Annotated in this window: 59 protein-coding genes, 2 tRNA genes and 1 pseudogene (1 of these 62 cut by a window edge); 40 read left to right on the top strand and 22 right to left on the bottom strand. The window is 66.6% G+C overall.

The features are described 5' to 3' along the window. The 7 genes from Rhe02_RS35645 to Rhe02_RS35615 form a co-directional block, all read left to right on the top strand. A protein-coding gene (locus Rhe02_RS35645) for a DUF6758 family protein (protein WP_373320757.1) crosses the window boundary here: on the top strand, positions 1-88 show its final stretch. It extends 533 nt beyond the left edge of the window; only the last 88 of its 621 coding nucleotides appear in the window; its start codon lies off the left edge, out of view; the stop codon is at positions 86-88. Positions 89-251: 163 nt separating this feature from the next. Continuing rightward, positions 252-419, top strand: coding sequence for a hypothetical protein (locus tag Rhe02_RS35640; protein WP_203912853.1), 168 nt, complete (start codon positions 252-254; stop codon positions 417-419). Then, a complete protein-coding gene (locus tag Rhe02_RS35635) occupies positions 416-1,240 on the top strand; it encodes a PH domain-containing protein (protein ID WP_203912852.1) in 825 nt (274 codons plus the stop codon). Before Rhe02_RS35640 ends, Rhe02_RS35635 begins: the two co-directional genes overlap by 4 nt. 90 nt (positions 1,241-1,330) lie before the next feature. Beyond that, positions 1,331-2,017, top strand: a complete 687-nt coding sequence (locus Rhe02_RS35630; RefSeq protein ID WP_373320756.1) for a SigE family RNA polymerase sigma factor — start codon at positions 1,331-1,333, stop codon at positions 2,015-2,017. Between the two features lie 2 nt (positions 2,018-2,019). Beyond that, positions 2,020-3,186 carry a hypothetical protein gene (locus Rhe02_RS35625; protein ID WP_203912851.1) on the top strand — a complete coding sequence of 389 codons (1,167 nt, stop codon included), beginning with the start codon at positions 2,020-2,022 and terminating at the stop codon, positions 3,184-3,186. A 55-nt stretch (positions 3,187-3,241) separates the two neighbouring features. Beyond that, a complete protein-coding gene (locus Rhe02_RS35620) occupies positions 3,242-3,856 on the top strand; it encodes a MarC family protein (RefSeq protein ID WP_203912850.1) in 615 nt (204 codons plus the stop codon). A gap of 76 nt (positions 3,857-3,932) precedes the next feature. Next, a complete protein-coding gene (locus Rhe02_RS35615; RefSeq protein ID WP_203912860.1) occupies positions 3,933-4,742 on the top strand; it encodes a RecB family exonuclease in 810 nt (269 codons plus the stop codon). On the opposite strand, the gene Rhe02_RS35610 is transcribed toward Rhe02_RS35615, so the two are convergent. Next, positions 4,725-5,150, bottom strand: a complete 426-nt coding sequence (locus tag Rhe02_RS35610) for a Fur family transcriptional regulator (protein ID WP_203912861.1) — start codon at positions 5,148-5,150, stop codon at positions 4,725-4,727. The two genes, Rhe02_RS35615 and Rhe02_RS35610, sit on opposite strands and share 18 nt — an antisense overlap. A 141-nt stretch (positions 5,151-5,291) precedes the next feature. On the opposite strand from Rhe02_RS35610, the gene Rhe02_RS35605 reads away from it, so the two are divergent. Then, on the top strand, positions 5,292-5,771 hold the full coding sequence (locus Rhe02_RS35605; RefSeq protein ID WP_203912849.1) for a DUF2231 domain-containing protein: 480 nt from the start codon (positions 5,292-5,294) through the stop codon (positions 5,769-5,771). Here Rhe02_RS35605 and Rhe02_RS35600 read toward each other — a convergent pair. Continuing rightward, positions 5,768-6,040, bottom strand: coding sequence for a hypothetical protein (locus Rhe02_RS35600; protein ID WP_203912848.1), 273 nt, complete (start codon positions 6,038-6,040; stop codon positions 5,768-5,770). The genes Rhe02_RS35605 and Rhe02_RS35600 overlap by 4 nt on opposite strands. A gap of 12 nt (positions 6,041-6,052) precedes the next feature. On the opposite strand from Rhe02_RS35600, the gene Rhe02_RS35595 reads away from it, so the two are divergent. Continuing rightward, positions 6,053-6,205 (top strand): hypothetical protein, encoded by a 153-nt coding sequence (locus Rhe02_RS35595; protein ID WP_203912847.1) that lies wholly within the window; start codon positions 6,053-6,055, stop codon positions 6,203-6,205. A gap of 45 nt (positions 6,206-6,250) precedes the next feature. Here the strand turns inward: Rhe02_RS35595 and Rhe02_RS35590 are convergent, their stop codons facing one another. Together Rhe02_RS35590 and Rhe02_RS35585 are read right to left on the bottom strand one after the other, a co-directional pair. Further along, a complete protein-coding gene (locus Rhe02_RS35590) occupies positions 6,251-6,577 on the bottom strand; it encodes an FmdB family zinc ribbon protein (protein ID WP_203912846.1) in 327 nt (108 codons plus the stop codon). A gap of 59 nt (positions 6,578-6,636) precedes the next feature. Next, positions 6,637-7,179 carry a 5-formyltetrahydrofolate cyclo-ligase gene (locus tag Rhe02_RS35585; RefSeq protein WP_203912845.1) on the bottom strand — a complete coding sequence of 181 codons (543 nt, stop codon included), beginning with the start codon at positions 7,177-7,179 and terminating at the stop codon, positions 6,637-6,639. Positions 7,180-7,209: 30 nt separating this feature from the next. Here Rhe02_RS35585 and Rhe02_RS35580 point away from each other — a divergent pair, with 30 nt between their 5' ends. From Rhe02_RS35580 to Rhe02_RS35555, 6 genes are all read left to right on the top strand, one after another. Beyond that, positions 7,210-9,324 carry a diguanylate cyclase gene (locus Rhe02_RS35580; RefSeq protein WP_203912844.1) on the top strand — a complete coding sequence of 705 codons (2,115 nt, stop codon included), beginning with the start codon at positions 7,210-7,212 and terminating at the stop codon, positions 9,322-9,324. Between the two features lie 9 nt (positions 9,325-9,333). After that, a complete protein-coding gene (locus tag Rhe02_RS35575) occupies positions 9,334-10,263 on the top strand; it encodes a UTP--glucose-1-phosphate uridylyltransferase (protein WP_203912843.1) in 930 nt (309 codons plus the stop codon). 115 nt (positions 10,264-10,378) lie between these two features. After that, positions 10,379-11,635, top strand: a complete 1,257-nt coding sequence (locus Rhe02_RS35570) for a molybdopterin molybdotransferase MoeA (RefSeq protein WP_373320758.1) — start codon at positions 10,379-10,381, stop codon at positions 11,633-11,635. Continuing rightward, positions 11,632-12,246, top strand: coding sequence for a GNAT family N-acetyltransferase (locus Rhe02_RS35565; protein WP_203912841.1), 615 nt, complete (start codon positions 11,632-11,634; stop codon positions 12,244-12,246). The genes Rhe02_RS35570 and Rhe02_RS35565 overlap by 4 nt, the downstream gene beginning before the upstream one ends. 71 nt (positions 12,247-12,317) lie before the next feature. Next, the gene (gene sepX, locus Rhe02_RS35560) at positions 12,318-13,031 is read left to right on the top strand and encodes a divisome protein SepX/GlpR (RefSeq protein WP_203912840.1); all 714 of its coding nucleotides are present in this window, start codon (positions 12,318-12,320) and stop codon (positions 13,029-13,031) included. Between the two features lie 29 nt (positions 13,032-13,060). Next, positions 13,061-13,134, top strand: a tRNA-Ala gene (locus Rhe02_RS35555). Between the two features lie 100 nt (positions 13,135-13,234). On the opposite strand, the gene Rhe02_RS35550 is transcribed toward Rhe02_RS35555, so the two are convergent. Beyond that, positions 13,235-13,702 (bottom strand): hypothetical protein, encoded by a 468-nt coding sequence (locus Rhe02_RS35550; RefSeq protein ID WP_203912839.1) that lies wholly within the window; start codon positions 13,700-13,702, stop codon positions 13,235-13,237. 246 nt (positions 13,703-13,948) lie between these two features. Between Rhe02_RS35550 and Rhe02_RS35545 the strand changes: the two genes are divergently transcribed. Continuing rightward, entirely contained in the window at positions 13,949-16,585 is a 2,637-nt protein-coding gene (locus Rhe02_RS35545) for a helix-turn-helix transcriptional regulator (protein WP_239124265.1), read from the top strand. Positions 16,586-16,594: 9 nt separating this feature from the next. Then, positions 16,595-17,266, top strand: a complete 672-nt coding sequence (locus Rhe02_RS35540) for a ribonuclease FAU-1 family protein (RefSeq protein ID WP_239124264.1) — start codon at positions 16,595-16,597, stop codon at positions 17,264-17,266. Here Rhe02_RS35540 and Rhe02_RS35535 read toward each other — a convergent pair. After that, the gene (locus Rhe02_RS35535) at positions 17,247-18,794 is read right to left on the bottom strand and encodes a dolichyl-phosphate-mannose--protein mannosyltransferase (protein WP_239124263.1); all 1,548 of its coding nucleotides are present in this window, start codon (positions 18,792-18,794) and stop codon (positions 17,247-17,249) included. The two genes, Rhe02_RS35540 and Rhe02_RS35535, sit on opposite strands and share 20 nt — an antisense overlap. A gap of 56 nt (positions 18,795-18,850) precedes the next feature. On the opposite strand from Rhe02_RS35535, the gene rsmI reads away from it, so the two are divergent. Continuing rightward, entirely contained in the window at positions 18,851-19,693 is an 843-nt protein-coding gene (gene rsmI, locus Rhe02_RS35530; protein ID WP_203912837.1) for a 16S rRNA (cytidine(1402)-2'-O)-methyltransferase, read from the top strand. Here rsmI and Rhe02_RS35525 read toward each other — a convergent pair. After that, a complete protein-coding gene (locus Rhe02_RS35525) occupies positions 19,676-20,305 on the bottom strand; it encodes a hypothetical protein (RefSeq protein ID WP_203912836.1) in 630 nt (209 codons plus the stop codon). The genes rsmI and Rhe02_RS35525 overlap by 18 nt on opposite strands. A 77-nt stretch (positions 20,306-20,382) precedes the next feature. On the opposite strand from Rhe02_RS35525, the gene metG reads away from it, so the two are divergent. Continuing rightward, a complete protein-coding gene (metG, locus tag Rhe02_RS35520) occupies positions 20,383-22,134 on the top strand; it encodes a methionine--tRNA ligase (RefSeq protein ID WP_203912835.1) in 1,752 nt (583 codons plus the stop codon). Here metG and Rhe02_RS35515 read toward each other — a convergent pair. Further along, positions 22,129-23,319 (bottom strand): hypothetical protein, encoded by a 1,191-nt coding sequence (locus Rhe02_RS35515; protein WP_203912834.1) that lies wholly within the window; start codon positions 23,317-23,319, stop codon positions 22,129-22,131. The genes metG and Rhe02_RS35515 overlap by 6 nt on opposite strands. 67 nt (positions 23,320-23,386) lie before the next feature. On the opposite strand from Rhe02_RS35515, the gene Rhe02_RS35510 reads away from it, so the two are divergent. Beyond that, positions 23,387-24,232: a TatD family hydrolase gene (locus tag Rhe02_RS35510; protein WP_203912833.1), complete on the top strand. Its 846-nt coding sequence runs from the start codon at positions 23,387-23,389 to the stop codon at positions 24,230-24,232. 1 nt (position 24,233) lies between these two features. On the opposite strand, the gene Rhe02_RS35505 is transcribed toward Rhe02_RS35510, so the two are convergent. Further along, on the bottom strand, positions 24,234-24,803 hold the full coding sequence (locus Rhe02_RS35505; RefSeq protein WP_203912832.1) for a Uma2 family endonuclease: 570 nt from the start codon (positions 24,801-24,803) through the stop codon (positions 24,234-24,236). Between the two features lie 139 nt (positions 24,804-24,942). Here Rhe02_RS35505 and rsmA point away from each other — a divergent pair, with 139 nt between their 5' ends. The 5 genes from rsmA to Rhe02_RS35480 are packed head-to-tail and all read left to right on the top strand — an operon-like array spanning position 24,943 to position 29,447. Then, a complete protein-coding gene (rsmA, locus tag Rhe02_RS35500; protein WP_203912831.1) occupies positions 24,943-25,776 on the top strand; it encodes a 16S rRNA (adenine(1518)-N(6)/adenine(1519)-N(6))-dimethyltransferase RsmA in 834 nt (277 codons plus the stop codon). Next, on the top strand, positions 25,773-26,714 hold the full coding sequence (locus tag Rhe02_RS35495; protein WP_203912830.1) for a 4-(cytidine 5'-diphospho)-2-C-methyl-D-erythritol kinase: 942 nt from the start codon (positions 25,773-25,775) through the stop codon (positions 26,712-26,714). Before rsmA ends, Rhe02_RS35495 begins: the two co-directional genes overlap by 4 nt. Next, positions 26,707-28,449 carry an ABC-F family ATP-binding cassette domain-containing protein gene (locus tag Rhe02_RS35490; RefSeq protein ID WP_203912829.1) on the top strand — a complete coding sequence of 581 codons (1,743 nt, stop codon included), beginning with the start codon at positions 26,707-26,709 and terminating at the stop codon, positions 28,447-28,449. Before Rhe02_RS35495 ends, Rhe02_RS35490 begins: the two co-directional genes overlap by 8 nt. A gap of 14 nt (positions 28,450-28,463) precedes the next feature. Further along, positions 28,464-28,886, top strand: coding sequence for a DUF4383 domain-containing protein (locus Rhe02_RS35485; RefSeq protein ID WP_203912828.1), 423 nt, complete (start codon positions 28,464-28,466; stop codon positions 28,884-28,886). A 24-nt stretch (positions 28,887-28,910) separates the two neighbouring features. Next, positions 28,911-29,447 carry a DUF4383 domain-containing protein gene (locus Rhe02_RS35480; RefSeq protein ID WP_203912827.1) on the top strand — a complete coding sequence of 179 codons (537 nt, stop codon included), beginning with the start codon at positions 28,911-28,913 and terminating at the stop codon, positions 29,445-29,447. On the opposite strand, the gene Rhe02_RS35475 is transcribed toward Rhe02_RS35480, so the two are convergent. Together Rhe02_RS35475 and Rhe02_RS35470 are read right to left on the bottom strand one after the other, a co-directional pair. Next, positions 29,448-30,053 (bottom strand): TetR/AcrR family transcriptional regulator, encoded by a 606-nt coding sequence (locus tag Rhe02_RS35475; RefSeq protein ID WP_239124267.1) that lies wholly within the window; start codon positions 30,051-30,053, stop codon positions 29,448-29,450. A gap of 40 nt (positions 30,054-30,093) precedes the next feature. After that, positions 30,094-31,083, bottom strand: coding sequence for an acyl-CoA desaturase (locus Rhe02_RS35470; RefSeq protein ID WP_203912825.1), 990 nt, complete (start codon positions 31,081-31,083; stop codon positions 30,094-30,096). Between the two features lie 137 nt (positions 31,084-31,220). On the opposite strand from Rhe02_RS35470, the gene Rhe02_RS51060 reads away from it, so the two are divergent. The 3 genes from Rhe02_RS51060 to glmU all read left to right on the top strand — a co-directional run bounded on the left by Rhe02_RS51060 (position 31,221) and on the right by glmU (position 33,346). After that, on the top strand, positions 31,221-31,613 hold the full coding sequence (locus tag Rhe02_RS51060) for a helix-turn-helix domain-containing protein (RefSeq protein ID WP_203912824.1): 393 nt from the start codon (positions 31,221-31,223) through the stop codon (positions 31,611-31,613). Between the two features lie 213 nt (positions 31,614-31,826). Then, a tRNA-Gln gene (locus Rhe02_RS35460) sits at positions 31,827-31,898 on the top strand. 35 nt (positions 31,899-31,933) lie between these two features. Then, positions 31,934-33,346: a bifunctional UDP-N-acetylglucosamine diphosphorylase/glucosamine-1-phosphate N-acetyltransferase GlmU gene (gene glmU / locus Rhe02_RS35455; protein ID WP_203912823.1), complete on the top strand. Its 1,413-nt coding sequence runs from the start codon at positions 31,934-31,936 to the stop codon at positions 33,344-33,346. A gap of 2 nt (positions 33,347-33,348) precedes the next feature. On the opposite strand, the gene Rhe02_RS35450 is transcribed toward glmU, so the two are convergent. Beyond that, on the bottom strand, positions 33,349-33,561 hold the full coding sequence (locus Rhe02_RS35450; RefSeq protein ID WP_203912822.1) for a LuxR C-terminal-related transcriptional regulator: 213 nt from the start codon (positions 33,559-33,561) through the stop codon (positions 33,349-33,351). Positions 33,562-33,739: 178 nt separating this feature from the next. Here Rhe02_RS35450 and Rhe02_RS35445 point away from each other — a divergent pair, with 178 nt between their 5' ends. The 7 genes from Rhe02_RS35445 to Rhe02_RS35415 all read left to right on the top strand — a co-directional run bounded on the left by Rhe02_RS35445 (position 33,740) and on the right by Rhe02_RS35415 (position 40,768). Further along, positions 33,740-34,720, top strand: a complete 981-nt coding sequence (locus Rhe02_RS35445) for a ribose-phosphate diphosphokinase (RefSeq protein ID WP_203912857.1) — start codon at positions 33,740-33,742, stop codon at positions 34,718-34,720. Positions 34,721-34,842: 122 nt separating this feature from the next. Next, positions 34,843-35,487, top strand: a complete 645-nt coding sequence (locus tag Rhe02_RS35440) for a 50S ribosomal protein L25/general stress protein Ctc (RefSeq protein ID WP_203912821.1) — start codon at positions 34,843-34,845, stop codon at positions 35,485-35,487. Positions 35,488-35,550: 63 nt separating this feature from the next. Next, positions 35,551-36,135, top strand: coding sequence for an aminoacyl-tRNA hydrolase (pth, locus tag Rhe02_RS35435; RefSeq protein ID WP_203912820.1), 585 nt, complete (start codon positions 35,551-35,553; stop codon positions 36,133-36,135). A 158-nt stretch (positions 36,136-36,293) separates the two neighbouring features. After that, complete coding sequence (locus Rhe02_RS35430; protein WP_373320755.1) at positions 36,294-37,763, top strand: sugar transferase; 1,470 nt, start codon at positions 36,294-36,296, stop codon at positions 37,761-37,763. Beyond that, positions 37,763-38,536, top strand: coding sequence for a 3'(2'),5'-bisphosphate nucleotidase CysQ (locus tag Rhe02_RS35425; RefSeq protein ID WP_203912818.1), 774 nt, complete (start codon positions 37,763-37,765; stop codon positions 38,534-38,536). The genes Rhe02_RS35430 and Rhe02_RS35425 overlap by 1 nt, the downstream gene beginning before the upstream one ends. A gap of 61 nt (positions 38,537-38,597) precedes the next feature. Further along, the gene (gene cysD, locus Rhe02_RS35420) at positions 38,598-39,506 is read left to right on the top strand and encodes a sulfate adenylyltransferase subunit CysD (protein ID WP_203912817.1); all 909 of its coding nucleotides are present in this window, start codon (positions 38,598-38,600) and stop codon (positions 39,504-39,506) included. Then, positions 39,506-40,768: a sulfate adenylyltransferase subunit 1 gene (locus tag Rhe02_RS35415; RefSeq protein ID WP_203912816.1), complete on the top strand. Its 1,263-nt coding sequence runs from the start codon at positions 39,506-39,508 to the stop codon at positions 40,766-40,768. Before cysD ends, Rhe02_RS35415 begins: the two co-directional genes overlap by 1 nt. Before the next feature lie 132 nt (positions 40,769-40,900). Here Rhe02_RS35415 and Rhe02_RS35410 read toward each other — a convergent pair whose 3' ends face one another. After that, positions 40,901-42,106, bottom strand: coding sequence for an SPFH domain-containing protein (locus tag Rhe02_RS35410; protein WP_203912815.1), 1,206 nt, complete (start codon positions 42,104-42,106; stop codon positions 40,901-40,903). 13 nt (positions 42,107-42,119) lie between these two features. Beyond that, positions 42,120-43,013 carry a Gfo/Idh/MocA family protein gene (locus Rhe02_RS35405; protein ID WP_203912814.1) on the bottom strand — a complete coding sequence of 298 codons (894 nt, stop codon included), beginning with the start codon at positions 43,011-43,013 and terminating at the stop codon, positions 42,120-42,122. Between the two features lie 23 nt (positions 43,014-43,036). Here Rhe02_RS35405 and paaI point away from each other — a divergent pair, with 23 nt between their 5' ends. Then, positions 43,037-43,429, top strand: coding sequence for a hydroxyphenylacetyl-CoA thioesterase PaaI (gene paaI / locus Rhe02_RS35400; protein ID WP_203912813.1), 393 nt, complete (start codon positions 43,037-43,039; stop codon positions 43,427-43,429). Between the two features lie 18 nt (positions 43,430-43,447). Here paaI and galK read toward each other — a convergent pair whose 3' ends face one another. Together galK and galE are read right to left on the bottom strand one after the other, a co-directional pair. Beyond that, a complete protein-coding gene (galK, locus tag Rhe02_RS35395; RefSeq protein ID WP_203912812.1) occupies positions 43,448-44,515 on the bottom strand; it encodes a galactokinase in 1,068 nt (355 codons plus the stop codon). Beyond that, positions 44,508-45,479, bottom strand: a complete 972-nt coding sequence (gene galE, locus Rhe02_RS35390; protein ID WP_203912811.1) for a UDP-glucose 4-epimerase GalE — start codon at positions 45,477-45,479, stop codon at positions 44,508-44,510. The genes galK and galE overlap by 8 nt, the downstream gene beginning before the upstream one ends. Positions 45,480-45,547: 68 nt before the next feature. Between galE and Rhe02_RS35385 the strand changes: the two genes are divergently transcribed. Then, positions 45,548-46,399: a hemolysin family protein gene (locus Rhe02_RS35385; RefSeq protein ID WP_239124262.1), complete on the top strand. Its 852-nt coding sequence runs from the start codon at positions 45,548-45,550 to the stop codon at positions 46,397-46,399. After that, complete coding sequence (locus Rhe02_RS35380) at positions 46,396-47,643, top strand: glycosyltransferase 87 family protein (protein WP_203912810.1); 1,248 nt, start codon at positions 46,396-46,398, stop codon at positions 47,641-47,643. The genes Rhe02_RS35385 and Rhe02_RS35380 overlap by 4 nt, the downstream gene beginning before the upstream one ends. Here Rhe02_RS35380 and Rhe02_RS50170 read toward each other — a convergent pair. Next, positions 47,539-48,921, bottom strand: a complete 1,383-nt coding sequence (locus tag Rhe02_RS50170) for an RNA polymerase sigma factor (protein ID WP_239124261.1) — start codon at positions 48,919-48,921, stop codon at positions 47,539-47,541. The genes Rhe02_RS35380 and Rhe02_RS50170 overlap by 105 nt on opposite strands. 60 nt (positions 48,922-48,981) lie before the next feature. On the opposite strand from Rhe02_RS50170, the gene trpS reads away from it, so the two are divergent. Beyond that, the gene (gene trpS / locus Rhe02_RS35370; protein ID WP_373320753.1) at positions 48,982-49,998 is read left to right on the top strand and encodes a tryptophan--tRNA ligase; all 1,017 of its coding nucleotides are present in this window, start codon (positions 48,982-48,984) and stop codon (positions 49,996-49,998) included. Between the two features lie 9 nt (positions 49,999-50,007). Further along, positions 50,008-50,532, top strand: a complete 525-nt coding sequence (locus Rhe02_RS35365) for a 2'-5' RNA ligase family protein (RefSeq protein ID WP_203912809.1) — start codon at positions 50,008-50,010, stop codon at positions 50,530-50,532. Here Rhe02_RS35365 and Rhe02_RS35360 read toward each other — a convergent pair. From Rhe02_RS35360 to Rhe02_RS35340, 5 genes and pseudogenes are all read right to left on the bottom strand, one after another. Next, positions 50,523-50,939: a hypothetical protein gene (locus tag Rhe02_RS35360; protein WP_203912808.1), complete on the bottom strand. Its 417-nt coding sequence runs from the start codon at positions 50,937-50,939 to the stop codon at positions 50,523-50,525. The two genes, Rhe02_RS35365 and Rhe02_RS35360, sit on opposite strands and share 10 nt — an antisense overlap. Positions 50,940-50,946: 7 nt before the next feature. Continuing rightward, entirely contained in the window at positions 50,947-51,888 is a 942-nt protein-coding gene (locus Rhe02_RS35355; RefSeq protein ID WP_203912807.1) for a YihY/virulence factor BrkB family protein, read from the bottom strand. A gap of 10 nt (positions 51,889-51,898) precedes the next feature. Beyond that, on the bottom strand, positions 51,899-52,291 hold the full coding sequence (locus Rhe02_RS51055) for a helix-turn-helix domain-containing protein (RefSeq protein ID WP_203912806.1): 393 nt from the start codon (positions 52,289-52,291) through the stop codon (positions 51,899-51,901). Between the two features lie 829 nt (positions 52,292-53,120). Further along, positions 53,121-54,650 carry a glycoside hydrolase family 13 protein gene (locus Rhe02_RS35345; protein ID WP_203912805.1) on the bottom strand — a complete coding sequence of 510 codons (1,530 nt, stop codon included), beginning with the start codon at positions 54,648-54,650 and terminating at the stop codon, positions 53,121-53,123. Continuing rightward, a pseudogene (locus tag Rhe02_RS35340) lies at positions 54,647-54,781 on the bottom strand (LacI family transcriptional regulator); the annotation flags it as partial. The pseudogene Rhe02_RS35340 and the gene Rhe02_RS35345, both read right to left, overlap by 4 nt.

The raw sequence follows: 54,781 nt of genomic DNA, 5'->3' as shown, positions 1-54,781 counted from the left end.
GACGTCGGTGCTCCATGACCTGTGCGAGTGGCTGCCACCTGAGCTGGTCTTCGGTGCCCCTACACCACGTTTGCCCTGCTCGCAGTAGGTGTTGAAACTTTCCTCTTCGGACTTTCACTCGCTTGCGGACTTGTGCCTTAATGATTCTGCGCGGGCATGGTTGCTGTTAGTCTGAGAATCGCTACGGCCAGGCACGACTGTGCACGTATGTATGTCCTGCATAGGGGATCGGCAGAGGGAGTTGGCCAGACATGGTTAAGAAGATCCTTACTTGGGGAGGCATTGCCTTTCTGGTCTTCTTCGTGGCGTTCCGACCCAGTGCGGCAGCAGACGTCGTGAAGACGCTGGGCAACACGCTCATCGACATCGGGAACGGCATCGGCGACTTCTTCAGCAGTTTGGTCTCCACAATCGCATGACCGGCGCGCTGGGGCCAGAGGAGCCGGAGGAGCAGCGCCGCGAGCGGGACACCGAGCAGATTCCCCGCACGCGTGCTGAGGCGCATCCTCCGCCTGATGAGGCTGACGAAAGGTCAACCCACTTCGTCGGCACTGCGAGCGTCGGCGCCTATGCCTCAGGTGGGGGCGCCACCGGCAGCCCCGTCCCGGCGGGAGACGAGTTTCCGCAGTTCTCCGAGGATGAGCTCGCCGAGCTGAGGTTCGATGCCACGGGTGCGCCGCTCGGCCGGCGGGTGATGCCGCTCGACGACGAGGCGAGCCCCATGGTGGCCCGCTACCTGTTCCCGACCGAGCGTTACCGGGGCGAGTGGAAGCGGCACTGGATCCACCTCACCAACCCGTTGCTGATCGGGGTGGTGGCCACCTTCGGGCTGGGCTACTTCTCCGGTTTCCTGACCAAGCTCGAGGTCGCGGGCGTGTGGGTGTTCGCGGTGGTCATCTGGGCCTTCATCATGGGCTGGATAGCCTGGCGTGTCGCCGATTGGTATTTCGACCGTTTCATCCTGACCAACAAGCGCCTGATGCTCGTCAACGGCCTGATCACCAGGCGGGTGGCGATGATGCCGTTGATCAAGGTGACGGACATGAAGTACGAGCAGTCGCCGCTGGGCCGGATGCTCAGTTATGGCACGTTCGTGCTGGAGTCGGCCGGCCAGGATCAGGCATTGCGCAAGGTCGATCACATGCCTAACCCCAACGAGGTTTACCTGCGTATAGTCGAGGAAATGTACGAGCCCGCCGCGGTGGAGGCTCGCCTCGGTCGTGCCGAAGAAGACGACTAGACGTTGCCTTCTCGGGGGTAGTTGCCCGACCCACATGTATGGCACTCTTTGCCTACCGTTCACGAGACGGCTGGTAAGGGAGGTGCGTTGGTGGGGGAACGATCGATGGAGGACGACTTCAGAGACTTCGTCACCGCTCGTTCGGCCGCGCTGCTCCGCACCGCCTACCTGCTGGCCGGCGATTGGGCGACCGCTGAAGACCTCCTGCAAACCGCGTTGACCAAGACCTACCTCGCCTGGAAACGGCTGGGCCAGATCGAGGCCGTTGAGCCCTATGCGCGCCGAGTGCTGGTTAACACCGCTACCAGCTGGTGGCGGCGCCGGTGGCACGGTGAGCGGCCCACCGAGTTCCTGCCCGAAAGGGCGGCTCCGGATCGGCTCGATGAGCAGCTGGAGCGCGACGCGCTGTGGCGACATGTGAAAGCTCTCCCCGGACGACAACGCGCCGTGCTTGTTCTGCGTTTCTACGAGGACATGTCTGAGGCGCAGACAGCAGCAATGCTCAACATCTCGGCGGGCACCGTGAAAAGCCAGACCTCTCGGGCCCTCGGGACGTTGCGGCAACGGCTCGCCGCCGAAGGCTTCAGTGCCCAGTTGCCCGGGCAGCAGGACGCAGCGCAGCTGCGCCCTGCACCCGCGGTGGTGCCTGTCGCCGAGGCCGAGCAGACCACCACGGTGCCACCGGTCGCGGTGCCCACTCAGCGGTCGGCGCCGCAGGACGCAGAGCAAGTGCGACCCGCGCCGGCACCGGTGTCGGTCGGGAGAGCCAGGCGGTAGACATGCTTGAGGACGACCTGCGCGAGATGTTCGGCGCTCGGGTGCGCACACCTCCGTCGGCATTGGATCCGGCCGGCGTCGCGATCTCGCGGGGCAGACGTGGCGTCCGCGGCCGGCGGCTCACCCTGATCACCGTGGCCTGCGTGGCGTTTGCCGCGATGCTCGGTGGCGCGGCCACCCTCAAGGGGATGTGGACGCCGCCGGGCGAGTTCACCGATGTGCTCACCTACGAAGGGCTCTTTGGGCGCGACATCGAGCAGCCGGAAAAGGCCGGCGCCGACCTGCCGACCATCGAGGTGCCGATCGATGTCCACGTGGGATCAGACCTGTGGACCGCCGATGGACGCAAACTGAGCCTGACCGGGATGAGCCAGGTCATCGAGGTGATCCGGGTTCCGGCGGGCTGGCTCTACACCGACGACTTCCGGCTGCGGCTGATGACTTTGGGCGGAAACTCCGTACCCATAAGGGACAACATCTCGTCCTGGGCGGTCAGCATGGACGGCAAGCGCGTGGTCACCGCGGGGGCTAGCGAAAGTCTCATGGTGACCGAGGCAGCCACCGGCGCCACGATCGAGGCGACTGTCCCCACCAAGACCCGGGCGGTGGGCTTCGCGGGCGGACATGTGATCCTTCAGCACGACGCCGCCGGCTTCGATCGCTGGGAAGCCGGAGTGCAGATCTACCAACAGACCTGGAACAACCGCCTGCTGGCCGTCTACGGCTCGAGCTCCGAGCAGACGCTGGGCCTGGTGGAGGAGAAGGGCGCGGTGTGCCTGAGCGACGTCGCCCCCACCGACCGGGGCTGGGCCGTCGGGCAGTCGCTGGGCTGCGGTGAGCTGCTGCGGGCTGCGGGCCGTGACCGGCTGGGGCGCGCTGACGTCTCGCTGTCGCCCGATGGCCGCTGGCTCGCTATCCCGTCTGACACGGGTGTGCAGGTGATCGATGTGGGACTGGCCCGCGCCACGGGCGAGCTGGCTGTTGCGCTGACCTGTCCGTCGGCGAGCCACGCCCCGGCGGTCTGGGCCGACGACAAGACGGTGCTCACCATCAGCAGCGCCTCCGGCATCGTGGCCTGCGGGATGGACGGCTCACGTGGCAAGGTGCCGCTGCCGTCCGGGGTGTCCACGGGATGGGCGCTGGTTCCGCGCTACGGAGTAAGCGCTTAGCCGCGGCCCGGTTCGTCAACCTGGAAACCTCCAGGCAGCGTGCTATTAGTCCAGGGTGAACATCAAGCTGTTCGGCGAGGTCTTTGTCACCCTGCTCGTGATCACGGATCCGCCGGGCATGGTCCCGATCTTCCTGGCGCTCACCGGGGCGATGTCGGCGCGCGACCGCAATCGGGCCGCGTTCAATGCCGTGGCGCTGGCGCTGGGTGTGATCGCGGTCTTCGCGGTGGGCGGCCGGACCATCCTGGAATACCTGCACATCGATCTTCCGGCGCTGCAGGGCGCGGGTGGGCTGCTGCTGGTCCTGGTCGCACTCGAGCTGCTGACGGGCAAGGCGGACAACCCCGATCAGATGAACACTTCGAATGTCGCGCTGGTGCCGCTCGGGACGCCGCTGCTCGCCGGGCCGGGTGCCATCGTGGCGACGATGCTTTTTGTTCAGCGATCCTCTTCCGGCTCCGACTACCTCGCGATCGGGGTGGCGATCGTGGCGGTCATGGTCGCGGTCTACCTGGTGTTGCGCTATTCAGGTTTCTTGGTACGCCTGCTGAAGCCGAGCGGCATCGAGGTGCTCACCCGGATCGCCGGCCTGCTGCTGGCCGCGATCGCGGTGCAGCTGATGGCCGACGCGGTGGGTGCCTTCGTGGAAAAGTACGCCCAATCCCACTGAATGTCGTACCGGCCTGGCAGCATCTGTTCATGTGAGCACTCCCAAACCGAGAGCCGAGCAGCTCGGGTTCGATCTCATGCCCGAGCGGCTCTTCGTTTGCACGCCAAGCAAACTGGCCAGCTACACCGACTGCCCGCGCAGATATAGATATAGCTATATTGATCGGCCCATGCCGCAGAAAGGCCCGCCCTGGGCACACAATTCGGTGGGCGCGAGCGTGCATACCGCTCTGCGCAACTGGTGGGATCTGCCGCAGCCGCAGCGCGTGCCGGGCTCGCTCTCCACGCTGTTGCGAGCCACCTGGGTGCGCGAGGGCTATCGCGACGAGGTGCAGCAGCGCGAGGTGTTCACGCGGGCGCTGGGCTGGCTTGAGGCCTATCTGGCGGGCCTTGACCCCGACTTCGAGCCGCTGGCGGTGGAGCGCACGGTGGCGGCCAAGACCGCGGTGATCGCGTTCAGCGGCCGCACCGACCGCATCGATCGCCGTGGCGACGAGCTGGTGATCGTCGACTACAAGACCGGCCGCACCGGGCTCGACAACGACGATGCCCGGGGCTCGTCAACCCTTGCGCTATATGCCTTTGCGGCCCAGCGCACGTTTCGCCGCCAGTGCCGTCGAGTCGAGTTGCACCACCTGCCCACCGGCACGGTGGCCGCGCACGAGCACACCGAGGAGTCGCTCAACCGGCAGGTGAGCCGCGCCGAGGCGACAGCGCAGGACATCGTGGCGGCGGAAAAGAGTGTGGCGCAAGGAGTTCCGGCCGACGACGCGTTTCCGACCCAGCCCGGTCCGATGTGCGGGTGGTGCGACTTCCGCAAGATCTGTCCCGCGGGTGTGGAGGCGCCGCAACGGGAAGCGTGGTCGGGGTTAGTCCTGCAGCGCTAGCAGTTTGCAGGCGGGGCAGAGACCCCAGTAGGTCACCTCGGCTTCGTCGATGTCGAAGCCGTGGGTGAGGTTGGGGTCCAGGCACGGGGCGGAGCCGACGGCGCAGTCCACGTCGGCGATGACGCCACAGCTGCGGCACACGATGTGGTGGTGGTTGTCGCCGGCGCGCGCCTCGTATCGGGCCGGGGATCCGGCCGGCTCTATTCGCCGGGCGAGCCCGGCGCGAGCCAGCGCCCCGAGGACGTCGTAGATGGCCTGGGTGGAGACGGAGTCGAGGCGGCTGCGTGCCAGCCGGGTTATCTCTTCCACCTCAAGATGGCCACCGTGACTGAGAATCTCGAGCACGGTGAGACGCGGCTTGGTCACTCGAAGACCACGCTCGCGAAGCAGGTTCTCACCGGATTGCATGCTGTCCATTTCACCAGGTAACTTGGACCGATTCAAGAAAACTGTGTGTTACGTGGTAACTGACACTTTCCTGGTTTGCTGATTTCCTACGGCGTCCCGCCGGGGGTATGCCATCGAATCGGATCGGTTTAGGCTTTCCAGATGATCGACGAGTTGTTCGGGCTTCCGGCCCACCCGCTAATTGTGCACGCGGCCGTGGTCTTCGGCCCACTGCTGGTGGCATCCGCTCTGGCCTATGCGTTCGTGCCCATGCTGCGTAAGTACCTGGGCTGGGTCGTCGTTTCGCTGGCCTTCGTGGCGCCCATCGCACTGTGGTTCGCGCGCTTGTCGGGGGAGGCGCTCCGGGACAGGCAAATCGCCAACGGAGCCCAGGGTCAGGCGCTCAAGGAAATTGACGTACATCAGGGCTTTGGGGAATTGGCCGCGTGGTGGGGCACTGGCCTGGGCCTGGCCGCGCTGGCCCTGGTGTATTACTGCACAACTGCGGGGCGGCGGCCCACTGTGCCAAGTTCTCGGGCGATCAGCTACGCGTTGATCGCGGTTACCGCGGTGCTTGCCGTGCTCACCGGTTACTACGTGTTCCGGACAGGTGACTCCGGCGCCAGGATGGTCTGGAGCTAGAACAAGCGCGAGCAGGCCAGCAGGAGCAATACGCCCAGCGCGGCGAACCCGATCGCGTAGGTGACCCAGCGGGCTCGATATTCGGCATCATCGATCGCGTCGTGGTCCACTCGCGGGAGTGGCCGCGGCGCGGTCACTGGATCCTCGTGGCGCAGGTGCCAGTCGGCGGTCGCCGGCTCGCCGGCGGGAGGGCCGGAATAGCCGACCGCGGCGGCTTGGGATTCCGTGCCCGGGGCGGGCCTGCGCCAGACTATGTCGCCCTCAGCCATTACTCTGCCCGTGTGAGTTACGACGATGAGCGCGTGGTCGAGCTGGACGACGATCTCCCGGTCCTGGTCGAGCAGACGCGCGACGACACGCCTGCCGGCTGGGGCGAGCGCGAAACCAGCAACGATGATCGACTGCTTGACGAGCGCCCGCCGCACTGGGATTGATGACGCGCATCGGTGCAGCATAGCCCGAATCGGGCAAACGCGTGCTTAGGCGGCAGAACTCGAGCTCGAGCTTGCGCTTGAGGCGGCGGGCTTCGACTCGGCCTGCTTCGGGGCGCTGTCTGACTTGGCGCTGTCGGACTTCTTCGCAGCGCCATCTGAAGATGACGATGACGACGACAGTGACGAAGAGGCGCCTGCCCGCGAGTCGGTCCGGTAGAAGCCGGAGCCCTTGAAGACCACTCCGATGCCGGAGAAGAGCTTGCGAAGCCGGCCCTCACACGCCGGACACTCGGTCAGCGGGTCGTCGGCAAAGGTCTGCACCGCCTCCAGCTGGTGGCCGCAAGCGGTGCACGCGTATTGGTAGGTCGGCACGGTTCGTCTCCTCGTTGGCACTCTCGGAACCCGAGTGCCAATAGTGCCCGATCGAGAGGTCATCTGTCTAACTTTGTGACGCCTATCGGTGTCAGCGCCCGGTGCACTTTGCGATCATGGGGCTCGTGAGGTACCTGGGCCAGGATCTCACCGTCGTGCAGCAGTGCCACCAGAAGCGCGCTCGAGGAAGCCCGGCTGAGAGCTCGGTCATAGCTGCCGCCGCCGCGCCCAAGCCGATAGCCGGTGACGTCGACGGCCAGCGCGGGCACGATGATCAGCTCGGCTTGCGAGATCGCTTGCGGGGCCAGGCGCTCCCCGCCGTCCAGGCCGGTCCAGGCGAGATCCTTGTCGGGCAGCAGCACCGGCACGATGACCTTGGAGGCGAGCGAAGCCACCAGGCCGGGCATCCCGGGGCCGCCGGGCTCGCTGCCAAAGGGGACGTATACCGCGACCGTGGTGGGCCTGACCTCGAGCAGGAGATTTTCCAGATGCCCGGCCAGCAGGTGCGCAGCCTTGCTGAGCTGCTCGGTTGTCAGTTCCGACCGGGCCGCGAGCAGGTCACGGCGCAGGGCTGCCTTGGCATTCATCTCAGGGGTAAGCATCGCACCCGGTCGGGTTCTCGTTGACAGTGCGTGACTCTGCGCGTACGTCTGACCACTGCCTTCCTGCTCATGGTGCTTGGCCCCGTCCTGCTCGGGGCGATATTCGTCGGCGCCTCGGTGGCCAAGGTGGGACAGGATCGCGCATCGGAGCGGCTCGACCTCGCGGCGAACTCGCTGCGAACCTCGGTCGGGGCGCTTTGCGGCCAGTTGCTCTCGGTGGCCGAGGCGGTCGCGGCGGCCGCCGACGAGCACCGGATGGCGGTCGGTGGCACCTTCGTGGCCAAGGGGCTCGCCAGCGGTATCCACATCGAACAGGGCGGCGGCGGCCAGACCACTGAAGCCGCGCCGCCACCGCCGTGGGCCGACTGCGCGGGGCCGGACAGTGCCGAGGAATCGGGTGCGGTCACCGGCTTTGAGGCGTTCGCGGCCAGCGTGACCTCTCCGGACGGCGGGTTGATGGTCTCGGCCGCGATAACGGTGGACGCCGCCTTGGTGCAAAGGCTAAGCGGGGCAAGCGGTGCGGAGGTCACCCTGCTCGCCGGGGCCGGGTTGGCCCGGCCGGCGGAGCGGGACATCGTGGGTCTGCGGCCGGTCGCTCTCAACGAACCCGCCCCGGCGCTGCACTCCACATTGGACGATTCGGGGGCGGTGGCCGCGTTGGCTGCCGCGCTGGCGGACGGCACGGTCGGCAAGACCGCCAACGGCGATCTCGTGCGCCGGATCGGGCCGGTACCGGGGCAGCCCTTGCCGCTAGCGGTGTCGCTTAGCGCTCAGCCTCCGCGCGGTACCTATGCATTGCTCATCTTCGTCGTTTTCACCACCGCGCTCGCCGCTGTCGGGGTGGCCTGGTGGCTGGCGCGCACGGCCACCAGCCCGCTAGCCGGCCTGGCCGCCGCCGCCGATCGGGTGGCCGCCGGTGAGCTGCAGACCCGAGTTCCGGCGCGCGGCAACGACGAGATCGCCCGGCTGGCCAACGCCTTCAACCACATGACACGGGAACTCGACATCTACGTCACCGCGCTGACAGCGAGCCGCGATCAACTGAGGGGCCATCTGGGGGTACTGGGAGACACCCTGTCGAGCACCCACGACCTCGACCGGATCCTTCAGGTCATTCTGCAGACGGCACGGCACGCCACGGGCGCCTCGGGCGGCATCGTGCTGCTGGCCGAATCCACCGGTGAGCTGGTGGGCAAATGCGCGGAGGGCCTGGGCATAGACGTGAGCCAGGTTCGGGTCGCCATTGGACAGGGACTGACCGGATCCGTTGCGGCGACCGGTGTTCCACGGCTAGGCCGGGTGGACGTCGATGGCCCGCGCCTGGATCCGGGCGAGCCGACCTGCCGAACCTACGTGGTGGTCCCGTTTTCCGCGCCAAGCCTGGCCGACAGCAACGGGGTCGGCCCCGCGCTGCCCGCCGCGCGCGGAGTACTGGCCCTCTACGACCGGCTCGGCCGCTCGTCGGCCTGCGACGACTTCGATGAGCCGGATCTGGTGACGTTGCGGACCTTTGCGGGTCAGGCGGCGGTCGCGGTCGACAACGTTCGCGTACACGAGGAAGCGCAGCGGCTGAGCGTGACCGACTCGCTTACCGGACTGTTCAACTACCGTTCGCTTCGCGAGACCGTGCGCCGCGAGGCCGAACGCGCGGGCCGCTTCGGTCGCAAGCTGGCCGTGCTGGCACTCGATCTCGACCACTTCAAGGAGATCAACGACCGCTACGGGCACGCCGCCGGTGACTCGGTGCTCGCCGAGTTCGCACAGCGCATCAAGTACGAGATACGTGAGGTCGATTTCGCTTTCCGGCAAGGTGGCGAGGAGTTCGTGGTGCTGCTGCCGGAGACCGACGAGGTGGGCGGGATGGCTGTGGCGGAACGGCTCTGCTGCGCGTTGCGCGCCACACCGATCACGCTGGTGGAAGGGATCGCGGTGACGGTGACGGTGTCGATCGGCGTGGCCGTGCTACCCGATCACGGCCAATCCGGCGCGGCGCTTTTGCGCGCCGCTGACGAGGCCCTTTACGCCGCCAAGACGGCCGGCCGGGACACCTTCCGGGTGGCCGGAGATGTCTCATATCCGGCTGGGAACATGGTTGGCGGCGCGTCGAGCAGCCCACACGCGCCGAGGCAGGCTCAGGGCCGTTAGTCTCGCGGCATGTCGGAGCGCACCCCTGTTCGTGCTGTCAAGGCGGTTATTCCCGCGGCTGGTCTGGCCACCCGCTTCCTGCCCGCTACCAAAGCGGTGCCCAAGGAGCTGCTTCCGGTGGTGGATCGTCCTGTGCTGCAGTACATCGTGGAGGAAGCGGCCGCCGCTGGGATCAACGATGTTCTATTGATCACGGGACGCGGCAAGACCAGCATGGTCGACCATTTCGATCCACATCCATATCTCGAGTCCCGGCTGGAAGCCAAGGGAGACTTGACCAGGCTCGCGGCGGTGCGGCGCACCTCCGATCTGGCCGAGATCTACACCTGCCGCCAGGGCGAGCCGCTGGGACTGGGTCACGCGGTGTCCTATGCCGAGTCCCATGTCGGCTCATCACCGTTCGCGGTGTTGCTGGGCGACGAATTCACTGAAGAGGACTCACCTTTGCTGCCCGGGATGATCGATCTGCAGGCGCAGACCGGGGGGATCGTGCTGGCGTTCATCGAGGTGCCCGACGACGAGGTGAACCGCTACGGCATCGCCTCGGTGCAGACCGACGCCGGATTCGGAGACGACATCGTCCGTGTCACCGGATTGGTGGAAAAACCGCCCATCGGGGAGGCGCCCAGCAACCTGGCCGTGGTCGGCCGCTATGTCCTTCCCAGCGGCATCTTCGACGCGATCCGGCGCACCAAACCGGGCAGCGGCGGCGAGATCCAGCTGACCGACGCCATGGCGCTGATGCTCGAAGAGGGGACCCCGGTGCACGGCATCGTCTACCGTGGAATCCGCTACGACACGGGGATGCCACTGGGTTACCTGCAGACCATCGTGCAACTCGCGAGTCAGCGGGAAGATCTCGGTCCGGCCTTTACCGAATGGTTGCGGGATTTCGTAGGTTCTCTTCCCGCGGAGAACGCGGAGGGAAATAGAGCATGACCGAGCTTGTCGAGGTCATCGTGAAATTGAGATTCATTCATGCCTTCGCCGAAAGCGATTGCCGACGCCAGGAGGCAATGGCATGACTTCGACGGTCGGGGCGCTCGATCCGGCTATGTCACCCGATGCTGAGCTGACCCCGCTGGCCGATTACCTCGGCAGCGTGCTGCGCAGACTTCGGGCCCTGCCAGCGTTGGATCTCGACCTGACCCAGGCACACGGCAATGTGCTCGCCGAGAATGTGCTTGCCCCCCATCCCTATCCGGCCTTCGACCAGGCTGCCATTGACGGGTACGCGGCGCGCTCGGAGGACATCTCCCACGCGGTGCCGTCACGGCCGGCCCGGCTCAGCGTCGTCGGCGACCTGGCCGCCTCCAGCTGGCGGCCCTCCCGGCTGACCCTGGGCACATGTTTCTCGGTCGCCGCTGGGGCACCGCTGCCGGTCTCGGCCGACGTGGTGATCCCAGGCGAGTGGACCGATCAGGGCATGGCCTCGGTCGAGGTTAAGCAGCCGGCCAAGCGTGGCTACGGCATCCGGCGCATCGGCGAGGTGATGCCCGAAGGAGCCGTGCTGGCCAAGGCGGGGGGAACGGTTACCCCGGCGCTGGTCGGAGTCCTTGCGGCGTGCGGGATAGGGCATGTGGTGGTGCGGCCGTCGCCACGTGTCGTCATCATCTCCACCGGCGACGAGCTGGTCGAGGCGGGCCGGGTCTCCCAGCCGGGCCAGGTGGTCGACGTCAACTCGCACGCGCTGACCGCGGCCACGGCGGAAGCGGGGGCGCACGCCTATCGGGTCGGCATCTGTGACGACGACCCGGAAGCGCTGCGGGCGCTCATCGATGACCAGACCGGGCGGGCCGACCTCATCATCACCACCGGCGGATCCGGGACGGGTCCGGGGGACATGGTTCGTCGGATTCTGTCCCGGCGGGACGGCAGCCGGACCGGAAACGTCGTTTTCACCGAGGTTTCCCTTGCCCCCTGCGGGACCTTGGGCTTCGGGACGGTGGGCAGCGTGATCGAGGTGCCGATCGTCTGTCTGCCCGGCGAGCCGGGGGCTGCATTGATTGGCTTCGAAGTGTTGGCTCGTCCGGTGATCCAGGTGCTGTCCGGCGCGGAGCCGGTATTCCGGCCGTCTGTGCGCGGTCACCTGCTGGAAACGGTCATCTCGCCGACCGGGCTGCGCGAGTTCCGGCCCGCGGTGGTGGCCGAGCGCCGCGGCGGGGGGTACACGGTGCAACCACTGCCGGGCGGGCCTCGTACCCTGGCAGGCATGGCAGAGGCGAACGCGCTCCTCGTTCTCGGTGAGCGGGTGACAAGCGCCCCGGCGGGATCCACGGTCGACGTTCTCCTGCTCGACCGGCGCCGATGAGCACCATCGGTTATCCCGCGGTCCTCGCGGAAGGCGATGTACTGCTGCGTCCCTATGAGCGCCGCGACGCCGTGCCCTGGTCGCAAGTGCGCATGTTCAACGAGCGATGGCTGCGGCCCTGGGAGGTGACCCCGGGCGGAACGTGGGCGGAGAGCAACTCGGTGGCCGCTTTCCACCTGGTGCGCCGCTCGTTCAAAGCGGGCGCTCGCAGCGGCGAGTCGATGCCGTTCGCGCTGTGTTACCAAGGCCGTTTCGTCGGCCACATCGGCCTCGGCAACATCGTGCGGCGCGCGTTTTCCTCCGCATATTGCGGGTACTGGATCGACTCCCGCGTGGCGGGCCTCGGCATCATGCCCACCGCGCTGGCGCTGCTGGTCGACCACGCCTTCCACGCCGGCCGGCTGCACCGCATCGAGGTCAACATCCGGCCGGAGAACAAGGCCTCCCGCCGGGTGGTGGAAAAGCTGGGACTGCGGGAAGAGGGCTATCACCCGCACTACATGTACATCGATGGCGGCTGGCGCGACCATGTCGGATATGCCGTGACCTGGGAAGACCTGAACCGCGAGGGTGGCCTGCTGGCAAGGTGGCGCCGCGTGCGCACCTCGTGACGGATAGGCGTAGCCAGGCGCTCACGGAGTGGTGCCAGCCTATTTGGTGATCACGCCAGTAGCCTGCGAACGTGCCCACCTCGGTGCTCCTCGCCGTCCTCGCCGCCGCCGGGTTGCTTGCCCTGGCGCCGGCGTTGGTGCGCAGGTATGACGCCACCGAGCGGCTCATCGCCGAACGGGCACTGTCCACCGCCCGTGTTCTGTCCCGGCGTCGCCGCGCCCGGACCACCCCCGGACGCCAGCCGGTCAACCCGCCGTCCTGGCTCCTGGCCGAGCCGCCCCGCCTTCAGCTGGTCGACGAAGACTTCAGACCGCCCGCTTCCCGCCGGCCCCGGCACCGCCCCAGCGTCTACCGCCGGCGACGGGTTCTCTCCGCGCTGGCATTGCTCAACCTGGTCCAGCTGATCGGGGTGGTGTTGGTCAGCCCCGGCTTCTGGATCAGCTTCACCGTCACCGCGGCCATGCTTCTGCTCTACCTCGGCCATCTGCGCGGTCAGGCGCTGCGCATGGCTCGCCGCCGCCGGGCCGAAGCGCGCCAGGCAGCCTGGCTCGCGGAGCAGCAGGCCCAGGTCCGGCTGGCCCAGGAACGCCGCGCCCAGGCCCGGCGCGAAGCCGCGCGCCTGCTCGAAGAGGAGCTGCTGCGGGCGCAGGAGGCCATGCGAGAACTGGCCGAGCAAGCGGCCGCGGCCGCCGTGGCCGAACGCGGAAAACGGGTCGCCACCATCTCTTACCGCAAGGTGGCCGGGGTCCGCGGGCGCGCCTACGAGGTCGGTCCAGCCGCGTGATCGAGGTGTGCTAACGTTGTCCGGTCCTTGGGGATGTGGCGCAGTCTGGTAGCGCACCTCGTTCGCATCGAGGGGGTCAGGGGTTCGAGTCCCCTCATCTCCACATAGCTCAGCGGCTATCTTGCTTAGATCAAGGTGGCCGCTGACTGCTATTCCGGCGCGTGCAAAGCAACGCGCGGCAGATCGCCCTGAAAGGCGAACTGCTATTTGGCGAAGGAAATGATCGCGGTTTCGAGGCAGCGGTACATGGCGTCGAAGCGCTCCAGCACGTGGTCGAGCATCAGGGCGGCGACGCCGTCGACGGCGCGGGTGATGCGCTGGTCGACGTCGCCTTCCTCGGCGTCGTCGGCGAAGACGAGGCTCCAGATGGTCAGCTCCAGCGTGGCCTGGGCGACCTCTGGCGCGCTGCCGGGATGACGCTGGGTCTCCCGCCGCACGGCGGCATCCACGAGCTGGATGGTGGCCACGTCGGGCGGGCAGCGCAGCGCGGTGGCCAATGCCTTGTCCCTGATTCGCTGATAGCACAGCTCGAGGTCGGTGGCGAGTTGAGCGAGTAAGCCACCTAGCTCTTCATTGAGGACAGTCGGCCAGTAGGCGGAGGGCTTCGCGACCAAACGGCTGCGCGTGTGCTCCTGCACCTGTCCCAGATCTATCGATACGCGTCGCAGCACGAGTAGTCTGTTACGTGCGGCGGCCTGTACCAGTACGAGACGCCAGCCGCTGCCAGCCCTCCGGCTGCGGCGCCTGGCGGCAATCGACATCCTGGTCCGCGGAACCATTGCAGGTCACCTCGACTGTCCATGGAATGCGAGCGAAATCGAACCCTATTCCGTGTTTCACTCACGCGGAAACAGCCCAGTTACTCATAGCGCTATCGAGGGATTACTCAATTGGCTATGTCCTTGTACGCTTCTCAGGTGCACCCCGCCTGGGGATTCGTTGGACGTGCCGGGGAGCTATCCCGGCTCGCTGAATTTGTGTCGGGTGAAGGCGGCCGCGGCCTGGTTATTGGCGGCGTTGCCGGGATAGGCAAGACCCGCTTGCTCCGCGAGGCGCTTAAGAGTCTCGATCGGAGCGAGTTCAAGGTGCTGGCCGCCACGGCGACGATCGCCACGTCCAGCCTGCCCTTTGGCGGTCTGGCGCACGTCCTCCCGCCGATGCAGCCGGCCGGTCTGTCCCAGGCCGGGCTGGTGCGCTGGGCGATCGATGCCCTTTTGGAGGATGCGAACACGGCCAAGGTGGTGCTTGCTGTTGACGATGCCCACCTGCTGGATCCGCTGTCGGCTGCCCTGGTCTACTTTGTCGCGCGATCCGGGATGGCGCGCGTTTTCGCCAGCGTCCGTACAGGTGAGACGGTGCCCGATCCGATCCGTGCACTGTGGACCGAGGAGCTGGCCGAGCGGGTGGACCTGGCGCCGCTGACCGAGTCGGAGACCGGCGCGCTGCTCGCCGAGGTGCTCGGGGGTCAGGTGGACTCGGGATCGGTGGGCCGGTTGTGGCGGCTGTCCGAGGGCAACGCGCTGTTGCTGCGCGAGCTGGTGATGGCCGCGCACGCCAGAGCCGAGATCAGCGAGAGCTATGGGATCTGGCGCTGGACAGGGGCGCCGCCCATGGCGCCCAGCCTCACCGAGGTCGTGGACACCCGCATCGGCAACCTTCAGCCGGATATCCGCGCGGTGGTGGAGTTTGTGGCGCACGGCGAGCCGATTGGCTTGCCGCTGCTGACACAGGCCACCGACGCGCGGGCGGTGGAGCGGGCCGAGGAGCTTCAGCTCATCCGGGTGGTGCCGGAGGGTAGGCGGGTCACCGTGCGCCTGGCCCATCCGCTCTACGGCGAGGTGGTGCGCCGGCGCAGCCCGCTGACGCGGGCTCACCGCCAGCTGGCGACCTTGGCCGAGCTGGTGGAGAAGGCGGGCGCCAAGCGCCGCGACGACCTGCTCCGGGTGGCCGTGTGGCGATTGGACAGCAACACCGTCGACAATCCGCTGCCTCTTCTGGGTGCGTGCCAGCAGGCGTTCGCCAGCTTCGACATGCCGCTGGCCTGCCGCCTGGGCCAGGCCGCGCTTGATGCTGACCGCGAGGGAAGGTTCGACATCGCCGAATCGGTGGCCATCATCATGATGTTCGCTGACCGGCCCGATGAGGGCTTGGCCATTCTCGACCGTGCCGAGTCGCTGATCACCGACGATGCACAGCGGGCCCGCTGGCTCGCCTCGCGGGGCATCACGACCTATTGGGGCATGGGCGACCTCAAGTCGCCGGAGCGGCTGGCGGCAGGCGCCTCCGGGCTCGCCGCGCCGAGGGATCGCGCATGGGTCCAGGGCGTGGAGACCATCATGCGCACCCACCGAAACGATCAGGAGGGCGCGCACGCGGTCGGTCTGGAGGTGCTTGACTGCGCGGAGGCTACGCCCGGCTCAAAAGCGTTGGCGGGCAGTGCCTTGAGCCATCTGCGCGCGGCCCGCGGGGAGCCGCTGCGCACTCTTCGTGAGGTCGCCGAATACCAGGCCGACTCGGCGCAGTGGCGCGACGACACGCCCTATTTCCAGCTGGCCCTTGAGGTTGCCCGCAACACGGCAATGATTCTGGCGGGCGACCTCGACGCGGTTCAGGCCACGATCGCGGCCGAGTTCAGCGGTCTGGCCGACGCCGGGGACTTCAGCCTCGGCTCAGGCATGCTGGCCCTGGTCGAAGCGCAGGCCGCCCGGCTGAGCGGCAATGTGGAAAGCGCCGCACGGCTGGCGCGCCAATCCCTGTCCCGACTGGCCAGCGGCCAGATCTTCGCCGGCCATGCCGCGGCCGAGCTGGCGCACGCGCTGGCCTTGGCCGGTGATCCGGCGGCGGAGGAGGCGATGGCCGACGCGGACAGGCTGCACAGGCAGACCGTCGCCATTCTCTATCCCGACCTGGAGCGGGCACGGGTTTGGGTGCGGGCGGGGCTGGGCGACATCGACGGGGCCGTTTCCCTGCTGCACGAGCTGATCGCACGGCTCACCGCGGACGGGTTCGCCGCCTACGAGGTCTTCGCCCAGCACGATCTGGTGAGGCTGGGATTCGCCTCGGAGGCCACCGATCGGCTGACTGAGCTGGCGACCTCGGTGCAGGGCGCGCTGGCGGCACCGGCTGCCCGGCATGCCCAGGCCGCCGCCACCAACGACGGGTGCGCTTTGCTTGCGGTGGCTGAGGAGTTCGCCGGGCTCGGCATGAACCTGTACGCGGCCGAGGCGGCGGCCATCGCTGTGCAAGCGTTGCGCCATCAGCGTTCGCCACAGGCGAGCACCGCCCTGGACAGACTGGCCGCGCTGCGCGATCTGTGCCCGGCCGCGATCACGCCTTCGCTGCTGACACCCAAATCCACGTTGACGGCAAGGGAAAGGCAAATCGCCAGGCTGGCCGCCGCCGGTGTGCCCAGCAAACAGATCGCGGAGCAGATCTTCCTTTCCCCGCGCACGGTGGACAACCATCTGCTGCGCATCTACGTGAAGCTCGGTGTCAACGGCCGAGCCGGGCTGGCCGCCGCGCTAAGGGCTTTGGCATCGCCTGATCTTCAGTAGGCTCCGGGGATGGTTCACGATGATGTGATCTTCACGCCGGGGGAGATCGTCTACCTTCGCCATCTGCAGCATCAGACCATCGCTGGGCTGTTTCCGATGCGGGCGATCCAGCACGACGCGGAAGGCCTGCTGATGTTCGGCGCGGAGGGCGACCATTTCTGGTTTCCGTTGATGCCCGATGGCCGTGAGATAAGGCAGACGCCGCTGGCCGAGTGGGTCCGCGCCGAGAAGCCGCTGGGCGTTACCGTGCGCAACCATTCGCTGCTGTCGTGGCATCCGGCCGGGGCCGACTGGTCCCTGCGGTTCTTCTTCCGCGGCGGGCGGTTCACCAGCTGGTACGCCAATCTGGAGCTGCCTGTCGCCCTGTGGCGTGACACCGAGCTGGCTGGCGCGGACACGGTCGACTGGGACCTCGACGTGGTCATCCGGCCCGACCGCAGCTGGCGCTGGAAGGACGAGGAGGAGTTCGCGGCGCGGCTGACCGAGCCTGAGCACTATTGGGTCGGCAGCGAGCAACGCGTGCGCGACGCCGGTCGGCAGGTCATCAAACTGGCCGAGGCCGGGGTGTTTCCCTTCGACGGCACCTGGTGCGACTTTCAGCCCTCACCGCATTGGGAGCCGCTCGTGCCGGCGCAACCGCCGCGCGGATGGGACAGGCCGCCTATATCCAGCGCGTATTGAGCCACATTCGGGTCACCCAGCTGGCCGTCGGGATCGACTCGCCTGCATAGATGGGATAGAAGTAGGCGAAGTTGAGCGCCACCACCACCACGAAGAAGCCGGCCACCACGGCACCGGTGACCAAACGGTTTTCGTCGCGCGGCATGCCCGGCGGTGGCGTCATGATGCAGCCGAGCACATAGACCACGGCCAGAATCAGGAACGGCTCGGCGGGCAGCGCGTAGAAGAAGAACATGGTGCGGCTGGAGAAGAAGAACCAAGGCACGAGCGCGAAGGCGGCCATGACGAGGATCGCCCCCGCACGCCAGTCGCGGCGGGCGACGCCGAACCACAGCGTGGCGGCCAGCGCCGGCAAGAAGCTCCACCACAGCATCGGGGTACCAAGCAAAAGCACCTCGGCTGAGCAATCGGCAGCGCCGCACGGGACGGTCTTGGAGAAGTAGAACGCGACCGGCCGCCCGAGCAGAAGCCAGGTCCAGGCCGGGGCTGCGTAGGGGTGCGGGTCGTCCAGGCCGATGTGGAACTGGAAAGCCGCGCTGTGGTACTCAAGCAGGTTCGCCAGCGGGCCGAGCACGGGTAGCTCGGTGCGGCCACTGTCGCGCAGCCAATGGCGGTAGTAGCCGGTGTCGGTGAGGAACCAGCCCGACCAGGTGGCCAGGTAGGCCAGGAAGACGATGACAGCGCACAGCAGCAGCCAGCCGATCTCGTCGAGCAGCGCGTCGACGATCGGCCGGCGGACCCCGGCGCTGCGCCGCACGCCGATCTCCCACCACAGCACCAGAATGAGCATCGCGGGCAGGAAGGCCAGAGCGCTCCACTTCACGCCGGTGCCAAGGCCGATGAGCAGTGCCGCGGTGAGCCGCCACCAGGGGATGGTGATCGGTGGCCGGCTGGCTTTGCCCTTGCCCGATGGGTCGCCCCCGGATTCGATGAACTTCGCCCACTTGCGCCGGCTCTGGTCGCGGTCGAGGACGATCGCGCCGAACGCGGCGAGGACGAACACCATGAGGAACATGTCGAGCAGCGCTGTGCGCGAGAGCACGAAGTGCATGCCGTCGAACGCCATGAGCAGGCCGGCGGCACAGCCCAGGATCAGGGACTGGAAGAGCCGCTGGGTGATCCTAATGATCATGTAGATGGTGATGACACCGACCACGGCCGCGCTGATTCGCCAGCCGAACGTGTCGTAGTGGAAGGCCTTGATCCCGAGCGCGATCATCCACTTGCCCAGTGGCGGGTGGACTACGTAGCCCGGACCGTTGTTCTTCTCGTCCCACTCGACGAAGTGGGTGAGCATGTCATTAGCATCGTTGGCGTAGTAGACCTCGTCGAATATCTCCTGGTTGGGCTGAGCCAGGTTCCAGAGGCGCAACAACGCGGCGATGAAGACCACCCCGAAGACGGCGAGCCATCCATAGGGGTCGACCTTCTGCTCGAGCGGGACCAGGCGCCGTCTCATCATCGCGGTCAGGCCCGTTTCGGAAGGGCTGATCTGCGTCCTGTCTGGCGCGGTCACCGTCTGCGTCACGGCATGGATCGTATGCTGCGAAACTGTCCGTTGCCTATTGCCGGAGAGAGGTTCGCGTGTTGGGCGTCCTGATTTTGTGCGGTGCGCCCCTGGGCAACCCGGCTGACGCGTCGGGCAGGCTGGGCGAGGTGCTCGCCTCCGCCGACGTGGTGGCCGCGGAGGACACCCGCCGCTTGATCCGGCTGGCTCGCGAGATCGGCGTGACCGTATCCGGAAAGGTGATCTCTTATTTCGAGGGCAATGAAGAACGCCGGACCGGCGATCTGGTCGAGCAGATGCGCGAAGGCGCCCGGGTGGCGCTAATCACCGACGGCGGAATGCCCTCGGTGAGCGATCCCGGCTACCGGCTCGTGGTGGCCGCGCTGGAGGCGGGGATTCCGGTGACCAGCGTGCCCGGCCCGAGCGCGGTGACCACGGCGCTCGCCCTGTCCGGGCTGCCCAGCGACCGCTTCTGCTTCGAAGGTTTCCTGCCGCGCAAGCCCGGCGAGCGCCGCGCCCGGCTCGCCGCGCTCGCCACCGAAGAACGCACCCTGGTCTTCTTCGAGGCGACCCATCGCATCGCCGGCACCCTCGCCGACATGGCGGCCGAGTTCGGCCCGCAGCGGCGGGCGGCGCTGTGCCGGGAGCTGACCAAGACCTACGAGGAGATCCGCCGAGCCACCCTGGCCGAGCTGGCCGAAGCCGGTGAGTTCCGCGGCGAGATCACCCTTGTGGTCGCCGGCGCGCCGCCTACCGAGCGCCCCACCGATGAGGTCCTCCGCGAGCAGATCGCCGAACACATAGCAGCCGGTCTATCGAAGCGCGATGCGGCCGCCGCGGTCGCCGCCCAGCACGGCCTTTCAAAACGCGACGTCTACGAGTTGTCTTTGCGCGTACAAAAGCTAAAAGACGGCGGCTAGGAAACCGACCAGGACCAGTAGTGGGGCGGCGAGGCTGGTGCTCAGGGCGGCTAGCCGGTCGCGGCGGTGCATGCGGTGCACGCCGGTGACGATCGCTATTCCTGCGCCGCAGGCGAGGATCATGATCAGCCCGGCGAACCAGCGCAGGAAGAGTCCTCCGGCGAAGGCCCGGTCACTGTGCTCGCCGACCCGCCGGACTTCGATCTTCGACCCGGTGGTGGCCTGCTTCGCGGTGACGCCGAGCAGCGTGACCCGGGTGCCGTCGAGCTCTCCGATGCACCGCTGGCTTATTCCGCTGCCGACGCATCTGGAGACCGTGGCCATGCCGGTCGAGCTGTGCCCGACGGCCAGCCAGAGCGGCTCTGAGACGACCCAGCTGAAGAAGGCGCTCAGCAGCGCGAAAAAGACGACCGCGGGCATGGCGATGGCAAGGGAAACGGGGGCTTTGCGTTTGGCTGGGCGCGGCCTTGCCGCCGGCTTCTCCGGGAACCACATCTCGCGTGGCACCTCTTGAGCTGGAAGCGAGAACCTCTCCACTTCGGGTTCCACGGCGGCGTCCGGGGACGGCTCGCCGAGCCAAGCAGGGGTTGGCCAAGGATTCTGTTCTCGCATAATTGGTCATTTCACCCTAAATGCCCTGGAGAAACCCAGTGGGCGCGCCGATAGGGCAATCACTAGGCTGGTCAGCTATGAGTCACGTTCTCGCCGCGGTCGCCTGGCCCTACGCCAACGGCCCGCGCCACATCGGCCATGTCTCCGGATTCGGGGTGCCCTCCGACGTCTTCAGCCGCTACATGCGGATGGCCGGCCACGACGTACTCATGGTCAGCGGAACAGATGAACACGGCACGCCGATCCTCGTCGAAGCGGAGAAGGAGGGGGTCAGCCCGAAGGAGCTGGCAGATCGATACAACCGGGTGATCGTCGAAGACCTCACCGCGCTCGGGCTCAGCTATGACCTGTTCACCCGCACGACGACTCGCAACCATTACTCGGTCGCGCAGGAGCTATTCAAGATCGTGCATCGGAACGGGTACATGATCGAGCAGACCACGCACGGTGCCATCTCGCCGTCGACCGGGCGCACCCTGCCCGACCGCTACATCGAAGGCACCTGCCCGATCTGCGGTTATGCCAGCGCGCGCGGCGACCAGTGCGACAACTGCGGACACCAGCTCGACCCGCAGGACCTCATCAACCCCAAGTCGCGCATCAACGGCGAGACGCCCGAGTTCATCGAGACCCAGCACTTCTTCCTCGACCTGCCGAACCTGGCCGAAGCGCTCGGCGAGTGGCTGCGCGGGCGTGAGGGCTGGCGTCCCAACGTGCTCAAGTTCTCGCTGAACCTGCTCGACGACCTCAAGCCGCGCGCGATGACCCGCGACATCGACTGGGGCATCCCGGTGCCACTGCCCGGCTGGGAAGACAACCCGAACAAGCGCCTCTATGTCTGGTTCGACGCGGTCATCGGCTACTTCTCCGCCTCGGTGGAGTGGGCGCGCCGATTCGGCCAGGACTGGAAGCCCTACTGGAACGATGACGCGCGGTCGTACTACTTCATGGGCAAGGACAACATCACCTTCCACTCGCAGATCTGGCCGGCCGAGCTGATCGGCCACAACGCCAATCCCGGAGACTTCGGGAAGCTGGCGCTGCCGACCGAGGTGGTGTCGAGCGAATACCTCACGGTCGAGGGCAAGAAGTTCTCCTCCTCGCGCCGTGTGGTCATCTATGTCCGTGATTTCCTTGACCGGTACGGGCCGGACGCGCTTCGTTACTACATAGCCGTCGCCGGTCCCGAGTCCACCGACACCAACTTCACCTGGGCGGAGTTCTTGCGGCGCAACAACGATGAGCTCGTGGCGGGCTGGGGCAACCTGGTCAACCGCACGCTGGCGTTGACGTCCAAGAACTTCGGGCAGATCCCGGCCGCGGGCCAGCTCGAGAGCGCCGATGAGGCGTTGCTGAACGAGGTCCGGGGCGCGTTCAAGACGGTTGGCGACCTGATCGAAGCGCACAAGCAGAAGGCGGCCATCACCGAGGTGATGCGGGTGATCGGGGAGGTCAACAAGTACCTGTCCGACCAGGCGCCCTGGAAGATCAAGGACGACCCCGAGCGGTTGGGGACCATCCTGAACACCGTGCTGCAGGCCATCAACGACTGCAACACGCTGATCTCGCCGTTCCTGCCGCACTCGTCGCAGAAGATCCATGGGTTGCTGGGCAACGAAGGTGTGCACGCGCCCATGCCACGCATCGACGAGGTCGCCGACCTCGACGGTGGGCCCGGCTATCCCATCATCACCGGTGACTACACCACCGGATCCCGATGGGAGTCGCGGCCGATCGTGGTCGGGGCCGCGATCGCCCCGCCCGTTCCGGTGTTCCGCAAGCTCGAACCCTCCATTGTGGAGGAAGAACTGGCCCGCTTCGGCTCATAGCTGATAGCTGACTTCCACCTCGTGGGCCTCGGTGACCTGTGTCGCCGGGGCCCACGCCTCGTATACGCCGCGCTCATAGCATTGCGCGCCAAGGTCGGCGACATTGGACGGATCGGGTTGGCACAGCCTTATCCGCAGCCACGACGCGTCCGTGGACAGGACCGTGCCCAGCGCGCCGCGCCAGCGGGCGTAGCGGGTGCGCCGCAGCAAACTCTCCACCGGATAGCGTGCCGCACGCGTCATCGCGAGGACCCGGAACTCGGGCGGGTCGGCGATCGCCTCGAACTCCTCGCCACGGAACATGCCCACCAGCCGGCTGCTCGGATTGCCGCGAGGCAACGGGAGGTACTCCTGCTCGGTGCTCACCTCGCGGACCGGTGCCAGCAGGTGCCGCCACTGCGGGCCGACCAGCCGCAGCCACCCGCGCTGCTCGGGCTGATAGGTGTAGAGCACGTGCTCGGTGCCGTCGGGCGCGTAGGCGACCACTGCCGCGTTGGCGGGCAGGGGCAGATCGGCGAAGTCGGCGGTCATCCACTCGGGGATCAGCTCGCTGCTGCTGGGGGCGAACCCTGTCCCCAGCACGGGCGAGCCGATGCGGTCGTGTGGCGGCATCACCGTGAGCCCGGAAACCCTTTCCCCGATGGGCACCTGATAGTCCAGCGGATCGATGGCACGCCAGCGCAACAGGTAGGAGACCTCCCCCGGGTGCGCGCCGGTGAGCACCGCCTGCTCGGCGGGGGTGCGCAGGTGGGCGATGTCCCACTCGCGGTAGCAGAAGCCGTGCGGCAGCTGGCCTTTGAGCACTGCGGCGACCCCGAGCGAGCTCAGCGGCTTCACCATGCGGGTGCCGCGCCGGATGGTGGCGCTGGCTCGCACCGCGGCGACCGCATCGCCGACCCGTTGCTCACGCGGCGGAGACTGGCTCAGGCGATGGATCCGCTCCCACGTCAACCCGCGGCTCAGCGGCGCCTGCAACGGGCTTTCGCCGGCCCCGTTCAGGCCGACCTCGGTCGCGGGCAGGAAGCGGTGATACGCCGCGCGCCCGGTGGTGGACAGGCGAAGGAACCCGGGCGCGGGCAGGTCGCTGAAAAGTTCGTAGGCGGCACCCCCGGCGATCGGCTCAGCCGGATAGGACACTCCGTCAACGTTGACGGTCCCCGTCACGATCTCGTTAGTGAGCGTCACAGACAGTGAGGCTAGTGTCGCCGTATTCCGGCTGGGTGAACTCCGGCTTAACTCGGGATGGGACCATATGAAGGTGATACCCGAGAACCTGCCGCGCGCGCCCGAGCCGCTCCCGTCACCGGTCTTCGACAGCCACACCCATCTCGACATAGTCGCCGCCGAGCGCGGCACGGCCGGGTCGGGCTGGTCGGCTGCCGCGCAGATCGAGGCGGCGGCGAAGGTGGGCGTGGATCGGCTGGTCCAGGTCGGGGTGGACGTCGCCTCCTCCGCTTGGGGAGCAGACCTCGCCACGCGCGAAAACGCCGTTGTGGCAACGGTTGCGCTGCACCCGAACGAGGCGCCACGCCTGGCCGACCTCGATGCGGCCTTCGCCGAAATCGTGGCGCTGGCATCGCAGCCACGGGTGCGGGGGGTCGGCGAGACGGGGCTGGACTTCTTTCGTACCACGGGAGAGGGCTTGAAGGCTCAGGAGCTGAGCTTCCGCTATCACATCGCGCTGGCGAAGCAGGTGGGCAAGCCGCTCATCGTGCACGACCGCGACGCGCACGCCGACATCTTGCGCGTGCTCGATGACGAAGGCGCACCCGATCGGGTGGTGATGCACTGCTTCTCCGGTGACGCCGACTTCGCCCGCGAATGTGTGCGGCGCGGATTTCATCTGTCCTTCGCGGGAACGGTGACGTTCAAAAACGCGCCGCACCTTCGGGAAGCGGCCGCGCTCGCCCCACTGGACCAGATCCTCGTCGAGACCGACGCGCCCTACCTGACCCCGATGCCCTTCCGCGGCAAGCCCAACGCGTCATACCTGATTCCACTCACCGTGCGCGCCATAGCGGAGACCCGCGGCGTGCCGCTGACCGAGGTGTGCGAAGCCATCTCCGCCAACGGCGAACGCCTCCTCGGCCCCTGGTGATCTAGCCCTTGAAAATCTGAGCCGGGTCGATCATCACACCAAATGGCTCTTCTGACATCCAAACCTGGCCATGCGACACAAGCTCGCAATCCACATAGGATTCGTCCTCTAGCTTCAGAATGCGCACCGTCTTTGGCTTGGGATCAAGGATCCAATAGTGGGCGATGCCAGCCTTCGCGTATGCGTGGCGTTTGAGAACGTGGTCATAGCTGGAACTGCTCGGCGAAACGACCTCGACCGCGAGCAGAACGTCCGAAGGAACGAAGCCTTTCACATACCTCTCCTGCGCAGTCTCGTGAACCACCACAAGGTCTGGGATGAAGTAGTTGTGCTCGGTGATATAGACCCCGGGAGCTTCGATCATCCTGATCTGCTCTGGCAAGGATCTGATGAGGTGGTCACGAAGGTTTGCCACCGCGAAGACATGAGGGATGAAAGGGGGAGGCGACACCACGAGCCTTCCTTCAAGGAGCTCCGTGCGGTAGCCATCCGGGGTCTCGAGATATAGCAGATCCTCGAACGTAAGACCCTCATCCGTGGCGGTCGGCAGCGGTAGCTGCATCACTGTCATGCCCCCTTTCTAGTCGCTTGTACTGATCGTGCTCCTAAGTTATCCACAGGCGCAACCAAGTAGGCTCAACGGCTGTGGATAAACTAACCGGAGCTTCGCGCTCACTGCCGCCCCTCCACGTCCCGGGTGAAGGTCCGAGATGAAGTTGCTCGGCCCGGCCGAGATTCGAGAGCTGGCCGAGCGGCTCGGCGTGGCGCCGACCAAGAAGCGCGGCCAGAACTTCCTGCACGACCCGAACACCATCCGCCGGATTGTGGCCACGGCGCGGGTGCGTCCGGAGGATGTCGCGCTCGAGGTTGGGCCGGGGCTGGGTTCGCTGACGCTGGGGCTGCTGCCCGCGGCGGCGCATGTGCACGCGGTGGAAATCGATCCGAAGCTCGCCGCCGCGCTGGTGGAAACGACCGGGCATCCGTCCAATCTCACCGTTCATCCGATCGACGCGCTGGCGTTGACGCAGGCGCAGTTCACGCCCGAGCCAACTGTTTTCGTCGCCAACCTGCCCTACAACGTCGCGGTACCGGTTCTGCTGCGCGTGCTCGCGGAGCTGCCGAGCATCCGCAGCGGTCTGGTGATGGTGCAGAAGGAGGTCGCCGATCGGCTCACGGCCGGGCCGGGTAGCCGGGTTTACGGCGTGCCCTCGGCCAAGCTCGCCTGGTACGCCTCGTCGAGGATGGCGGGCAAGGTGTCCCCGGCCGTCTTCTGGCCAGTGCCGAACGTGGATTCCGGGCTGGTCGGCTTCGAAAGGCGCGAGCCGCCGCGGACGGACGTGCCGCGGGCGGAGGTGTTCAAGACCATCGATGCTGCCTTCGCTCAGCGCCGCAAGACGCTGCGGGCCGCGCTCGCGGGCTGGGCTGGCAGCGCGCCGGAGGCGGAGCGGTTGTTGCGAACGGCCGGCATCGATCCGGGTACGCGGGGTGAACAATTGGACGTCACTGCGTTCGCCAATCTCGCGGCGACTAGGCTTGCCCGATGACCGAGGCGTGGGCGCTCGAAAGCGACGGCCAGCTGGCTCTGGGGCCGGTGCGGGTCAGGGTCCCGGCGAAGATCAACCTGCACCTGAGCGTCGGCCCGCTGCGCGGGGACGGCTATCACGAGCTGCAGACGGTTTACCACGCCATCTCAATCTTCGATGAGATCACCGCCCGCCATGGCGACAGCCTGGTCCTCACCATGCAGGGCGAAGGCCAGGGCGAGCTGGAGCTCGACGACCGCAACCTGGTCGTTCGGGCCGCCCAGGCGCTGGCCACCAGTGCCAAGGTCGAGCCGAAGGCACGCCTGCACCTGCGCAAGCAGATCCCGCTCGCGGCCGGGTTGGCGGGCGGCTCGGCCGACGCCGCGGCCACCTTGGTGGCTTGCGATGCCTTGTGGGGTACCGGATACAGCCGCGCAGACCTGGCGAAGATCGCCGAAACGCTCGGCTCGGACGTGCCGTTCCTCCTGCACGGCGGCACAGCGCTGGGCACCGGCCGTGGCGAAGCGGTGAGCCCGGTGCTGGCGAGGGCCAACAAGTGGCACTGGGTGGTGGCCTTCGCCGACGGCGGGCTGTCCACCCCGGAGGTCTACCGCGAGCTAGATCGCCTGCGCGCCGCGGGTGCGGCGCCGAAACCGCTGGGCAGCGCCGACGCGCTTCTGGCCGCGCTGCGTCAACGCGACCCGGCCGAGCTAGGCGCCGCGCTCGGCAACGACCTGGAGGCCGCGGCGGTGTCGCTCAAACCCGAGCTGGCGGCGACGCTGCAGGCGGGCCGCAAGGAGGGCGGGGCTCACGCCGCGCTCGTCTCCGGAAGCGGCCCCACGTGCGTCTTCCTTGCCACTGACGCCACGCACGGTGAGCAGATCGCCGAGGCGGTAAGTCCCCACGCCCGCAGCGTCCATCTGGCGCAAGGTCCGGTGCCGGGAGCACGGGTTGGCTAACATCATCAATCTGGACCGGGCGAGCAAGGGCTACGGCCCGACCGGCCCCCTGCTCGTCGACGTCTCGATCGGGCTCGACGATGCCGACCGGGTCGGCGTGGTCGGCCTCAACGGCGCCGGAAAGTCAACGCTGCTAAGGCTTCTGGCTCGCGAGGAGGAGCCCGACACGGGCCGGGTCACCCATCGGCGTGACCTGCGCGTGGCCGTGCTGCCGCAGACCATGGATCTGCCGCCCACCGCGACCGTGCGCGACCTGGTGCTCGGTTCCTATTTCGGCGCGGAGCACGAGTGGGCCGGCGACGCCGGCATCCGTGACATCCTCGACGGGCTGGGCATGGCCGGGCTCGGACTGGACGAGCAGGTCGGCAAGATGTCCGGTGGCGAACGCCGCCGCATTGCGTTGGCGGCGTTGCTGATCCGGCCGGCCGACCTGTTGATCCTCGACGAGCCGACGAACCATCTGGACATCGCCGGGGTGGACTGGCTCGCCCGCTGGCTGGCCCGCAGCTGGAAAGGCGCGCTCGTGGTGGTCACCCACGACCGCTGGTTCCTCGATGCTGTGTGCAATCAGACCTGGGAGGTCGCCGACCTCCAAGTGCGCGCCTACGAAGGCGGTTACGCGGCGTGGATCCTGGCCCGCGCCGAGCGGGAGCGGATAGCCGCCTTCACCGAGGCGCGCCGGCAGAACCTGCTGCGCAAGGAGATCGCCTGGCTTCGGCGGGGACCACCCGCCCGCACCTCGAAGCCCAAGTTCCGCATCGATGCCGCCAACGCGCTGATCGCCGATGTGCCGCCGCCGCGCGACCAGGTGACCCTGGCGAAGCTGGCCACCGCCCGGCTGGGCCGCCAGGTCTACGACCTGGAAAACGTGACGCTGCATGCCGGTCCGCGCCTCATTCTCGACCGGGTGACCTGGCATGTGGGTCCGGGTGACCGCATCGCGCTGCTGGGCGCGAACGGGGCCGGCAAGTCCACCCTGCTCCGATTGCTCGCCGGGATCACCTCGGCTTCGGGCTTCAGCACCGGCAAAACCGTCAAGGCCGCCTTCCTCTCCCAGGAGCTGGCCGAGCTGCCGGGCTCGCTGCGGCTGCTCGAAGCCGTGGAACAGGTTGCCCGGCGGGTCAAGCTGGGCGACCGGGAGCTTTCCGCGGCCCAGCTGGCTGAGGTCTTCGGGTTCACCGACCGTCGGGTGTGGACACCCGTCAGCGACCTGTCCGGTGGCGAGCGCAGAAGGCTGCAGATGTTGCGGCTGCTGGCTACCGAGCCCAACGTGCTGTTGCTCGACGAGCCCACCAACGACCTCGACACGGACACGCTCGCCTCGCTGGAAGACCTGCTCGACACCTGGCCGGGCACGATGATTGTGGCCTCACACGACCGGTACCTCGTCGAGCGGGTATGCGAGTCGGTGTATGCCTTGCCCGGCAACGGAACCCTGCGCCATCTCCCGGGCGGCGTGGACGAATACCTGGCGTCGCTGACCACCGAGGAGCCGGTGACCTCAGCGCCGCGGGCGCAGAAGGCGGACTCCCGTACCGCGAAAAAGGAATTGGCTCGGGTAGAGCGGCAGCTGGAGAAGCTGGCCCAGCGCGAGGAGAAGCTGCATGCGCAGATGGCCGAGCATGCCACCGACTTCGCCAAGATCGGTGAGCTGGACGAAAAACTGCGCGAACTGACAGCCGAGAAGGCGGCTCTGGAGGAGGAATGGCTGATCCTCGCGGAATCGGCGTCCTGATAACCTCCCGAGCCATGTCCCTCCACTTTCCCGTGAACCACCCCCTACGCAGGGCTTATCGGGTGCTCGCCCTCCTCGCCGGATTGTTTGTGCTCGCCTTCGGCGCGGTCGGCTTCTTCGTCACGCAGGGCGCGCCGCTCTACGCGGTGGGCGATGACCGGGCGCTCGGCTTGCGCACCAATCCGGCCTTCTCCTATGCCTCCATCGCCGTCGGAGCGCTCGTCGTGCTTGCCACCGTGCTCGGCCGCAACGTCGACCGCATCGTCTACCTTTGGGCGGGTGCGGGTTTCCTGCTCGCCGGAACCGCCATGATGCTCCTGATGAACAGGCAGGACACCAATGTCCTGAATTTCACGATGGCCACCTGCATCGTGTCCTTCCTCATCGGCTCGGTACTGGCCACGGCCGGGATGTATGTCAAAGCCCAGCGAGCCTGACGCCGGGTGCGCCAGACTGGATGAATGGCGCACTTACCGATAAACCACCGGCTAGGCGGCTTCTATCGCACGCTCGCCGCGCTGGCGGGCCTGTACCTGCTGCTCTTCGGCATCATCGGGGCGTCCAAGACCTGGGGCAGCGAGAGCTTCTTCGCGCAGGGCGGCACCACCGAGGCGCTCGGGTTGAAGACCAATCCCGCCTTTTCCTTGCTGTCCATCGTTGTTGGCGCGGTCATCCTGTTAGGCGCGCTTTTCCTGCGCAACTTTGACCATTTCATCAACTACGCGGCCGGCGTCATCTTCTGGGTCGCCGGGCTGTTCGGGCTGATCCTCATCCGCACCGGCGCGAACTTCCTCAACTTCGCGGTCTCCACCTGCGTCGTTTCCTTCATCATCGGTACCGTCCTGGTGCTCGCCGGCATGTACGGCAAGCGCGGCACAGCGGCTGAGGCGCAGGAGGAAGAGATTTACCGGCACAGCGGCCGCGGCGCTGTACTCGAATTGGAGACCCCGCGGCACAAGCTGTCGGCGCACCCCGGCGTGCAGCATCCCAAGGATTGATTAGGGTTTCACCCTGCGGGTCAACAGTGCGGGTTTGGCGTCCAAATGCGACAGTCCGTTCCAGGCCAGGTTGACCAGATGCGCGGCGACGGTTTCCTTGCGCGGCTTGCGAACCTCCAGCCACCACCGCCCGGTCAGCGCCACCATGCCCACCAGCGCCTGCGAATACAGCTCGGCCAGCTTCGGGTCGTAGTGGCGTGACTTGAACTCGGCGCCCAGGATGTGCTCGACCTGATGCGCGACATCGTTGAGAACAGAGGAAAAGTTTCCCGACTGCGACATCACCGGCGACTCGCGCACGAGCACCCGGAAACCGTCGGTCTCCTGCTCGATGTAGTCCAGAAGCGCGAGCGCGGCCTGCTCCAGCAGCTCGCGCGGATGGCCCGCCGTCAGCGCGTTGGTGATGCGTTCCAGCAGCGCGGTGACCTCGCGATCGACCACGACCGCGTAAAGGCCTTCCTTGCCCCCGAAATGTTCGTACACCACCGGCTTGGACACCTTGGCCCGAGCCGAGATCTCCTCGATCGACGTCCCGTCGAACCCGCGCTCGGCGAACAGCTGCCTGCCGACCGAGATGAGCTGCTCCCTGCGTTGGGAGAAGCTCATCCTCACCCGGCTGCGTACTGCCGCCTTTACCTCTGCAGTGTCATCGGCCGTCACGGTTCACCAGTTTGGCCTGGATTCGCTCGGGGCGCGGCCACTTAACGTTCGTGGCCCAGCCGAACTTTTCAAAAATCCAGATCAGCCTGGCGGAAGAATCGAGCTGACCCTTGAGCACGCCGTGGCGTGCGCTGGTCGGGTCGGAGTGGTGCAGGTTGTGCCAGCTCTCGCCAAAGGAGAGGATCGCGAGCGGCCAGAAATTCGATGCCTTGTCGCCCTCACGCATCTCGAACGGGCGCTCACCGTAGACGTGGCACACCGAGTTGATGGCCCAGGTCACGTGGTGCAGCAACCCGATCCGCACGAACCCGGCCCAGAACATCGCGGTCAGCGCGCCCTGCCACGACATCGTCACCAGGCCACCCACCACCGCGGGCGACAGGATCGACAACGCCACCAGCAGCGGGAACATCCGGTCGACCTTCTGGATGTCCTTGTCCGCCATCAGATCGGGGGCGAAGCGGGCGCGGTTGGACAGCTCCCGCGCGAACAGCCAGCCGACATGCGCGTGGAACAGACCCTTGGTCAAGCCCCAGAAGGACTCGCCAAACCGCCACGGCGAATGCGGATCGCCCTCAAGATCGGAATACTGGTGGTGGCGGCGATGGTCGGCCACCCACTGCGTGGGCGAGCCCTGGATGGCGAAACTGCCCGCCACCGCCAACGTCACGCGCAGCCAGCGGGTCGCTTTGAACGAGCTATGCGTCAGGTAACGGTGAAAGCCGACCGTAATCCCCAAGCCGGCCACAAGATAGAGCGGCACGAAGATCGCGATATCGGTCCAGCCGAGCCAGCCACCCCAGGCGAACGGGATAGCGGCGAGCAGGGCCACAAACGGAAGCACGACAAACGCCCACAGGCCGATCAGAATCGCGGGCGGCTGCTTGCCCTCGGTGAGAGGCTTGGGCCCCCGCTCGTTCTCGGTAACCGCCCCTGCCGAAGGCTCGGCGGACGGGTTGAGGGTGGTAGTCGTCATGGCACCTCGCTGCGCATACGGGGATCGAGTGATCTTCGAGAATGGGCCTACGCAACCGTAACCTACGGAACCGTAGTTTGACAGTGGTGCTAGCCCCACCGGTTGTTCGTGTCGTACGCTCGTACTAACTTTCCAGCGTGGCCAAACGGGAGCTGCGCCCTCTTGCCGAAGCCCTCCGCAGCGAGGGCCTGTCGGTCCCAGCAATCGCCGCTGAGCTGGGCATCGCGAGATCCACCGCCTTTCGATGGACCAAGCACCTGCCCCGCGAAGGCCCAGCCCAAGCCATCGCGCGGCGCAAGGCCCACGCCAAAGCGATGACCGACGCCCGTTGGTCAGAGCACCGCCTCGAGCGTGACACCGAGCGCGCCGAGATCCTCGCCTCAGCCGCCGCCGAGGTCGGTCAGCTTTCCGACCGCGAGCTGCTCCTATCGGCGCAGCCATCTACTGGTCGGAAGGCACCAAATCAGCCAAGACCTGGTGGATTGAGCAGCTGCGCCTTCCAGCTGAGACACCGATCGCGGTCTCGCTGAAACGCCACAATCCGTCGCTGCGGCGGCATCATGTGGGGGAGGCCTACCGTGGCTGTTTGGTGGTCCGGGTTCGGCGGGGCAGGCGGCTCTACTGGCAGATCGAGGGGATAGCGAAGGCACTGGTTGGGAGTGGCTGAAATGGGCCTTGCGATAGGCGCTAAGCTAGCTTGCGACGTCGGCGGAGATGAGTTCCTGCCCCTTTTGGCCGATTAGTCGGGCGTGGTGTAATTGGCAACACTCTGGCCTTTGGTGCCAGCTTTTCAGGTTCGAGTCCTGGCGCCCGAGCTATTGCATTTGTCCGTATTGAAGATGGGTGCAAGATGTCTCGTACGGTGATCGTGCTCGCGGCCGGTATCGGCAAGCGAATGAAGTCGGACCTGCCCAAGGTGTTGCACCCGCTGCTCGGCCGTCCCTTGGTGGGCCACGTCCTGGCCGCCGCGGAGCCGCTGGCAGCGTCGCGGGTTCTCGTCGTGGTCGGTCATCGGGCCGAGCTGGTCACCGAATACCTCAGCGCCCACGTCGCGGTGGCGGAGTCTGTGCTGCAGCCCGAGCAGCTCGGCACCGGGCACGCGGTGCGGATAGCGCTGCCGCCGGAGGTTTCCGGCACGGTCGTCGTGCTCAACGGCGACGTGCCGCTGCTGAGCTGGCAGACGTTGCAGGATCTGGTGGAAGCCCATGAAAAGGCCGGGGCGTCGGCGACGGTTCTCGCGGCGGAGGTGCCCGACCCGAAGGGCCTGGGCCGGATAGTGCGTGACGGCTCGGGAAATCTGGCCGGCATTGTCGAGGAGCGGGACGCGAGCGACGCGCAGCGGGCCATCCGTGAGATCAATGCTGGAATCTACGCGTTTGAAGCGCAGGCGCTGCGCGCCGCGCTGGCCCGGTTGACCACCCAGAACGTGCAGGGTGAGGAATATCTGACCGACGTCTTCGGCCTGCTCGTGCGCGAGGGTTCCCCGGTCGGCGTGCACGTGGCGCCCGATGCGGTGGAGACGTTGGGCTGCAACGATCGTGCCGAGCTGGCGTCGTTGCGGGCGCTGCTGCGCGACCGGGTCAACAACGCGCTGATGCGCGATGGGGTCACCATCCTGGATCCGAGGACCACGTGGATAGATGTCACGGTCAAGGTGGGCCGCGACACCGTGATCGAGCCCAACACCCAGCTCAAGGGCGCGACCGACGTCGGCGAGGCGACGGTGATCGGCCCGGACGTGACGCTCATCGACACCGTGGTGGGTGATGGGTCGCAGATCATCCGCACGCACGCGGTGCTCGCCGAGATCGGGGAGAACGTCAGTGTGGGTCCCTATGCCTATCTGCGGCCGGGGACAAGCCTGGGCCGCAAGTCGAAGGTGGGCACCTTCGTCGAGGTGAAGAACTCGTCGGTGGGTGAGGGCTCGAAGGTTCCCCATCTGTCCTATGTGGGCGACGCGACGATCGGCGATCAGACCAACATCGGCGCGGGCAACATCTTCGCCAACTACAGCGGGGCGACCAAGAGCCGTACGAACATCGGCGACCACGTGAAGACGAGTTCGGGGACGGTGTTCGTGGCGCCGCTGGAGGTGGGCGATGGTGCCTACACCGCGGCCGGGTCGACGATTACCAAGGACATCCCGGCTGGAGCGCTGGGTGTGGCCCGCTCGTATCAGCGCAACATCGAGGGCTGGGTGGCTCGGGCACGGCCGGGCAGCGCGGCCGCGCAGGCGGCCGAAAAGGCCGGTCAGGAAGACTGAATTTATTCGCTGAGCCAGCCGCGCTTGGCGGCCTCGGCGCCGAGGGCGAACTGGTTCTTGGCGCCGGTGGCGTTCTTCATCGCCGCGATGTGCTCGTGGACGGCCCGCTCGCTGAGGAAGACCAGCTTGGCGATGGTGGAGATCGTGAAACCGGCAGCAAGGAGCAGCAGAATGCGCCGCTGGATGACCGGCGGCTCTCCACTCTCCTCACGCATGCTCTGACGGTAGCGTTCCCGGACCCCTGCCATCAACCCGGCCCTTATGTCAACTGAGCCGTGAATTCGGCCACGCAAGAGTGGGCTCGCCGCCAGGTGCCGAAACCGCCAAGGCAAGATGGCGGAAAGGGTGATACTTGACAGCGCAGAAGGATCGCGTGTGAGAGGGCGGCAGCCGGTGGGCAGCATCGTCGCGGAGAACCGAAAGAACCTGATGCTTTTCTCGGGCCGGGCCTATCCCGGGCTCGCGAATGAGATCGGGGAGGTGCTCGGGATCGGCGTCACCGAGACCACCGCCTACGACTTTGCCGGTGGGGAGACCTTCGTCAGGTACACGGAGTCGGTTCGCGGTTCGGATGCGTTCATTGTGCAGTCGATTACCGCGCCGGTGAACAAATGGTTCATGGAGACGTTGTTGATGGTCGATGCCGCGAAGCGGGGTTCGGCCAAGCGCATCACCGTGGTTCTGCCGTTCTACCCCTATGCGCGCCAGGACAAGAAGCACCGCGGCCGGGAGCCGGTTTCGGCCCGGCTGGTGGCCGATCTGCTGAAGACGGCCGGTGCCAACCGGATCCTCACCGTCGATCTGCACACCGCGCAGATTCAGGGTTTCTTCGATGGACCGGTGGACCATCTCTTCGCGATGGACGTGCTCGCCGGGTACATCGAAAAAGCTTATGGAGATCGCCCGTTGACGATGGTGGCGCCCGACTCGGGGCGGGTCCGCGTCGCTGAGCGGTGGACAGACCGGCTGGGTGGTTGCCCGCTGGCCTTCATCCACAAGACGCGCGATATCACCGCGCCGAATCAGGTGGTCGCCAATCGGGTCATCGGTGATGTGGTCGGGCGCACCTGCATCGTGGTGGACGACATGATCGACACTGCTGGCACCATCTGCAAGGCGGCCGACATCCTCTTCGACTCGGGCGCGGCGGACGTGATCGTGGCCTCGACCCACGCGGTCAACTCCGATCCGGCCACCGAGCGGCTCAAGAACAGCCGGATCCGGGAGGTGGTGGTGACCAACACCCTTCCGCTGTCGCCGGAGAAGCAGTTCGACAAGCTCACCGTGCTGTCCATCGCGCCGCTGCTCGCCCGTGCCATCCGTGAGGTCTTCGACGACGGTTCGGTCACCACCCTGTTTGGCGGTCTTTCTTAGAAATCGGGTAAGCTCTGCGGGTTGCCACGGCGAGGGTGTGCCCAGCGCACCGTTATCGACGCGGAGAGCTCCGGCTCGTCGTGCGCTTGGACTTACCGACGACCGTTGAGCAGGAGAAGAAAATGGCTACCGGTATTAAGATCAGCGCCGAACCGCGCACCGAGTTCGGCAAGGGCTTTGCCCGCCGGGCGCGCAAGGCCGGCCTCGTTCCCGCGGTTATCTACGGCCACGGCGAGGCGCCGCGGCACATCGCGCTGCCGGCCAAGGAGTTCGCCGCGGCGATCCGGCACGGCGGTTTGAACACCGTGTTCGACATCAATGTCTCTGATGGTCACCAGACCCTGGCGCTGCCCAAGGCGATCCAGCGTGACCCGTTGAAGGACACCTTCCGCCATGTCGATCTGATCATCGTCAAGCGCGGCGAGATGGTGACCGTCGACGTCCCGGTGCACGTGGTCGGCGAGGCCGCCAAGGGCACCCTGGTGATGGTGGAGCACGACCGCATCTCGCTCAACGCCGAGGCGCTGCACCTGCCCGAGCATGTCGACGCGTCGGTCGAGGGCCTGGACACCGGCTCGCACGTCACCGCCGGCGACATCAAGCTGCCCAAGGGCGCGACTCTGGTCACCGACCCGGAGACGGTGCTCGTCGTGGTCGCCCACGCGCCGACGGCCGAGGAGATGGAAGGCCCGACCGAGGCTGCCGAGACCGAAGAGGCGGCCGAGGGCGAAGAGGCTGCCGCCGAAGAGGGCGAAAAGTCCGAGTAACTCATTGGATTCGGAGTCTCTGTCTCTGGTACCAAAGACAGAGACTCCGAACAGGGAGAGACTATGCAGCCGTGGCTGATCGTCGGGTTGGGTAACCCGGGGCCCAAGTATGCCGGTAACCGGCACAACGTGGGCTTCATGGTGGTGGACCTGCTCGCCAAGCGCACGGGTGCGAAATTCAGCAGGCACCGCAAGACGATGGCCGAAGTGGCGGAAACCCGACTCGGCTACGGTCTGGAGGCGCCTCAGCTGGTGCTGGCAAAACCGTTGACGTATATGAACCTTTCCGGTGGCCCGGTCACCGCGCTCGGCAACTTCTACAAGGTGCCACTGGCACAGGTCATCGCGGTTCACGACGAGCTGGACATCCCTTACGGCCAGCTGCGTTTGAAGGTCGGCGGGGGCGAGGGCGGCCACAATGGACTTCGCTCGATGAGCGGCTCTATGTCCACAAAGGACTATGTGCGGCTGCGGTTCGGCATAGGACGCCCGCCGGGTCGCCAGGACCCGGCCGACTTTGTGCTGTCGGATTTCAACACCGCTGAGCGAAAAGAGTTGGAGTTCCTGGTCGACCGGGCCGCTGACGCGGTCGAGGCCGTTGTGGTGAAAGGGCTGGCCCCCGCTCAGCAGATCTATCACACAGCGTGACATTTCCTTGCTTTCGCCGTTGAACGACCAGTAGCGGCGAAACTTGGGGGCAATGCATGGAAAAACGGCCGCGACCCTATCCACATCGAGGCCGTAGGACTTCCGCCCTCGACTATCCACCCACTCCCGCCGGGCCGGCCCCGTTCAGTCCGGCGCCGGTGGGACTCATCGCGGTGCGCCCGCAGCAGAACCATTCGCCGGGCCGCCATGCGACGCGTCAGCTCCCGCCCAAGCAGCGTCCCGGCTGGGAACAGCGGTACCAGCGCACGCTGGTGGCACTCGACCTGACCGTGGGGGCCGCCGCCGGAGCACTGGCCTACATGTTTCGTTTCGGCGGCCCGGTCACGCCCTTCACCCGTACCTATCTAATCCTGTCCTTGCTTTTGCCTTTTGCCTTGGTCGGGGCGATCGCGGTAACCCGGGCCTACGACAAGCGCTACCTGTTCGTGGGAACCGACGAGTATGACCGCGTCCTGCGCGGCGGGCTGTGGCTCATCGCCATGGCCTCGATCGTGTCGTATGCGCTGGAGTTGCCGACCGCCCGTTCGTATGTGCTGATTGCGTTGCCGGCGGCCACCGCGGCCATGGTGGTGGGGCGTTTCCTGCTGCGGCACCGGCTGCACAGCCGCCGTGATCGCGGTGAATGCCTGCGGCGGGTGGTGGTGGTCGGGCATGAGCTGGCGATCATCGGGCTGACCCGGCAGCTGCGCCGGGAAAGGTTCCACGGCCTGGAGGTGGTGGGCGCCTGCCTGCCGCCCAAAAGCGATGGCCGCGTTGGCCTTCCGGTCTACGGCACCTTCGACGATGTGGCCACCGCGGTGGCGGTCGCCAGGGCCGACACGGTGATTGTGCTCAGCTGTCCGGAACTGGACGGTCATGCGCTGCGAAGGATGGCCTGGCATCTGGAGCGCGACGAGATCGATTTGATCGTGGCGAGCTCGCTGATCGATGTGGCCGGCGACCGGACCACCATCCGGCCGGTCGACGGCTTGCCGATGTTGCATGTGGAGCATCCGCGCCTGTCCGGTGGCAGCCGGGTGGTCAAGGAGCTGGTCGACCGCGCGGGCGCCGCCCTGCTGCTCCTGCTGCTTTCCCCGCTGCTGGCGGCGCTCGCGATCTGGATCAAGGTGGACTCGGCCGGTCCGGTCCTGTTCACCCAGATCCGGGTGGGGCGCGACGGCCGCGAGTTCCGGATTTATAAGTTCCGAACCATGTATACCGACGCGGAGGCGCGGCTGGCCGAGCTGAGGCACCTCAACGAGGGCGACGGCGTGCTGTTCAAGATGCGCAACGACCCCCGGGTCACGGCGGTGGGGCGGACCCTGCGACGTTACTCACTCGATGAGTTTCCGCAGCTCTTCAACGTGGTACTGGGACAGATGTCGCTGGTCGGCCCGCGGCCCCCGCTGCCGGGGGAAGTCGCGGCGTACGCTGACGATGTGCGTCGAAGGCTGGCCGTCAAGCCAGGCATGACCGGGCTGTGGCAGGTGTCGGGCCGTTCGGACCTTTCGTGGGAGGAAGCGATCAGGTTGGATCTCCGCTATGTGGAAAACTGGTCGCTGTCCATGGATGTGGTCATCATGCTGCGCACACTGACAGCGGTGATCCGCAGCTCGGGAGCGTATTGATGGCACCGGTTTCCGATGGGGCCTTTGCGGCCTGGCTGGCAGGCAAGGTCGGTGAGCTCCTGCTGGGGCTGCAGGCGACGATGGCCTTCGATGATCCTGACGCGCTGCGCCACGCCGGCGACAAGCAGGCGCACGATCTTTTGGTGACCGAGCTGTCGCGCTGGCGTCCGGCCGATGCCGTGCTGTCGGAGGAGGCGCTTGAGGACAACCCGATCCGGCTGACCTCCGAGCGGGTGTGGATTGTCGATCCACTCGATGGCACCCGCGAGTTCGGCGAGCCTGGCCGGTCCGATTGGGCCGTGCATGTGGCGCTGTGGAGCAGGCAGACGGAAAGCCTCGCGGCGGGGGCGATCGCGCTGCCCGCGGTGTCGCGGGTGCTGTCCACCGACGTGGCGCCGTCCTATCCGCCGCTGCATCCCTCCGCCGCGGCGGGTGGCCCGATCCGGATAGTGACCAGCCGCACCCGTCCGCCGTCGTTCCTGCCCGCGTTGGCGAGCTCGATCGGGGCCGAGCTGGTGCCGATGGGTTCCGCGGGCGCGAAGATCGCTGCGGTGATCACGGGCGAGGCCGACGCCTATATCCACGCGGGCGGCCAGTACGAGTGGGACTCAGCCGCGCCGGTAGCGGTTGCCCTGGCCACCGGCCTGCACGCGTCTCGGATCGATGGAAGTCCATTGGTCTACAACCGGCCGGATCCGTCTCTGCCCGATCTGCTCGTCTGCCGCGCCGATCTCGCTGCCCGGTTGCTGTCGGCAGTGTCACAGCATGGTTGATCCCGTGCGGGGGCACGGGTTACGTTAATCCCCACTAAAGAACTAGGAAAGGTCTGAAAATATGCAGCCCGCGGCCTACCGGGTGAGCCACCTGGATGCTCTCGAAGCCGAGAGCATCTTTGTCATGCGCGAGGTCGTGGCCGAGTTCGAGCGGCCGGTGCTGCTCTTCTCCGGCGGCAAGGACTCGATTGTCATGCTTCGCTTGGCGCAGAAGGCTTTCCATCCCGGGCGCATCCCTTTCCCGGTCATGCACATCGACACCGGCCACAACTTTCCCGAAGTGATCAAGTACCGCGACGATCGCGTCGCCGAGCTGAACGTGCAGCTGATCATCGCCAGCGTCCCCGAGGCGTTGGAGCGCGGCCTGGTCCAGGAGCCGCCGGGCGGGTCCCGTAACCGGATCCAGACCCCGGTCCTGCTCGACGCCGTGGAGAAATACCGCTTCGACGCGCTTTTCGGCGGCGCCCGGCGCGATGAGGAGAAGGCTCGCGCGAAGGAGCGCATGTTCAGCTTCCGCGACGAGTTCGGGCAGTGGGACCCGAAGAACCAGCGGCCCGAGCTGTGGTCGCTCTACAACGGGCGGCACAACCCGGGCGAGTCGATCCGCGTGTTCCCCCTGTCGAATTGGACAGAGCTGGACATCTGGCATTACATCGAGCGCGATCGCGTGCCGCTGCCGTCCATCTACTTCGCCCACGATCGTGAGGTGGTCGAGCGCGAGGGCATGCTCTACGCGGTCGGCGAGTTCATCACGCCCAAGGCGGGTGAGGCCGTCACCAAGCAGCGGGTGCGCTACCGCACCGTCGGCGATGCGACCTGCACGGCCGCCATCGCCTCCGACGCCGATGACGTGGCCAAGGTGATCGACGAGGTCGCCGCGACGCGGATCACCGAACGAGGCGCGACCCGTGGCGATGACAAGGTGAGCGAAGCGGCCATGGAAGACCGCAAGCGGGAAGGTTACTTCTGATGAGCAACGTCGACATCCTTCGGTTCGCGACCGCCGGGAGCGTGGACGATGGAAAGTCCACTCTCATCGGGCGGCTCCTCTACGACACGAAGTCGCTATTCACCGACCAGCTGGAAGCGGTTGAGGCGGTCAGTGCCGCGCGCGGCGACGAATACACCAACCTCGCGCTGCTGACCGATGGGCTGCGCGCGGAGCGGGAGCAGGGCATCACCATCGATGTCGCCTACCGCTATTTCGCCACCCCCCGGCGCAAGTTCATCATCGCCGACACCCCGGGTCACATTCAGTACACCCGGAACATGGTCACCGGCGCCTCCACCGCCGACCTCGCGCTGGTGCTGGTCGACGCGCGCAAGGGCATCCTGGAGCAGTCGCGCCGGCACGCCTTCCTGTGCTCCATGCTGCGCGTGCCGCACCTGGTGCTGTGCGTCAACAAGATGGACCTCGTGGACTGGTCGCAGCAGGTCTACGAAAAGATCGTCCGCGAGTTCACCGACTTCGCCGCCAAACTGGAGATCACCGATCTGTCGATCATCCCGATCTCGGCGCTCAAGGGCGACAACATCGTCACCCGCTCGACGAACATGCCCTGGTATGAAGGGCCGTCGCTGCTGCACCACCTCGAACACGTGCACATCGCCTCCGACCGCAACCTCGTCGATGTGCGTTTCCCCGTGCAATATGTGGTGCGTCCGCAGTCGACCACGGTCACCGACTACCGCGGCTACGCCGGACAGGTCGCCTCGGGTGTGCTCAAGGCCGGCGATGAAGTTCTTGTGCTGCCAAGCGGTTTCACCACTCAGATCACCTCCATCGAGACCGCCGACGGCGAGGTTTCCGAAGCCTTCCCGCCTATGTCGGTCACGGTCCGCCTCGCCGACGAGATCGACATCTCGCGCGGCGACCTGATCTGCCGTCCCAACAACGCCCCAGCCGTGGCGCAAGATGTGGAAGCCTTGGTGTGCTGGATGGACGAGACGAAACCGCTGCAGGTCGGCGCCAAATACGCCATCAAACACACCACCCGCAGCGCCCGGGCCATCGTGCGCGCGCTGCACTACCGCCTCGACGTCAACTCGCTGCACCGCGACGATCAGGCGAATGACTTGTCGCTCAACGAGATCGGCCGGGTCAAGCTGCGCACCACGGTGCCGTTGCTAGCCGACGAGTACAGGCGGAACAGGACAACGGGAGGCTTCATCATCATCGACGAAACCTCCAACCGCACAGTCGGCGCCGGCATGATCGTCGAAGCCGTTTAAAAGCTTCATTGCGCCGGTCCGTTGTGGTCCCTCGCCGTAACTCCCGTGCGGCGAACGTTAGGTCCGTGCGCGGTAAATTCTGGCGCGTGCTAAGGCAACGCGGGGACAGCGCCGCCGTGAGGCGGCGCTGCGTTAGCGCAGGGCGTCGACGACTGCGCGAAGCTGGGCGATAACGCCCGCCAGCGAGGTGGTGTCGCCGGCGACGGTTACCGACTTGAGCTCGTTGGGCTTGGGGAGTTTGGAAACGATGTCGGGCAGGTTGCTGATGAGGCGGGCCTGGATCGCGGCGGAAGACTGGTCGTTGCTTATCTCCTGGCGCAGCTTGGTGCGTTCGATGTCGAGCAGGTGCGCCTCGTGGCCGTTCTGCGCCCTGGCGGTGGCGGTCTCCAGCTCGTAGTCGAGCTTGAGCTTCTGCAGCATGTGGTCCAGCTCGATGCGCAGGCGTCCTATCTCCACCTCCTGCGCGTGCCGTTCCTGCTCGAGGCCGATCGCGTGGCGCTGGGTCTCGTCGCGTTGGGCCGCAAGCTTTCGCGCGTCCTCCTGCTCGCGTTCGCCGCGTTTGAGCTCGTTGAGGGCCTGGCGCGCGGCGATGATCTCGGCCGCGTTCAGCTCGGCCAGCTGGGCGATCTGGTTCTGCTCGGCCCGATAGGGCTTCTGCAGGTTCTCCCAGAGCCGGGTTGAGCTGACAATCGCCTCCTTGATCTGCACGGTGACGATGCGCAGCCCGAGCCCGCCCTCGGCCACGTCGCGTAGGCGCGTGGTGAGCTCCTCGATGATGGGCTGCTTGTCGCTGAGCACCTCGTGCACGCTCATGGTGGCGACCTTGTCCTTGATGGCCGCTTCGGCTTGCTCCTTGAGCTGGAGGTTGACCAGCTTCATGGGATCGCTGGAGTCGCCGAAATCGAGCTTCTGGTAGGCGACCGCGATGTCCTGCACTATCCATTGCACATAGGCCTGGACGACCACGCCCTGCAATTCGCGGCAGATGCAGTAGGCGTTCAGCAGAATCGTCTGCATCGTGCCCGGTACCACGAGATAGGAGTCTTTCAAGGGGTTGTAGCGGAACGAGACTCCCAGTCCTATGTGGACAGGCTCGGCATGGCCGCGTCTGGTGTGCACCACGAAAGCGTTCGGCGGCACCAGGACCGTCTTCCACCGGCCGAAGCCGGTGATGCGCACATCCACCGCGCTGGGCGCGGATTCGGGCCCGGGGCCTACGGCGCGAGCGCGCTTGAACTGCGGCGAGGCCTGCTTGCTCGGCCGCAGGTCCTCCTCGAGGGCGGCTTGCTGAGCCACGACCCGATCGAGGTAGGCGTTGCTTTGATCGCTCGGGGACATGCCGGGCACCCTATCAACTCACGTCTACGCGTGCCCCCGTCAGCGCGGAGGCCTCGGCGGCCGCGAGGATCGCTACGACATCACGTCCAAATCGGACATCAAGTGGATGGCGGCCCGTCGGCACAGCCTCGATGAGCTGCGAGATCGCCCTGCTCAGCGAGCCGACCGCGTCGCCGTCGAATTTGGGCAGGGTCACCCAGCCGGACTCGCCGTGCAGGGTGGTCTCTGCGCGCGAGGCGAGCGGTGCCGAGTCGAGCGTGAGCGCCATCGTGCTCACCGCACCGCCGGCATGAGTCGAGGTCACGTGGGTGGTTTGGCGTGGCCCGCTGACCGCGACCACGGAGGTGACCGGCCCGAGCACCGGGATCAGCAGGGACAGCGCGTGCGGCCCGATGTCCCACAGCCCGCCGTGCTGCTGTCGCCATACCGACTCTGCGTAAGGACTGCCCTCCCCGTAGATCGAGCCGAACGAGATGGCCTGGCCGCCGTGCCAGCCCCCGGTGTCGATGGCCTTCGCCAACGCTTCCGTCGTGGTCGGCTGGTACCGATGGGTGAAGAAGATGACCGAAGCAAGGCCCCGCGCCTCCACCTCGGCCACGACCGCATCGGCGTCGGCCACCGTCAGCGCGAGTGGCTTGTCCAGCAACAGGTGCTTGCCGGCCCGAGCCGCTTGCAGGGCAAGCGAAGCCTGCACATCCGGTGGCAGCGCGAAAGCCACCGCATCCACCTCCGCCAGCAACGCGCCGACCTCGTCGAAGGCGCGCACCCCGAACACCTGGGCAAGCGAAGAGGCCTTGGCCGGGTTTCTTCCCCACACCCCAGCGAATTCCACCTCAGGATGGGCCGCGAGCGCCGCCCCGTGCACCTCGCGAGCCCAATGCCCGGTCCCGAACAACCCAAATCTCATGCTCCAAAAGTAGAGTGCGGGTTATGGGTGACGGCACTGGGGCGGAGGCGACGTTCGCCGGCGATCAGGCGGCGCGGGCGTTGGGGATCAAGGCGCTTGAGCTGTCGCCGGGAGCGGCGGTGCTGGAGATGACGGTGACCGAGACGATGGTCAACGGACACGGCATGGCACACGGCGGGTTGGTGTTCCTGCTCGCTGACACGGCTTTCGCGTGTGCGTGCAACTATCCGGGCGCGGTGACCGTGGCGGCCGGTGCGGACATCACCTTCGTCAGCCAGGGCCGGGTGGGCGAGGTGCTCACCGCGCGGGCCGTGGAGCGGCAGCGGTATGGGCGGTCCGGCATCTACGACGTCACGGTGAGCTGCGGCGAGCGGGTGGTGGCCGAGTTCCGCGGGTTGAGCCGCACCTTGCGCTGACCCGGCCGGGCGGATGTCTCACGCGACGCGATGCGCCCCCGGGCCGGGCGTGGCGGGGAAGCAGACGGGTGGGGCGAAACCGTTGTCGGCGAAGGCTTTGCTGACCGCGGTTTCGACCTGGGCGGCGGCCGGCTCGTCGATGAGGGCGAGCACGCATCCGCCGAAGCCGCCGCCGGTCATCCGCGCGCCGTAGGCACCGGCGGCGAGCGCTGCCTCGACAGCGATGTCGAGCTCCGGCACGGTGACCTCGAAGTCGTCGCGAAGCGAGACGTGCGAGGCGGTCATCAGCGGCCCGATCTCGCGAACCCTTGCCGCGCGCAGAAGCTCGACGGTTTCCAGGACGCGCTGGTTCTCTGTGATGACATGACGCGCACGTGGTACCAAGGAAGAATCAAGCTTTGAAAGATCGTCAAGGGTGGCGTCTCGCAGAGCGGGCACCCCGATCTGCGCGGCGGCCTGTTCACACGAGGTGCGGCGGGCGGCGTATTCGCCGTCGACAAGCGCATGCGGGGCGCGGGTGTCGATGACGAGGATGGAAAGCCCTTGCGCCGCAAGGTCGAAAGGGATCTGCTCGGTCTGCAGCGTGCGGCAGTCGAGAAAAAGCGCATGGCCTTCCTGGGAAAGCGTGGACGCGGCCTGGTCCATGATGCCGCAGGGAACGCCGACGTAGACGTTCTCGGCGCGTTGCGCGAGCGCGGCCCGCTGGGCCAGCGGGATGTCCAGCCCGGCCAGCTCAACGAAAGCCGTGAGAACGGCGCATTCGATTGCGGCGCTTGACGAAAGGCCCGCACCGACGGGCACGTCGGAGATGAGCGCGAGGTCGGCGCCAGGCACCTCATGGCCCGCGTCGCGAAGCGCCCAGATCACCGCGGCCACATAGGCGGCCCAGCCGGTGACCGGCTCGGACAGGTCAAAGTGGACGGTCTCGCCCCGGGAGGCGATGCTCCACCGCGCTTCCGAGCGCAGGTTCACCTTGAGGGTCGCGCGCTGGGGCAGGGCAAAGGGAAGCACGAACCCGTCGCAGTAGTCGGTGTGCTCGCCGATCAGGTTGACCCGCCCCGGAGCGGTGAAGATGCCATCAGCCATGGCGGTAGAACTCCCATGCGTCCGAGACGATGTCGCGCAGCTGCGGCCGGGCCGGAACCCAGCTCAGCTCGCGGCGCGCCTTTTCCGAAGATGCGTAAAGCGAGGCGGGATCGCCGGGCCTGCGTGGCGCGATCTCGACCGGAATGGCGTGCCCGGTCACCTCGCGCACCGCGTCGACCACCTGGCGGTTGGAGAAGCCGGTGCCGTTGCCCAGGTTGTAGATGCGGTGCTCGCTCTTGGTCAGCGCGCCAAGCGCGAGCAGGTGGGCCTGGGCTAGATCGGCGACGTGGATGTAGTCGCGCACGCAGGTCCCGTCGGGGGTCGGGTAGTCGTCACCGAACAGCTGCAGCTTCTCGCGCTTGCCGGCGGCGACTTCGAGGGCGATCGGGATGAGGTGGGTCTCCGGATCGTGGCGCTCGCCGAGCATGGTGCCGTCGGGGTGGATCAGAGCGCCAGCCACGTTGAAGTAGCGCAAGCTGATCGCGGCCAGCTCGTGCGCGTGTGCTTCTGAGGTGATCGCCATGTCGACCGCCAGCTTGGTGGCCCCATAGGTGTTGACCGGCTTGGTGATCGCGGTCTCGGTGAGCGGCAGCTCGGACGGATCGCCATAGGTCGCTGCCGTTGAGGAGAAGATTATTCTGGGTACCCCAGCCGCCCGCATCGCGTCGAGGAGAGCCAGCGAGCCCGTGGTGTTGTTGTCCCAGTGCCATTCCGGGTGAGCCATGGATTCGCCTGCGGCGATGAGCCCGGCGAAGTGGAACACCGCGTCGAAGCCGGCCTCCCGCGTCAGCACCCGCCCCGCATCATGCACCCGGGCCTGGACGAAATCGGCCCCGGCGGGCACCTGCGCGGAGTCGTTGCGGGAGAGGTCGTCGAGCACCACCACTTGGTGGCCGGCATCGAGCAGAAGCCGGGTTACTACACTGCCGACGTAACCGGCGCCACCGGTCACCAGAAGCTTCATGGGTGTGAGCTTAGCTTTCCCCATAACTGGACACAAACCAACAATTGCGAACGCCCTATTATTCGATAGTGGCTTTACCTAAACAGCGGATTGCGCGATCGATCGTGCGAGCCGCCGATGGGCTGACCAGGTGGACAACACGGGTGCTCGGAGCTGAATCGACCGCGGGCCGAGAGCAGATCTCCGACGATGAGCTGGGTAAATTGGTGGCCGCCAATATCAAGCTCGATCCGGAGGAGCGGCTTGTCATCGGTAAGGCACTGGCCCGCTCCCGGGCTTCGCTGCGCGAGGTGATGGTGCCGCGCACCGAGGTCTCCTTCCTCAAGCTCTCCATGCGCATCAAGGACGCCGTGGTGGTCGCCAAGGACGCCGGGCACACCCGCTTTCCCGTCGCCGACGGCAGCGACGACGACATCGTGGGCTTCGTCCACCTCCGCGACCTGCTGTGGAACCCGTTCCCGGACAACCCCGTGGCCGACCTCGTCCGCGATGTCAAGCGCCTGCCCGGGAGCAAGCGGGTGCTCGCCGCGCTCAGCGAGATGCGCCGCGAGCGGCACACCCTTGCCGTGGTGGTGGACGAATACGGCGGGACAGCGGGCATCGTGACCCTCGAGGATCTGATCGAGGAGCTGGTCGGCGAGATCCACGACGAGTACGACGAGACCCCCACCCACGCCACCCAGAGCGAAACCTCCGAAGTGGACGGTCGGCTCAACCTTTCCGACTTCGCCGAGCGCACCGGCGTCGAGCTGCCCGACGGTCCCTACGAGACGGTCGGCGGCTTCATCATGAGCGTGCTGGGCCGCCTGCCGGTGCTCGGCGACACCGTCGTGCTGGAGGCCTACCTTCTGGAGGTGGTCAAGCTGGAGGGGCGACGGGTGGCCGGGGTGAGGATCACCCCGCTGATCGAAACCGCATGAGACGGTGGCTTCCCTACGCCGTCGTGCCGGTGACCTTCGCCGCGGGGCTGTGGCAGAAGTGGCCGTGCCATTCGGCAGGCTGGCCCTATAACCGAGCGTTGATCTTCGGCAAGCTCTGCTACAGCGATCTTCCTGTGCTCTATGCCGATCGCGGCCTGGCCGAGGGCCACTTTCCCTATGCCACCGAGCGTTCGTTCGAGTACCCGGTCATCCTCGGCTATCTCGCCGACCTCACCGCCCGGCTGGCCTCCTCGGCCCAGTCCTACTTCCTGCTCAATCTGCTGGTGTTGCTCGCCTGCACCCTGGTCACCGTCTGGGCGACCATCGCCCTTGTCGACGGCCATGGGGCTCTCCCTTGGCGGCTCCGCGGTGTCGGCGGGCGGCCGGGCGAGGTCCTGGGCCGAGGCGGCTGGGCCGGGCTGCTGGTGGCCGCCTCGCTGGTGCTCGCGCTGACCGGCACCATCAACTGGGACATGGTGCCGGTCATGTTCGTCAGCCTCGCCATGCTGGCCTGGGCTCGGCACCGCCCGCACCTGGCCGGGCTCGCCATCGGGCTCGGGACGGCGACCAAGCTCTATCCGGCCCTGCTGTTGTTCGCCCTGCTGGTGTTGACCTTCTCCACCCGCCGCTGGCGGCCGTTCCTCCAGGCCGCCGCGGCCGCGGCGGGTGCCTGGGTGGCGGTCAACCTGCCGGTGATGGTGCTCTTTCCCCACGGGTGGGCGGTGTTCTGGGAGCTGAATTCGCAGCGCGAGGCCGACTTCGGCTCGGTGTTCTACGCGCTCGGCCTGATCGGCTCAGCGACGCCGGCCGCGCTGAACGCCGTGTCGATCGTCCTGTTTGGACTATCCCTGGCCGGCATCGGGTTCTTCGCGCCGCGTCGGCTCGAAGTCCTTGTCCTGCTGACGATTGCGGCGTTCCTCATCACGAACAAGGTTTACTCGCCGCAATACGTGCTGTGGTTGCTGCCGCTGGCCGTGGTCGCGGGCGCGTCGCTGCCGGTGATCGCGGCCTGGCAGCTCGCCGAGACCGCCTACTGGTGGGCGGTGTGGAAGCACCTGCTCATGGCGATCCCGGACCGGCTTTACGCGGCCGTGGTCTTCGTGCGGATCGCGGCCGAGCTGCTGCTCTGTGTGGCGGTGCTAGCGAATAGGAAGCTTGTGCCAGACCAGCCCATTGTCGGAGATGAGCACCCAGCCCGTGCGCAGGAAGTCGATGGCGACGTAGCCGTCGCGCGTGGCGCGTAGCTCGCCGACGTTGCGCAGGCCCGAGTCGGCCAATGTCCAGGTGGCGCCCATGTTCTCGGTGAAGAACCATTCGCTGGCTCCGGCGGCGACCAGCAATCGCCCGTCGGGCAACATGATTGGATCGCCGTGGACGATAGGCATGTTCGGGTTTTCGCTTACCAGCTGGAAGCCGGTCTCGGTCACGAAATACAGCCGGTGGCCGACGATCGCGATCACCTTGTCGCCCGCCACGGTGGCGTTCGCCCGGCCGGCCGGGACGTCCAGCGGCACTGTTGCCCAGGAAGCGCTGTTGCCCGGATCGGCGCTGAAGGCAAACGCCATCCTGCCGTCGGCAGTGGAGGTTTGCGCCCACCACACGCCGAGCGCGGTGGCGCGGGGGAAGACCCAGGGCCGGTCGGTCAGCGCCTGCGGCCACACCTCGCCACCCCACGGAGGGCGATCGCGGCGGGTGTAGCCCGGCAGGATCTCCCAATGCTCGCCGCCGTCACCGGATTTGGCGTAGACGTCGGCGCTGGTGCGCAGGATGTTCTCGCCGTCGACGTTCAGCTCGACGATGTCGCCGGGTAGATCCGGTACCGAAGAAGGCTCATGAACGCTACGAATGATCAACCCGGAGCCGGCGAAGGTGAGCACCGACGGGCTCGGCGTGGGCTTGTCGAGCGGGGTGAGCGGCGGTGGCCGCAACGCGAAGAAGCCGATGGCCGTGGCGAAGACCACCGCCAGCGCGGCCGAGGTCTGCGCGACGCGGCGGTTGGTGCGGATGCGATCCGCCCGCTGCCGCACCCTGTCCAGCGGCGGGGCCTCGACGTCGTCTAGCAATCCTTTGAGCGCCTCACGTCCCCGGGAGAGGCGGGACTTCACGGTGCCCACAGGGACCTCCAGAATCGCGGCAACCTCATCTACCGGAAGATCGGCCAGATAGTGCAGAACGATGACCTCGCGATAGTTCTTAGGCAGGGTGGCCAGCGCATCGCGAAGGTCAGCCCGGTCCGGCTCGGGCGCCTCTTGGAGCATCTTGGCCAGCGGCCGTTCACGCAACAGGATCGTGTTGAGCAGCTGTTTGCGTCGCCAGCGCCGGCGCACGATGTTGACGGCGACCGTGCGCAGCCAAGCTTCGGGCGCGTCGACGTCGCGCAGCTGGCCCCGGCGGGCAAGCGCGCGGGCGAAGGCCTCCTGGACGGCGTCCTGCGCTTCGGTCAGATCGGTGGTGAAGGCGTAAACCTGCGCCACCAGCCGCCGGTAGCTGACGTGATAGAGGTCGCCAATCTCGCTCTGCACGCTTGGGTGAGTCCCCCCGGCCTGATTCGGTTCCGTCGTGAGGATGGGAGAATAGCCGTCATGCCTGATGCATCGCGACCGAGAGTTCTTTCCGGCATCCAGCCGACCGCGGATTCCTATCACCTGGGTAATTTCCTGGGCGCGGTGCGCAACTGGGTGGCCATGCAGGACGATTACGACGCCTTCTATTGCGTCGTCGACCTGCACGCGATCACCTCCGGGCACGACCCGAAGCTGCTGCGCGAGCGCACCAGGGTGAGCATCGCCCAGCTGCTGGCGCTCGGGCTCGATCCGGCGCGCTGCACGCTGTTCGTCCAGTCGCACGTGCCGGAGCACGCTCAGCTCGGCTGGGTGATGGGCTGCATCACCGGTTTCGGCGAGGCAAGCCGGATGACCCAGTTCAAGGACAAGTCGAGCAAGCAGGGCGCCGAGCGCTCCAGCGTGGGCCTGTTCACCTACCCGATCCTGCAAGCGGCCGACATTTTGCTCTATCACGCCGATCGGGTACCGGTGGGCGAGGACCAGCGCCAGCACCTGGAGCTGACCCGCGATCTCGCGCAGCGGTTCAACACGCTTTTCGGTGACACCTTCACCGTGCCGCAGCCGCACATCATCAAGGAAACGGCGAAGATCGTCGATCTGCAGGATCCGACGGCGAAGATGTCCAAGTCGGCTTCGACCGCGAACGGCCTGGTCGAGCTGCTGGAGGAGCCCGCCAAGGCGGCAAAGAAGATCAAGTCGGCGGTAACCGACACCGGCCGTGAGATCATCTTCGATGCGGAGAACAAGCCCGGCGTGAGCAACCTGCTGACGATCTACTCGGCGCTGTCCGGCCGCAGCATCTCCGAGCTGGTTTCCGCCTACGACGGCAAGGGCTATGGTGATCTGAAGAAAGATCTTGCGGAGGTGGTGGTCGAGTTCATCACCCCCATCCAGAAGCGCACCAAGGAGTACCTTGATGATCCGGGACAGCTGGACAAGGTGCTCGCGATCGGGGCCGACAAGGCTCGCAACGTCGCTGCGCCTACGCTGGCCAAGGTCTACGACCGCATCGGTTTCTTACGTCCCGCCGCATAGGGGTGCTAGATGGAACGCACGATTGGCGTCGCGATAGGCGTCCCCCAACCGTGGGGCGCCGAGCTTGACGCCCATCGTGCGTCGACCGGCGATCCGATGGCGCCGCTGGTGCCGGCGCACGTCACGCTGCTCGGCCCCACCGCGCTGCCCATCTCCTCCAAGCTGGACGAAGAGATCGATGATCTGCTGGAGGCGGCCGCCACCGGCCGAGATCCGTTCCCGATCCAGCTGCGCGGCACCGGCACGTTTCGCCCGGTGAGCCAGGTGGTCTTCGTCGCGCTCGCCTCCGGCATCGTGGAGTGCGAGCAGCTGGCCGAGGCGGTGCGGTTCGGGCCACTGCGCCGCGAGCTGGTCCATCCGTACCATCCGCACGTCACCGTGGCCCACGACGTCCCCGCGCCAGCGATGGACGATATCTTCCAGCGGCTGGCCGATTACTCGGCGACCTTCGAGGTGGATCACTTCACCCGCTATGAGCACAGCGGTGACGGCAGGTGGCGGCCAATACGCTCGTACAAGCTCGGTCAGGGCTGAGTCAGCCGGGCGGAAAGCCTCGCGAACCCGGCGCGGATCTCCTCCGGCGTGGGCTCCGAGGCCGGTTCGTGGTCGTGGTCGTCTTCATAGTCGTCGTCGAAGTCGAAGTCGGAGTCCAACACGTCGTCGTCCTCCTCGGCCACGGACTCCAGCGCCTCCTGCCGAGCACGGGCGATATCGTCGCGGATCTCGCCCAGCGTCGTGGCCGGGAGCAGAGGCTCCACCACCGCGAGCAGGTTGTCGTCGGCCACCGCGTGCTCGGCGAGCGCGTTGGCGTGCGCGTATTCGTACGGCCCGAACACCGCCTCCCAGTCCTCGCCCTCGTCGAGCGAGCCGATGGTGATGATCCACGGAAGGTCGTGCTGTGGCGCGTCGTCCGGAAGGTCCAATGTCACAACTGTTCCCATCGGAACATCATTGCGGTTGATTGCCGCTGGGCTCGTCTAGGTCCACCGTGTCGTGTTCCCGGGGCCGGCCCCACGCAAGATCGAAAACTCGGCCGTTGGACGAAGTGGCAGCCCACGCCGCCGCCCAGATCACGATCTGGTTGAAGATATAGAGGTAGACCAGCAGACCCACCGAGGTGGCCACGATGGCGTAGGCGGGGTTGCGCTCGGTCCGGGTGATGAGGAACCGTCCGAGCCAGTTGAGCAGGGTCAACCCGATCGCGATGCCGATCACCGATGGCAGCAGCCGCCGGACCGACAGGTGCATCCGGGGCAGCACCGTCATCAGCCCGAAGGCGATCACCAGGTTGATCGCGAAGGCGAGCGCGAGCACGCCCGCCCCGAACCAGAACGTCTGATCGGCCCCTCCCGAGATCCACTCGAAGAGGCGCTCCAGGCCGTTGGAGACGCCCAGCGAGATCGCCATCATCAAACCGAAGACGATGAGGGTACCGAGATCGACCAGCCGCAACACCAAAAAGTTGCCCGGATGCTGGTCAAGCCGCCATACCGCCCGCAGCGAGGAACGCCAAGCATCCACCCAGCCGATCCCAGCGAAGATCAAGCTGATGGTACCGATGGTGGTCAGCGAGGCCGAGTTAGCCTTCAGCGCGTCGACGTTGATGGTCGTGAAATACCGCTGCAGGAACGCGTCGACGTCGCTGACCGTCTCGGGGTTGGCCGACACGATATTGATCAGCACCGAGTAGACCACCATGGCCAGCGCGAACACCGCGAAGAAGCCGTAATAGGCGATCGCCGCCGACAACCGCCCGCCGAGCACCTCGCCGTAGCGCTCCTTGGCACGCCAAAAATGATCGAAGAGCGGCGAGCGCTTCCGTCCCCAATTCACCACCCGGTGATATCGCGTGGAGATACGCTCCGTCATGGTCTGGAAGCGCTGAATCACCACACCTCCATCATTCCGCCCGCCGCCTGTCCCGCTCAGCTCTATCGCGATCAAAGGTCAGCGGCCCGTGGGGCGGCGTCCAATGGGATGGTTCAATCCACTTACGCGGATCCAGGTGCGCCGGAAGCCGCCGGTCGCCCGCATCGAGCAACGGAACAACTCCCGGATAGGGCTCCACAAATCCGCCATCATGGTCGATCAGAACGATCCTGCATCCCCCAGCCCCCGCCAGCCGTGCGAAAGTCCGCAGACGCACATCCGTGATCCTCGCGGACTCCAAGCCGCTGATGGTCGCAGTGCTAATCCCAGCGAGAACGGCCATCTCACGCTGACTCGCATCAGCCCGCCGCCGAAGAATCCGCACGTAGTCGCCAAGGCGCTCAGTCAGATCAGGCAGATCCATAGCCGAAGTCTCACGCCCCCGATCTCCCAGCGACAGCCCTGTGGATATCCCCTGTGGACAACCTCCCGCCCTCTCCGAGTCGCCTTTCTAATGCAGAGATGCAGGCGAATGGTGAAGCTTTCTGTGTGGGGTGCCTTCCCAACGCCTGCATCCCTGCGCCAGCTGCACAACGCAAAGGTGCCAGCGTCGGCGAGGCTGTGGATGGGTGTCTTCGCGAGGCCTGCACCTCTGCGTTGACTGGCTGATGCAGAGGTGTAGGTGGTGGCGAAGCTGGGGGTAGGCGGGGCGTCCTCGCGGGGCCTACATCTCTGTGCTAGCGGGATGATGCAGAGATATAGGTGGCGGCGAAGCTATGGATAAGCGGGTGCCTTCTCGACGCCAGCGTCTCTGGGTTGGCTGGCTGGTGCAGAGGTGTGGGTAGTGGCGCTGAGGGTGGGGGGTCCTCGTGGGACCTACATCTCTGTGTTAGCGGTGTGATGCAGAGGTGTAGGTGGTGGCGAGGCTATGGGTCGGCCGGGTGTCTTCCCGACGCCGGTGTCTCTGCGTTAGTGGGGTGATGCAGAGGTGGTCGTGAGGCTGTGGGTGAGTGATGTGTCTTCGCGTGGGACCTACATCTCTGCGTTGGTTGGGTGATGCAGAGATGTAGGTGGTGCCAAAGCTGTGGGTGAGTGAGGATGCCTTCCCACGCCTCCGTCTCTGCGTTAGTGGGGCGATGCAGAGATGCAGGTGGTAACGCGGCCGGGGCTGTCGGTGGCGGGGCCTGCATCTCTGGGTTAGATGGGTGATGCAGAGATGCAGGCGGCGCGGGTGGTGTGCCGGAGCCAGGGGTTTAGGGCTTGGTCCAGGCGGCGGTGTTGGGGGGTAGCGAGCCGTCGGTGGAGAGGGGGCCGCTGGCGAGGAGGATCTCGCCGGTTAGCGGGTAGTCCTGCTCGCTTATGTTGACCACGACGGTGCGGTCGCCGCGTTTGAAGGCGAGGACCCCGTCCGGTGCGTTGAGCCAGTGCAGCGGGCCGTTGAAGCCGCGGCGCAGTTTCAGCGCGGCGCGGTAGAAGTTGAGCGTGGAGGCGGGATCGTTCTCCTGTGCCTGCGCGGTGAGCGCGTTCCACCGCTCGGGCTGTGGTAGCCACGGGTTAGTCCAGGCCAGATCGCCTGTGCCCCAAGGAATCGGCACGCGGCAACCATCGCGGCTCTCGCCTGTGCGTTTGAAGGCTGGGTCTTCGCGAAGCTCGTCCGGCAGGTCCAGCACCTCGTCGAGGCCGAGCTCTTCGCCGTTGTACAGGTAGGCGGAACCGGGTAGCGCCAGCATCAGCAAGGTTCCCGCCTTCGCCTTGGCCAGTGAGTCGTAGCGGGTCACGTGCCGGTATCTGTCGTGATTGGACAAGACCCAGGTGGTAGGCGCGCCAACCAGATCGGCCTCGGCCAGGGACTTGTCTATGATGCCGCGGAACGACTTGGCGTCGAACTCGGCCATCATGAAGTCGAAGTTGAAGGCCTGGTGCAGCTCGTCGCTGCCGATGTAGCGAGCCAGCCGCTGCGGCGACTCCACCCATGCCTCGGCCACGCCTATGGCGCCGTAGGAGTCGAGGATCGGGCGCCACTCGCGATAGATCTCGTGCACACCGTCCTGGTCGAAGTAGGGCAGCGGTTCGTGGCCGAGCAGCTCGACCTGGCGGCCGTCGCGGGCTCCGACATCGGGCAGGCCGTCAGCCTTGATCATGCCGTGAGCCACGTCGATGCGGAAGCCGTCGACGCCGCGGTCGAGCCAGAACCGGATTATGTCAACGAATTCGGCCCGCACTTCGGGGTTTTCCCAGTTGAGGTCGGGCTGTTCGGGGTCGAACAGGTGCAGGTACCACTGCCCGTCGCTGACCTGGGTCCAGGCCGGGCCGCCGAAGATCGACTCCCAGTCGTTGGGCGCGTCACGGAAGATGTACCGATCGCGGTTCTTGCCGGCTAGCGCTTCTTGGAACCAGGGGTGGGCGCTGGAGGAGTGGTTGGGCACGATGTCGACGATCACCCTGATGCCGAGCGCGTGGGCCTGCTCAACGAGCGCGTCGAAATCTCCCAGCGTTCCGAAGCGCGGATCGACGTCGCGGTAGTCGGACACGTCGTAGCCGCCGTCGGCCAGCGGTGAGGTGTAGAAGGGGCTCAGCCAGATCGCATCCACGCCCAGCTCGGCCAGATAGGGCAGCTTTTGCCGCGCTCCGATCAGATCGCCTGTGCCGTCGCCGTTTCCGTCGGCGAAGCTACGCGGATAGATCTGGTACACCACGGCATCACGCCACCAGTTGTCGCTCACTGGTGAAGGATGCCCTGCAAGGCCTGCAAGGGTCAAGCAGGAGTTTTCAGAAACTTTCATCGCGGTGCCGCCGCTGTGCTTCCCCGCACCACGAGCTCGGGGCGGAAGATGTACTCCGAATGGGGCGCGGGATGCCCCTTGATTTCATCGACAAGTGCCCGAACGGCTGCCACGGCCATCGCCCGGACCGG

The organism is Rhizocola hellebori, assembly GCF_016862955.1.
In the GTDB taxonomy this organism is placed as follows: Bacteria; Actinomycetota; Actinomycetes; order Mycobacteriales; family Micromonosporaceae; genus Rhizocola; species Rhizocola hellebori.
Note: the sequence above shows the minus strand (reverse complement) of the source record. Positions and strands in the feature narration are given on the sequence as shown.

Excerpts from the sequence above, each read along its gene's own strand:
- Rhe02_RS35485 (WP_203912828.1), top strand. The coding sequence starts at position 28,464 with ATGTCCCTCCACTTTCCCGTGAACCACCCCCTACGCAGGGCTTATCGG.
- galE (WP_203912811.1), bottom strand. The coding sequence starts at position 45,479 with ATGAAGCTTCTGGTGACCGGTGGCGCCGGTTACGTCGGCAGTGTAGTA.
- galK (WP_203912812.1), bottom strand. The coding sequence starts at position 44,515 with ATGGCTGATGGCATCTTCACCGCTCCGGGGCGGGTCAACCTGATCGGC.
- paaI (WP_203912813.1), top strand. The coding sequence starts at position 43,037 with ATGGGTGACGGCACTGGGGCGGAGGCGACGTTCGCCGGCGATCAGGCG.
- Rhe02_RS35495 (WP_203912830.1), top strand. The coding sequence starts at position 25,773 with ATGACCGAGGCGTGGGCGCTCGAAAGCGACGGCCAGCTGGCTCTGGGG.
- Rhe02_RS35585 (WP_203912845.1), bottom strand. The coding sequence starts at position 7,179 with ATGCTTACCCCTGAGATGAATGCCAAGGCAGCCCTGCGCCGTGACCTG.
- cysD (WP_203912817.1), top strand. The coding sequence starts at position 38,598 with ATGCAGCCCGCGGCCTACCGGGTGAGCCACCTGGATGCTCTCGAAGCC.
- Rhe02_RS35615 (WP_203912860.1), top strand. The coding sequence starts at position 3,933 with ATGCCCGAGCGGCTCTTCGTTTGCACGCCAAGCAAACTGGCCAGCTAC.
- Rhe02_RS51055 (WP_203912806.1), bottom strand. The coding sequence starts at position 52,291 with ATGGATCTGCCTGATCTGACTGAGCGCCTTGGCGACTACGTGCGGATT.
- rsmA (WP_203912831.1), top strand. The coding sequence starts at position 24,943 with ATGAAGTTGCTCGGCCCGGCCGAGATTCGAGAGCTGGCCGAGCGGCTC.
- Rhe02_RS35470 (WP_203912825.1), bottom strand. The coding sequence starts at position 31,083 with ATGACGACTACCACCCTCAACCCGTCCGCCGAGCCTTCGGCAGGGGCG.
- Rhe02_RS35625 (WP_203912851.1), top strand. The coding sequence starts at position 2,020 with ATGCTTGAGGACGACCTGCGCGAGATGTTCGGCGCTCGGGTGCGCACA.
- Rhe02_RS35425 (WP_203912818.1), top strand. The coding sequence starts at position 37,763 with ATGGCACCGGTTTCCGATGGGGCCTTTGCGGCCTGGCTGGCAGGCAAG.
- Rhe02_RS35525 (WP_203912836.1), bottom strand. The coding sequence starts at position 20,305 with ATGCGAGAACAGAATCCTTGGCCAACCCCTGCTTGGCTCGGCGAGCCG.
- Rhe02_RS35475 (WP_239124267.1), bottom strand. The coding sequence starts at position 30,053 with ATGAGCTTCTCCCAACGCAGGGAGCAGCTCATCTCGGTCGGCAGGCAG.
- Rhe02_RS35410 (WP_203912815.1), bottom strand. The coding sequence starts at position 42,106 with ATGTCCCCGAGCGATCAAAGCAACGCCTACCTCGATCGGGTCGTGGCT.
- metG (WP_203912835.1), top strand. The coding sequence starts at position 20,383 with ATGAGTCACGTTCTCGCCGCGGTCGCCTGGCCCTACGCCAACGGCCCG.
- Rhe02_RS35635 (WP_203912852.1), top strand. The coding sequence starts at position 416 with ATGACCGGCGCGCTGGGGCCAGAGGAGCCGGAGGAGCAGCGCCGCGAG.
- Rhe02_RS35415 (WP_203912816.1), top strand. The coding sequence starts at position 39,506 with ATGAGCAACGTCGACATCCTTCGGTTCGCGACCGCCGGGAGCGTGGAC.
- Rhe02_RS35565 (WP_203912841.1), top strand. The coding sequence starts at position 11,632 with ATGAGCACCATCGGTTATCCCGCGGTCCTCGCGGAAGGCGATGTACTG.
- trpS (WP_373320753.1), top strand. The coding sequence starts at position 48,982 with ATGCCTGATGCATCGCGACCGAGAGTTCTTTCCGGCATCCAGCCGACC.
- Rhe02_RS35450 (WP_203912822.1), bottom strand. The coding sequence starts at position 33,561 with ATGCGTGAGGAGAGTGGAGAGCCGCCGGTCATCCAGCGGCGCATTCTG.
- Rhe02_RS35480 (WP_203912827.1), top strand. The coding sequence starts at position 28,911 with ATGGCGCACTTACCGATAAACCACCGGCTAGGCGGCTTCTATCGCACG.
- Rhe02_RS35380 (WP_203912810.1), top strand. The coding sequence starts at position 46,396 with ATGAGACGGTGGCTTCCCTACGCCGTCGTGCCGGTGACCTTCGCCGCG.
- Rhe02_RS35440 (WP_203912821.1), top strand. The coding sequence starts at position 34,843 with ATGGCTACCGGTATTAAGATCAGCGCCGAACCGCGCACCGAGTTCGGC.
- Rhe02_RS35345 (WP_203912805.1), bottom strand. The coding sequence starts at position 54,650 with ATGAAAGTTTCTGAAAACTCCTGCTTGACCCTTGCAGGCCTTGCAGGG.
- Rhe02_RS35365 (WP_203912809.1), top strand. The coding sequence starts at position 50,008 with ATGGAACGCACGATTGGCGTCGCGATAGGCGTCCCCCAACCGTGGGGC.
- Rhe02_RS35605 (WP_203912849.1), top strand. The coding sequence starts at position 5,292 with ATGATCGACGAGTTGTTCGGGCTTCCGGCCCACCCGCTAATTGTGCAC.
- Rhe02_RS35570 (WP_373320758.1), top strand. The coding sequence starts at position 10,379 with ATGTCACCCGATGCTGAGCTGACCCCGCTGGCCGATTACCTCGGCAGC.
- pth (WP_203912820.1), top strand. The coding sequence starts at position 35,551 with ATGCAGCCGTGGCTGATCGTCGGGTTGGGTAACCCGGGGCCCAAGTAT.
- Rhe02_RS35575 (WP_203912843.1), top strand. The coding sequence starts at position 9,334 with ATGTCGGAGCGCACCCCTGTTCGTGCTGTCAAGGCGGTTATTCCCGCG.
- Rhe02_RS35360 (WP_203912808.1), bottom strand. The coding sequence starts at position 50,939 with ATGGGAACAGTTGTGACATTGGACCTTCCGGACGACGCGCCACAGCAC.
- Rhe02_RS35510 (WP_203912833.1), top strand. The coding sequence starts at position 23,387 with ATGAAGGTGATACCCGAGAACCTGCCGCGCGCGCCCGAGCCGCTCCCG.
- Rhe02_RS35405 (WP_203912814.1), bottom strand. The coding sequence starts at position 43,013 with ATGAGATTTGGGTTGTTCGGGACCGGGCATTGGGCTCGCGAGGTGCAC.
- Rhe02_RS35610 (WP_203912861.1), bottom strand. The coding sequence starts at position 5,150 with ATGCAATCCGGTGAGAACCTGCTTCGCGAGCGTGGTCTTCGAGTGACC.
- Rhe02_RS35640 (WP_203912853.1), top strand. The coding sequence starts at position 252 with ATGGTTAAGAAGATCCTTACTTGGGGAGGCATTGCCTTTCTGGTCTTC.
- Rhe02_RS35600 (WP_203912848.1), bottom strand. The coding sequence starts at position 6,040 with ATGGCTGAGGGCGACATAGTCTGGCGCAGGCCCGCCCCGGGCACGGAA.
- glmU (WP_203912823.1), top strand. The coding sequence starts at position 31,934 with ATGTCTCGTACGGTGATCGTGCTCGCGGCCGGTATCGGCAAGCGAATG.
- Rhe02_RS35505 (WP_203912832.1), bottom strand. The coding sequence starts at position 24,803 with ATGACAGTGATGCAGCTACCGCTGCCGACCGCCACGGATGAGGGTCTT.
- Rhe02_RS35540 (WP_239124264.1), top strand. The coding sequence starts at position 16,595 with ATGGTTCACGATGATGTGATCTTCACGCCGGGGGAGATCGTCTACCTT.